The organism is Psychrobacter sp. 1Y6 (genome assembly GCF_052258385.2).
Classification (GTDB): domain Bacteria; phylum Pseudomonadota; class Gammaproteobacteria; order Pseudomonadales; family Moraxellaceae; genus Psychrobacter.
Genome location: NZ_JBQQEW020000001.1, coordinates 230,686 through 288,356, shown reverse-complemented (window position 1 = coordinate 288,356; position 57,671 = coordinate 230,686). Strand labels below are relative to the sequence as shown.

The 57,671-nt window shown below is 43.5% G+C and carries 49 protein-coding genes (2 of these 49 only partly in view); 28 read left to right on the top strand and 21 right to left on the bottom strand.

Going from position 1 to position 57,671, the window contains the following annotated elements; genetic code table 11:
* The 4 genes from ACTXGF_RS14850 to ACTXGF_RS14835 form a co-directional block, all read right to left on the bottom strand.
* Nucleotides 1-171: the beginning of a peptide MFS transporter gene (locus ACTXGF_RS14850; protein WP_443534934.1), read on the bottom strand. Its footprint begins 1,398 nt before the window's first position; only the first 171 of its 1,569 coding nucleotides appear in the window; it begins with the start codon at nucleotides 169-171; its stop codon lies off the left edge, out of view.
* Between the two features lie 299 nt (nucleotides 172-470).
* Entirely contained in the window at nucleotides 471-929 is a 459-nt protein-coding gene (locus ACTXGF_RS14845; protein ID WP_443534936.1) for a hypothetical protein, read from the bottom strand.
* Nucleotides 930-1,121: 192 nt separating this feature from the next.
* The gene (gene lnt / locus ACTXGF_RS14840; RefSeq protein WP_443534938.1) at nucleotides 1,122-2,696 is read right to left on the bottom strand and encodes an apolipoprotein N-acyltransferase; all 1,575 of its coding nucleotides are present in this window, start codon (nucleotides 2,694-2,696) and stop codon (nucleotides 1,122-1,124) included.
* A 276-nt stretch (nucleotides 2,697-2,972) separates the two neighbouring features.
* Nucleotides 2,973-3,872 carry a CBS domain-containing protein gene (locus ACTXGF_RS14835; RefSeq protein ID WP_057761902.1) on the bottom strand — a complete coding sequence of 300 codons (900 nt, stop codon included), beginning with the start codon at nucleotides 3,870-3,872 and terminating at the stop codon, nucleotides 2,973-2,975.
* Between the two features lie 288 nt (nucleotides 3,873-4,160).
* Here ACTXGF_RS14835 and ACTXGF_RS14830 point away from each other — a divergent pair, with 288 nt between their 5' ends.
* Nucleotides 4,161-5,510 carry an Lnb N-terminal periplasmic domain-containing protein gene (locus ACTXGF_RS14830; RefSeq protein WP_443534940.1) on the top strand — a complete coding sequence of 450 codons (1,350 nt, stop codon included), beginning with the start codon at nucleotides 4,161-4,163 and terminating at the stop codon, nucleotides 5,508-5,510.
* A 7-nt stretch (nucleotides 5,511-5,517) separates the two neighbouring features.
* On the opposite strand, the gene ACTXGF_RS14825 is transcribed toward ACTXGF_RS14830, so the two are convergent.
* Nucleotides 5,518-6,045 (bottom strand): YcgN family cysteine cluster protein, encoded by a 528-nt coding sequence (locus ACTXGF_RS14825; protein WP_443535080.1) that lies wholly within the window; start codon nucleotides 6,043-6,045, stop codon nucleotides 5,518-5,520.
* A gap of 235 nt (nucleotides 6,046-6,280) precedes the next feature.
* Here ACTXGF_RS14825 and ACTXGF_RS14820 point away from each other — a divergent pair, with 235 nt between their 5' ends.
* The 5 genes from ACTXGF_RS14820 to mutY all read left to right on the top strand — a co-directional run bounded on the left by ACTXGF_RS14820 (nucleotide 6,281) and on the right by mutY (nucleotide 14,420).
* A complete protein-coding gene (locus ACTXGF_RS14820) occupies nucleotides 6,281-7,018 on the top strand; it encodes a dienelactone hydrolase family protein (protein ID WP_102092069.1) in 738 nt (245 codons plus the stop codon).
* Nucleotides 7,019-7,190: 172 nt separating this feature from the next.
* A complete protein-coding gene (locus ACTXGF_RS14815) occupies nucleotides 7,191-10,418 on the top strand; it encodes a DUF2339 domain-containing protein (protein WP_443534942.1) in 3,228 nt (1,075 codons plus the stop codon).
* A gap of 131 nt (nucleotides 10,419-10,549) precedes the next feature.
* Nucleotides 10,550-11,506 (top strand): ribosome biogenesis GTPase YlqF, encoded by a 957-nt coding sequence (gene ylqF / locus ACTXGF_RS14810; RefSeq protein ID WP_057761911.1) that lies wholly within the window; start codon nucleotides 10,550-10,552, stop codon nucleotides 11,504-11,506.
* A 130-nt stretch (nucleotides 11,507-11,636) separates the two neighbouring features.
* Nucleotides 11,637-13,040 (top strand): KAP family P-loop NTPase fold protein, encoded by a 1,404-nt coding sequence (locus ACTXGF_RS14805; RefSeq protein WP_443534944.1) that lies wholly within the window; start codon nucleotides 11,637-11,639, stop codon nucleotides 13,038-13,040.
* A gap of 105 nt (nucleotides 13,041-13,145) precedes the next feature.
* Nucleotides 13,146-14,420: an A/G-specific adenine glycosylase gene (gene mutY / locus ACTXGF_RS14800; RefSeq protein ID WP_443534946.1), complete on the top strand. Its 1,275-nt coding sequence runs from the start codon at nucleotides 13,146-13,148 to the stop codon at nucleotides 14,418-14,420.
* A gap of 84 nt (nucleotides 14,421-14,504) precedes the next feature.
* Here the strand turns inward: mutY and ACTXGF_RS14795 are convergent, their stop codons facing one another.
* On the bottom strand, nucleotides 14,505-15,407 hold the full coding sequence (locus tag ACTXGF_RS14795) for an acyl-CoA thioesterase (RefSeq protein ID WP_057761915.1): 903 nt from the start codon (nucleotides 15,405-15,407) through the stop codon (nucleotides 14,505-14,507).
* Nucleotides 15,408-15,908: 501 nt separating this feature from the next.
* Between ACTXGF_RS14795 and ACTXGF_RS14790 the strand changes: the two genes are divergently transcribed.
* Nucleotides 15,909-17,288, top strand: coding sequence for a hypothetical protein (locus tag ACTXGF_RS14790; protein ID WP_443534948.1), 1,380 nt, complete (start codon nucleotides 15,909-15,911; stop codon nucleotides 17,286-17,288).
* Nucleotides 17,289-17,365: 77 nt separating this feature from the next.
* On the opposite strand, the gene rapA is transcribed toward ACTXGF_RS14790, so the two are convergent.
* The gene (gene rapA / locus ACTXGF_RS14785; RefSeq protein WP_185156624.1) at nucleotides 17,366-20,254 is read right to left on the bottom strand and encodes an RNA polymerase-associated protein RapA; all 2,889 of its coding nucleotides are present in this window, start codon (nucleotides 20,252-20,254) and stop codon (nucleotides 17,366-17,368) included.
* 435 nt (nucleotides 20,255-20,689) lie between these two features.
* Here rapA and ACTXGF_RS14780 point away from each other — a divergent pair, with 435 nt between their 5' ends.
* Nucleotides 20,690-21,637: an NAD(P)-dependent oxidoreductase gene (locus tag ACTXGF_RS14780; RefSeq protein ID WP_443534950.1), complete on the top strand. Its 948-nt coding sequence runs from the start codon at nucleotides 20,690-20,692 to the stop codon at nucleotides 21,635-21,637.
* A gap of 11 nt (nucleotides 21,638-21,648) precedes the next feature.
* On the opposite strand, the gene ACTXGF_RS14775 is transcribed toward ACTXGF_RS14780, so the two are convergent.
* Together ACTXGF_RS14775 and ACTXGF_RS14770 are read right to left on the bottom strand one after the other, a co-directional pair.
* Complete coding sequence (locus ACTXGF_RS14775) at nucleotides 21,649-23,151, bottom strand: flavin-containing monooxygenase (protein WP_443535082.1); 1,503 nt, start codon at nucleotides 23,149-23,151, stop codon at nucleotides 21,649-21,651.
* A gap of 220 nt (nucleotides 23,152-23,371) precedes the next feature.
* Entirely contained in the window at nucleotides 23,372-24,085 is a 714-nt protein-coding gene (locus ACTXGF_RS14770; RefSeq protein ID WP_443534952.1) for an RluA family pseudouridine synthase, read from the bottom strand.
* A gap of 493 nt (nucleotides 24,086-24,578) precedes the next feature.
* Between ACTXGF_RS14770 and trxA the strand changes: the two genes are divergently transcribed.
* The 3 genes from trxA (at nucleotide 24,579) to ACTXGF_RS14755 (ending at nucleotide 27,244) form a co-directional block, all read left to right on the top strand.
* Nucleotides 24,579-24,905: a thioredoxin gene (gene trxA / locus ACTXGF_RS14765; RefSeq protein ID WP_057761928.1), complete on the top strand. Its 327-nt coding sequence runs from the start codon at nucleotides 24,579-24,581 to the stop codon at nucleotides 24,903-24,905.
* 525 nt (nucleotides 24,906-25,430) lie between these two features.
* Complete coding sequence (gene rho, locus ACTXGF_RS14760; protein WP_055125334.1) at nucleotides 25,431-26,699, top strand: transcription termination factor Rho; 1,269 nt, start codon at nucleotides 25,431-25,433, stop codon at nucleotides 26,697-26,699.
* Nucleotides 26,700-27,016: 317 nt separating this feature from the next.
* A complete protein-coding gene (locus tag ACTXGF_RS14755) occupies nucleotides 27,017-27,244 on the top strand; it encodes a YMGG-like glycine zipper-containing protein (protein ID WP_101204904.1) in 228 nt (75 codons plus the stop codon).
* Nucleotides 27,245-27,440: 196 nt separating this feature from the next.
* On the opposite strand, the gene ypfJ is transcribed toward ACTXGF_RS14755, so the two are convergent.
* On the bottom strand, nucleotides 27,441-28,328 hold the full coding sequence (gene ypfJ, locus ACTXGF_RS14750) for a KPN_02809 family neutral zinc metallopeptidase (protein WP_443534954.1): 888 nt from the start codon (nucleotides 28,326-28,328) through the stop codon (nucleotides 27,441-27,443).
* Nucleotides 28,329-28,879: 551 nt separating this feature from the next.
* On the opposite strand from ypfJ, the gene ACTXGF_RS14745 reads away from it, so the two are divergent.
* A complete protein-coding gene (locus ACTXGF_RS14745; RefSeq protein ID WP_057761933.1) occupies nucleotides 28,880-29,236 on the top strand; it encodes a hypothetical protein in 357 nt (118 codons plus the stop codon).
* Nucleotides 29,237-29,482: 246 nt separating this feature from the next.
* Here the strand turns inward: ACTXGF_RS14745 and ACTXGF_RS14740 are convergent, their stop codons facing one another.
* The 5 genes from ACTXGF_RS14740 to rpmI form a co-directional block, all read right to left on the bottom strand.
* Complete coding sequence (locus ACTXGF_RS14740; protein WP_057761935.1) at nucleotides 29,483-29,782, bottom strand: integration host factor subunit alpha; 300 nt, start codon at nucleotides 29,780-29,782, stop codon at nucleotides 29,483-29,485.
* Between the two features lie 215 nt (nucleotides 29,783-29,997).
* Nucleotides 29,998-32,397 carry a phenylalanine--tRNA ligase subunit beta gene (gene pheT / locus ACTXGF_RS14735; protein WP_443534955.1) on the bottom strand — a complete coding sequence of 800 codons (2,400 nt, stop codon included), beginning with the start codon at nucleotides 32,395-32,397 and terminating at the stop codon, nucleotides 29,998-30,000.
* A gap of 188 nt (nucleotides 32,398-32,585) precedes the next feature.
* Nucleotides 32,586-33,641 carry a phenylalanine--tRNA ligase subunit alpha gene (pheS, locus tag ACTXGF_RS14730; protein ID WP_443534957.1) on the bottom strand — a complete coding sequence of 352 codons (1,056 nt, stop codon included), beginning with the start codon at nucleotides 33,639-33,641 and terminating at the stop codon, nucleotides 32,586-32,588.
* A gap of 327 nt (nucleotides 33,642-33,968) precedes the next feature.
* Entirely contained in the window at nucleotides 33,969-34,325 is a 357-nt protein-coding gene (rplT, locus tag ACTXGF_RS14725) for a 50S ribosomal protein L20 (RefSeq protein ID WP_011281252.1), read from the bottom strand.
* Nucleotides 34,326-34,444: 119 nt separating this feature from the next.
* The gene (rpmI, locus tag ACTXGF_RS14720) at nucleotides 34,445-34,642 is read right to left on the bottom strand and encodes a 50S ribosomal protein L35 (protein WP_057761939.1); all 198 of its coding nucleotides are present in this window, start codon (nucleotides 34,640-34,642) and stop codon (nucleotides 34,445-34,447) included.
* Nucleotides 34,643-35,108: 466 nt separating this feature from the next.
* On the opposite strand from rpmI, the gene ACTXGF_RS14715 reads away from it, so the two are divergent.
* The 7 genes from ACTXGF_RS14715 to ACTXGF_RS14685 all read left to right on the top strand — a co-directional run bounded on the left by ACTXGF_RS14715 (nucleotide 35,109) and on the right by ACTXGF_RS14685 (nucleotide 41,483).
* On the top strand, nucleotides 35,109-35,552 hold the full coding sequence (locus ACTXGF_RS14715) for a thioesterase family protein (protein ID WP_443534959.1): 444 nt from the start codon (nucleotides 35,109-35,111) through the stop codon (nucleotides 35,550-35,552).
* A gap of 189 nt (nucleotides 35,553-35,741) precedes the next feature.
* The gene (hisIE, locus tag ACTXGF_RS14710) at nucleotides 35,742-36,602 is read left to right on the top strand and encodes a bifunctional phosphoribosyl-AMP cyclohydrolase/phosphoribosyl-ATP diphosphatase HisIE (RefSeq protein ID WP_443534961.1); all 861 of its coding nucleotides are present in this window, start codon (nucleotides 35,742-35,744) and stop codon (nucleotides 36,600-36,602) included.
* A 191-nt stretch (nucleotides 36,603-36,793) separates the two neighbouring features.
* The gene (gene tatA, locus ACTXGF_RS14705) at nucleotides 36,794-37,033 is read left to right on the top strand and encodes a Sec-independent protein translocase subunit TatA (protein WP_057761945.1); all 240 of its coding nucleotides are present in this window, start codon (nucleotides 36,794-36,796) and stop codon (nucleotides 37,031-37,033) included.
* 26 nt (nucleotides 37,034-37,059) lie between these two features.
* Nucleotides 37,060-37,770, top strand: a complete 711-nt coding sequence (gene tatB / locus ACTXGF_RS14700; protein WP_443534963.1) for a Sec-independent protein translocase protein TatB — start codon at nucleotides 37,060-37,062, stop codon at nucleotides 37,768-37,770.
* The gene (gene tatC / locus ACTXGF_RS14695; RefSeq protein ID WP_443534965.1) at nucleotides 37,770-38,657 is read left to right on the top strand and encodes a twin-arginine translocase subunit TatC; all 888 of its coding nucleotides are present in this window, start codon (nucleotides 37,770-37,772) and stop codon (nucleotides 38,655-38,657) included. Before tatB ends, tatC begins: the two co-directional genes overlap by 1 nt.
* A 216-nt stretch (nucleotides 38,658-38,873) precedes the next feature.
* On the top strand, nucleotides 38,874-40,373 hold the full coding sequence (locus ACTXGF_RS14690; RefSeq protein WP_443534966.1) for a UvrD-helicase domain-containing protein: 1,500 nt from the start codon (nucleotides 38,874-38,876) through the stop codon (nucleotides 40,371-40,373).
* Nucleotides 40,374-40,448: 75 nt separating this feature from the next.
* The gene (locus ACTXGF_RS14685; RefSeq protein WP_443534968.1) at nucleotides 40,449-41,483 is read left to right on the top strand and encodes a tRNA dihydrouridine synthase; all 1,035 of its coding nucleotides are present in this window, start codon (nucleotides 40,449-40,451) and stop codon (nucleotides 41,481-41,483) included.
* Between the two features lie 45 nt (nucleotides 41,484-41,528).
* Here ACTXGF_RS14685 and ACTXGF_RS14680 read toward each other — a convergent pair whose 3' ends face one another.
* Together ACTXGF_RS14680 and ACTXGF_RS14675 are read right to left on the bottom strand one after the other, a co-directional pair.
* Nucleotides 41,529-41,957, bottom strand: coding sequence for an MAPEG family protein (locus ACTXGF_RS14680; protein WP_397477888.1), 429 nt, complete (start codon nucleotides 41,955-41,957; stop codon nucleotides 41,529-41,531).
* Nucleotides 41,958-41,968: 11 nt separating this feature from the next.
* On the bottom strand, nucleotides 41,969-42,382 hold the full coding sequence (locus tag ACTXGF_RS14675; protein WP_443534970.1) for an OsmC family protein: 414 nt from the start codon (nucleotides 42,380-42,382) through the stop codon (nucleotides 41,969-41,971).
* A 475-nt stretch (nucleotides 42,383-42,857) separates the two neighbouring features.
* Between ACTXGF_RS14675 and ACTXGF_RS14670 the strand changes: the two genes are divergently transcribed.
* Complete coding sequence (locus ACTXGF_RS14670; RefSeq protein WP_057761956.1) at nucleotides 42,858-43,376, top strand: RNA pyrophosphohydrolase; 519 nt, start codon at nucleotides 42,858-42,860, stop codon at nucleotides 43,374-43,376.
* Between the two features lie 96 nt (nucleotides 43,377-43,472).
* Here the strand turns inward: ACTXGF_RS14670 and ACTXGF_RS14665 are convergent, their stop codons facing one another.
* Complete coding sequence (locus ACTXGF_RS14665) at nucleotides 43,473-44,294, bottom strand: NRDE family protein (protein WP_443534972.1); 822 nt, start codon at nucleotides 44,292-44,294, stop codon at nucleotides 43,473-43,475.
* Between the two features lie 108 nt (nucleotides 44,295-44,402).
* The gene (locus tag ACTXGF_RS14660; protein ID WP_443534974.1) at nucleotides 44,403-46,055 is read right to left on the bottom strand and encodes a DUF4139 domain-containing protein; all 1,653 of its coding nucleotides are present in this window, start codon (nucleotides 46,053-46,055) and stop codon (nucleotides 44,403-44,405) included.
* A 410-nt stretch (nucleotides 46,056-46,465) separates the two neighbouring features.
* Between ACTXGF_RS14660 and urtA the strand changes: the two genes are divergently transcribed.
* From urtA to ACTXGF_RS14620, 8 genes are all read left to right on the top strand, one after another.
* Nucleotides 46,466-47,818: an urea ABC transporter substrate-binding protein gene (gene urtA, locus ACTXGF_RS14655; protein ID WP_443534976.1), complete on the top strand. Its 1,353-nt coding sequence runs from the start codon at nucleotides 46,466-46,468 to the stop codon at nucleotides 47,816-47,818.
* Between the two features lie 367 nt (nucleotides 47,819-48,185).
* On the top strand, nucleotides 48,186-49,874 hold the full coding sequence (gene urtB / locus ACTXGF_RS14650) for an urea ABC transporter permease subunit UrtB (RefSeq protein ID WP_443535084.1): 1,689 nt from the start codon (nucleotides 48,186-48,188) through the stop codon (nucleotides 49,872-49,874).
* A gap of 10 nt (nucleotides 49,875-49,884) precedes the next feature.
* Nucleotides 49,885-50,955, top strand: a complete 1,071-nt coding sequence (gene urtC, locus ACTXGF_RS14645) for an urea ABC transporter permease subunit UrtC (protein WP_443534978.1) — start codon at nucleotides 49,885-49,887, stop codon at nucleotides 50,953-50,955.
* On the top strand, nucleotides 50,955-51,800 hold the full coding sequence (urtD, locus tag ACTXGF_RS14640) for an urea ABC transporter ATP-binding protein UrtD (RefSeq protein WP_443534979.1): 846 nt from the start codon (nucleotides 50,955-50,957) through the stop codon (nucleotides 51,798-51,800). Before urtC ends, urtD begins: the two co-directional genes overlap by 1 nt.
* A 78-nt stretch (nucleotides 51,801-51,878) precedes the next feature.
* Nucleotides 51,879-52,577, top strand: coding sequence for an urea ABC transporter ATP-binding subunit UrtE (gene urtE, locus ACTXGF_RS14635; RefSeq protein ID WP_101204888.1), 699 nt, complete (start codon nucleotides 51,879-51,881; stop codon nucleotides 52,575-52,577).
* A gap of 304 nt (nucleotides 52,578-52,881) precedes the next feature.
* Nucleotides 52,882-53,766 (top strand): prolipoprotein diacylglyceryl transferase, encoded by an 885-nt coding sequence (lgt, locus tag ACTXGF_RS14630; protein ID WP_057761969.1) that lies wholly within the window; start codon nucleotides 52,882-52,884, stop codon nucleotides 53,764-53,766.
* Between the two features lie 148 nt (nucleotides 53,767-53,914).
* On the top strand, nucleotides 53,915-54,784 hold the full coding sequence (locus ACTXGF_RS14625) for a thymidylate synthase (protein WP_443534981.1): 870 nt from the start codon (nucleotides 53,915-53,917) through the stop codon (nucleotides 54,782-54,784).
* Between the two features lie 64 nt (nucleotides 54,785-54,848).
* Entirely contained in the window at nucleotides 54,849-55,424 is a 576-nt protein-coding gene (locus tag ACTXGF_RS14620; RefSeq protein WP_443534983.1) for a dihydrofolate reductase, read from the top strand.
* 129 nt (nucleotides 55,425-55,553) lie between these two features.
* Here ACTXGF_RS14620 and uvrC read toward each other — a convergent pair whose 3' ends face one another.
* Both uvrC and ACTXGF_RS14610 read right to left on the bottom strand, forming a co-directional pair.
* The gene (uvrC, locus tag ACTXGF_RS14615) at nucleotides 55,554-57,398 is read right to left on the bottom strand and encodes an excinuclease ABC subunit UvrC (protein ID WP_443534984.1); all 1,845 of its coding nucleotides are present in this window, start codon (nucleotides 57,396-57,398) and stop codon (nucleotides 55,554-55,556) included.
* A gap of 154 nt (nucleotides 57,399-57,552) precedes the next feature.
* Nucleotides 57,553-57,671: the final stretch of a DUF3360 family protein gene (locus ACTXGF_RS14610; RefSeq protein ID WP_347163565.1), read on the bottom strand. The gene runs 1,405 nt beyond the window's last position; only the last 119 of its 1,524 coding nucleotides appear in the window; its start codon lies beyond the right edge, outside the window; the stop codon is at nucleotides 57,553-57,555.

Here is a 57,671-nt window from a genome sequence, read left to right as displayed (position 1 = left end):
CACTGTTGCCACCATAAATAAAACTAATAGTGGACGAATACTATAATAGGAGAATCGCTCCCACATTTCGGTAAAAAACAATGAGCGTAAGGGCGCAGGATGTCCCATAAAGCCATTGTCTAGTGCTTCTAGCTCTGCTGCACTAGCCCCCGAATTTGTTTCTGTGCCCATAACTTTATTCCTTTAAAGATCATATTTGTAATGACCAACCCCCTGATTATCCAGATGGACGGTCATATAGGCGGAACATTGTTTCACTTGGCTATAATCAAGTAAAGAAAAAATTGGTCAAAAATTACACAAATACCTATAAAAAAAGCCCGCTCTCAATAGTTGAGAACGGACTCTTTTTATGGGTATCTAAGACAGTAATATTATGCTTATAGCACTGTTGATACAGACTTCATAATGCAGCTCATTTAACAATCGAGTAGCACTATTTTAGATCATTTACATAGTCATACTACAGCTTACTGTGCTGCGGTCTCATCAGTAGCGTCGCCAGCATTCCCAGCATCTACATCACCATCCGCTTGCTCAGCTGTCAAATCAGCATCAGCAACAGCGGCTTGACTTACAGTACCAGAGGCCGTTGCTGTACCAGCTTCTGCGGTAACAACTGCACTATCCGCATCTGACGCTGGTGTTACGGTTGCATCTGCTGCAGTATCAGGTGCTGTAGCATCTGACGCTTCTTCTGTTGTTGCAGCTTCTGCATCGGCTGGAGCCGCTTCTTCTTCAGTAGCAGTAGCTTCTGCTTCATCTGCCGCAGCTGATGCTTCAGTTGTCTCAGCAGTGATATGCTCGCCTGCTGGACGCAAAAATGCAGAAACACCAATAAGTAAGACAATACCTAAGAACATGGCAATGCCACCTAAAGCGAATAACAGCTCTTTTTTTGGATTGTTATTAACGATACCTTCTGACATACCTTATCCACCTTGCACAAAATATTTGAAATATTGACCTATTATATCGCAATTTATACTGATTTGTGAAAACCCTTAAGTATTTAAAGGGTTTATTATCCACAATTTAAATATTCATTTTTGACACTTGTGACAGCTAACTACCTAATCAGTTATCTATTATTCGCTATCGTCACATCTTACTTAACAATACTACTTAACCAAACGTACTGGAGTCTTCGGACGCTTACCCAAATAGCTAAGTATCAGCAACAGTGCCATGATAAATAAAATAGGATATTGACCAAAGCGCATGAACGGCGTATTGCCAACTCGCGCCTGAATATTACCGCGCAATACAGTACGTTCAAACTGCGGTGCACGTTCTACGATACGACCTTTATGATCGATAATAGCTGTCACCCCTGTGTTGGTCGCACGCATAAACCAGCGACCATTTTCTAACGCGCGCATCTGTACCATCTGTAGATGCTGTAGCGGGCCTGCCGACGTACCAAACCAAGCATCGTTTGAGATGGTTAATAAGAAGTCCGTGCCAATCGCGTTTTTGCGCGTGGTATCTGGATACGCGACTTCATAGCAAATAGCCGCACCCAAGTTATGGCCTCGCACACGCAGCGGCGACTGCTGATCACTGCCGCGACTATAGCTCATAATGTCTTGGCTACCTGCCAGATTAGGCAGAATATCGAGCACGCCTTGGAATGGAATATATTCTCCAAATGGCACCAGACGTTGCTTTTTATAAAGCCCTTCTGCCTGTGCCCCTAGCGCTACCACGCTATTGTAGAACGGCGGATATTTATCTGTACTGGCATCAAACGCTGCTTCATCCTTATAAGGAATACCTGTCACCCATGTCGTGTCAGTCTCTTTGGCCATCGCGACCATTTCACTGATAAACCCAACAGCTTCTGTCTGAAACATAGGAATCGACGATTCAGGCCACAGCACGATGTCACGTCCCCACTCATCACGAGTCAACGTTGCATAGATTTTTAGCGTCTCAATCTGATACTCAGTGAGCCATTTTAGGTCTTGCGGGATATTACCCTGAATCAAAGATACTGATAAATCAGGAGTGCCTTTTGGTTTGGTCCACTGCGGGTTGATCAACCATAGCGTGCTACTAATGATTAGCAAGGCTATCGATGGAATCATATAGCCACCGCGGCGACGCAATAGCTCAACGATACTGGCAGCTAATAGTACGGCTACGAAAGAAACCGCAAAGACACCAGCCACAGGCGCGAGCGAAGACAGCCAATACTGTTCAGTAAACGCGTAACCGACGAATAGCCAAGGAAAACCAGTAAACAGCCAAGTTTTCATCCACTCTTGAAGTATCCACAGGGCAGCAAAAGATAACGGCTGCTTGCCGACCACACGATTAAAAATTAGCGCCAAAAAGCCGTGGAACAGTCCCATGCCTAGACCCATGAGCGCAATCATAATCAGCGCAAGCCATGCAGGCGTATCGCCATAAACGTGTATCGAGGTATATAGCCAAAACGCGCCAACACACCACAGTCCCGTACCGTAGGCTTGACCAATTAGAAAGGCGCGGCGACCTGTCATCGCTGGTACCAATAACGCATATAAGATGGCAGGTGATACCAAGGCAACTGGCCAAATACCATAAGGCGCGAGCGCGAGTATGAAAGCTGCCCCTGCCAGCCAAGCTATTAGTACCGTCAACCCCATGTGTAAACCTTTTGGCTTATCGGGATTCAGACGTTTTTGTAAATCAACAGTAGACAGACGCATAGCAGTTATCCAAAACCATATTTTCTAAAATTTCTCAGCTAAGCGATGAGATAACACTCACGCAAAACCTGACTGCACAATGCTTTATGCAGGGCCACAAATAAAACCCACCCATGATACCAGTCAAAACCTACAAGTGGGTAAATTTGCGTAGCTAAAACCTCATTCTAAGGTTCAAAAGGCAGAAAGCAAAAAACACGATTTTTCATCGTGTTTTTTATTGAATTTGCTAACAAGTTTTATTCATTGACCAACTATCGTGACACTATAAGCAAGCTAGTGGCTGCCTATCAATATCTGTTGCTCAGCATTGGTTTTGGTCAGCTCTAGATTTTGGATAAATCGCCCTTCTACATCGGTAATGGTAATTTTCCAATCATCTATCACGACGCTCTCGCCTTCTAGATCACCAACGAAGCCAAGTGCTTGCATGACCAGACCGCCCATCGTATCGACATCGGTATCGTCAAAACGGCTACCCAGCTCATCATTACAGTCTTCAATCACCGTAGACGCTTGGACACGCCATGTGTTTGGCTTTTCTGGATCAGGGACAATGTTATTTATATCGCTGTCTTCATCAAAGTCATCATGCTCATCGACGATGTCGCCAACGATTTCTTCCAACAAATCTTCCATGGTGACCACACCACCGAAGTTACCAAACTCATCCACGACAATCGCCATATGTACTTGAGTGCGCTGCAATGAGCGTAGCAAGGTATCAGAACGAGCCGTCTCACTGATATATAACGGCTGGCGCACCAAGTCTCTGAGACGCTTACTGTCAATTTTGTCTTCTTGGTTGCGGACCATATGTACCAGAATCGGAATCAAGTCTTTTGCCAATAAGATACCGATGACGGCATCATCATCTTGACTGTCAAAAACAGGATAGCGCGAGTGAGTGGTCTCAAGAATGATGTCCATAACTTCGGCAAGGCTGGTGCTCTCGTGCAGACCAATCACTTGCGGACGCGGTGTCATGATTTCGCGGACTTGTGTCGCAGGCAAATCTAGCACGCCTTCTAACATATCGACAGTATCAGGCTCTAAAAACTGGCGCGAGTCTTGTACCAGACGAATCAATTCATCACGGGTTTCGGGGGCGGTCGATAGCCAGCGTTTTAAGCCGCGCATCGACCAACTACTCGGGCTGGGAGTGTCGTCAGACATGGTGGTGTGATTTAACCTCTTTAGTTAATAAAAATTAGAATAGTATTCAATAGAAAAACGAACAATACTCAATAAAAAAACAATTAGAGCCTAGATGGGGATAAAAGTAGCAAATAAAACAGCTAGTTTGTTATTAATTAATGCATGAATAACAAATTTGCTAGTACAAATTAGCTTCACTTTATCGCAAGGCTCACCGACATTCAACGACAAATTCACTCAAATTGTATTGTCAGCGTGTTATAAACTTTGCTATGGTCAAAGCCTTTATTTATCAAAGCAAACCCTATGTCGCTACGTTCCGTTTTTTCTCGCTTACTCTCGTCGCGTTCACGCAGTCGACTGTCAGACAGTCGTGGCTTAGAGAGCCGTGGTTTAGAAAGTGTTGACTTAAAACGCGAAATATCAAAAAACAGCCTATCAGATAGTAAACATCCAAAGCCTACATGGCGCCAGCGTCTTGTGACTTTTTTAATTGCTGTTACGTTGTTGTTATCAGCGCTATGGTTGTTACTCGCGATTTGGTATCAATACGGCGTCAGCTCAGTATTGACTTGGCTTGCGACAATAGCGATTGTAGGTATATTAGCTGCGCTGCTAAGTACGCGTTATTGGGATACTGTCACAAAAATATTGCACAGTGACTCGCTATCTAATAAGAAATCAATTAGCAAAGGCACAGCAACTAAGCTGCTTATCGGCGTATATGGCGCTGTTTGGCTGGTAGGTCTAGGTTGGTTCTTTTCTATCGAACCGAAACAAAATCGAGAATGGATGGCTGAGGTCGACCAACGGGTCTCCTATGAGCGCGATGCGACTAACCCTGACTTGATTACTTTAACCAATGTTCGTAACTTTGATTGGCAAACTGAAGAAGACGCCATTGAACACTGGGATACCCGTACGATTGATTTGTCTAAGTTATCCGGCGTTGATGTGACCAACTCTTATTGGATGGGACCGCTAATCGCTCATACTTTAGTTAGCTTTCGATTTGAAGATGATAGACCACTTGCCTTCTCATTTGAAATTCGTAAAGAAGACGGCGAGTCTTTTTCAGCGCTGGCTGGGTTTTTTCGACGTTATGAGCTGAGCCTGATTGCCGCAGAAGAGCGCGATATTATCTACACCCGCAGCAATGCGCGCGGCGAGCAGGTTTATCTGTTTCCTATTAGCAATTTGCAACAGCATGAGGTGAGGTCGCTGTTTGAGTCTTATCTAACGGCGGCTGATGATTTGAACGCTAAACCTGCTTGGTACAATACATTGCTCAGCAACTGTACCAATATTATCTTTTATATGGCGCGTATCGTCAGTGGCGATCGTTTGCCATGGGATTATCGGATTTGGGTCTCTGGTTGGTTACCGAACTATCTATATGATGTAGGCATGTTGGATGCGGCACCCGAAAAAGACAACCAGCCTTGGTCAATGAACACGTGGTATGAGCGCACTCATATCAACCCAAAAGCAAAAGGCTTTGAGAATCAAGTCAACTCACATTCTGATATCGATAGAGATAAAAACAGCCGTAAATTCTCACAGCAGATTCGTCAAGATATTCCGATACCAGCATTGGCTAACTCGCAAGCCAGTGCTGAAGCAAAGGCCAAATCTACTGCTCAAGCATCTAACTAACTGTAGACTAAGGATTAACCCAGTTAACCACCCGCGTTTCCATCTCTTCATCAGACATACCGATTTCCGTGACACAGCGACCAGCGACGCCTACGTTGGCAGCGCGCATTTGTTGTTGTGTCACCACCGCATCCCCAGTCAATAATAAATGCCAACTTGGTAAGCTTTGACCTTTATACAAACGCTTATAAGCGCAGTGCGATGGTAACCACATCATCTTGGGCAAGTTGTCCATAGTCAGCTGAATACAGTCTGGCACATGCTCTTGACGCGTCGCATAGTGACTGCAATATCCTGTCGCGCAGTCCATCAACTGGCAGGTGACATCGGTATATTCGACCATCTCTTCATCCACATTACCGCATTCATCTTCATCGATGTACTTAATCAAGCAGCAACTGCCGCAACCATCGCACAGCGCTTCCCACTCGCTATGGTTTAGTTCTGTTAACGCAAATCGCGACCAGAACTGCGGACGTAGTGGCTCAGACTGAGAACTAGCATTAGAATCGACATCGGTACTATCAGGGAACAAACTTACCGATTGCGCAGGCGTGGGCGCTGCATCGAGACCTAAGTTCAAGTTTGATTGGTCATTATTTTTGTTTAACAAATTTATAGTCATAAAGTCGCAGTAGCATTTTGATAAAGAGCGTTACAGTATTATAGCTGTTTTTGCTAGACATGGGCGTTAAGGTAGTACGAGTTAGAAAAACGAACCATCACAATGACGAATAATTAAAACTCACAACATAAAAAAGGACAATAATATGTCAATTAAGACTTTTGAATTAATCAGTACTACCGAGAATGGTGTAGAACTTATCAGCTATGTAGCACTACCAGAAAACGCTTCAGATGAAAATCCAGCAGCAGGTATCTTGGTTGCACCAGAATGGTGGGGCGTGGTCGATCATCCAAAATCAGTGGTTGAGCGTTTGGCAGAAGCGGGCTATGCGGCAGTCGCTATGGACGTTTACGGTGAAGGCAAACTAACTACCGATGCGGCAATGGCAAACATGTGGATGGAGCAAGTACTGGCCGATCAAGACATGCTAATGGCACGCTGCCGCTTGATTTTGAATGACTTTAGCGATCAGTTATCAGTCGATGGTGACAACCTAGGCGCAATCGGTTACTGCTTCGGTGGTAAAGTTGTACTAGATATGGCTCGCGAAGGCATGCCGCTAAAAGCGGTTGCGACGTTCCATGGTAACCCAACGCCAAAACAGCCAGCAGACAAAAACTTTGCAGCAAAAGTGTTGGTTGCTCACGGCCGTGATGACTCAATGGTATCAATGGATGCTATCGAGGGTCTAAAATCTGAGCTAGACGCTGCCGATGTTGACTACACTATCGACGTTTATGACAACGCCAAACATGGCTTTACCAATCCGCATGCTGATGAGCGTGCAGCCAAAAATGAAGTAGATCTTGGCTACAATGAAGCTGCTGCTAAACAAAGCTGGGAAAACATGCTTGAGTTTATGAAAGCCAATTTAGCATAAGAAACGATTTGATATAAAGATCATCAAAAAGGGTAGCTTAATTATTAAGCTACCCTTTTATTTTGAATGTCATTCTAGCATTTGTCTTTTAGTCCAGTAATCAGAGTAGTCTTGTGCTTCTTATCAAATCACGTCATTATCACTTTACTATAAACTGGATTGAGTGACGAAGATGTTGTATCTAATGGTGACCCAGTTGGGCTGGCTGGCTTTTACGATTTTATTGATCGTAGTGGTCGCGTTATATACTAGGATAGCTCGAAAAATCGAGCATCTACGCCGCGATGTGACGACGCTGCAAGCTGAGCTTGAGCAGCAAAGACATCGTAGTATGACGCCTCCGTCTGCACCTTTCGTCGATGGAAGCAATTATGCGCGCAACACTGCTACTGACGATCACGATCTTAAAGACAATATTCCTAAAGACAGTGACGCTAAAGACCATGATGATAAAGAAATAGCTTTTGACTCACAATCATCCTCTCCAGATAATCGGCTGCCTGTATCACCACCACCGCTTCCTACCGTTGCTTCAAACTCAACTATAAATGCAGCATCAAACATCTATGACGATAAATCTATAGACAGTAATACCCTTATCAATACTGAAAACACAGCGCCTACCGCACCGATTGAGCCTGATGAACGCTCATTGCCTATTGTGACCTCGCTCATTCATTCAATCAAAAACTGGTTTTTCGGTGGCAACTTAATCGTGCGAGTCGGCGTATTGGTTCTGCTAGTAGGTGTGGTGCTCCTGCTTCGCTTATTAAGCGAATATATCGAGATTTCGATTGCCACGAAGTTGATAGCAGTTGGCGTTACAGGGTTAGCATTGGCAGCGCTTGGATTAAAGCTGACCGCAAAACGTTTCTCATATGGGATTACGCTACAGGGCGCAGGCTTAGCAATTGCCTATCTAAGCACCTTTTTTGCTTACAGTGTTTATGAAATCATTCCTAGCATCCCAAGCTTTATCGGACTTGGGTTATTGTCTGCCATTACCATTGCTCTCGCCGTACGTCAAAACGCATTTCCATTAGCATTACTGGCATTATCGGGTGGATTTTTTGCACCAATTTTGACCAGTGAAGATACTGGTAGCTTGGTCACGTTATTTAGCTATTACCTACTGCTAAACGTCACCATTGCCGTCATTGCTCACTATCGACCGTGGAAAATATTAAATCTATTCGGTGTGACTGTGACATTTGGCTTGGCATACTATTGGGGTATCAGCGAAAACCTGAGCGCTGTTATTGAAACGCAGCGTTGGTCATTGGTGGCATTAGTAGCCTTACACTGGCTGCTTTACTTGTTTGTCGTCATTCGTTATGCACAGCAAATCATCACCTATAATGCGCTAAACGAGAAAAACCTCAGTCATGCTGATAATACAGATAACACAAAACACTTGGACAAAGCCTATGTAGGCAGCTCCTATGTATTCCCTATTGATACAGGCTTACTATTTTCAGTACCGCTACTGGCTTTTGGTTTATTTTCCGCCTTACTAAACGACATCTCTAACGCCCTCACGATTACCAGTGGCATTTTGGCTACGGTTTATCTTGGGATAGGCTGGTTGTTCATCCAGCGCAGTAGACGCTATGCTTTAATCACCGAAGGGATGCTGGCGTTAGGATTAGGATTTTTTGCGCTCGTTATTCCGTTGGCGCTAGATGCTGAATGGATTGCTTTTGGTTGGTCTGTACAAGGATTGGCGCTAGTATGGTTTGGACGACGCTCACTACGCTCATGGTCGGTATTATTCGGCTTACTATTACAGCTCGTCAGTATTGGTATGCTAGTGACGACAGCGATATTCTCTATCGAAGACTATCCCGTTTTAGCCTTTAGTATTTCAGCGCTCAGTTATCTAGCGACCGTCTTTATATTACGCGCTAGCAACTCCCCTGCCGCGCTGATTAATAGCTTAGATAGTAGTAACAAACTTAATAGCCTTAACAATAAAGGCGCTACAACATCCTCGGTCATACAATCACAATCCTCAGTAATAAAAACACAAACATTGGACGGCACATCAGATGTATTGACCAGATATGCGCGTGCGCTGGGTGTCAGTACTCAAGCTGCGCATCAATGGCTGACCTCCATCGATAGTCAGAGCCGCGTATTCAAATTCGTTTGGCACAGCCCTAGATTCATCAAATTTTTGACACTGACCGCGATGGCTTGGATGCTACAAGTACTAATGCTTGATTTGCATCATTGGTTTGATATCTGGCAATCAAGCACGACGGTAATTGCACTGGCAGCACTCATCAGCTTGATCGCTTATTGGGTCATCAATCGCTATCGTCCGTGGGCGGAAATCAGACAGCTTAGTCATGGATTATTAGCCCTGTTCTACTTCATGCTAATACTACAACTGCCACAAAAATTTGAGCGAAATTTAACATGGGCAACAGCAGAATGGTTGGTGTTTGTAGGCTTAATAATCGGTTGGTTAGTCATGGGTCAGCTATGGCTAAAAACATGGTCTGATACATGGTCTGATAATAACAATACCTCACGTTATACTGCTGCAAGTTGGCTAGGTACGGGTATCTTACTTATTGCTGCCGCGGCGCATTATGGCCTACCAGCCTCTGATGGCGTAATGGCTTTCTTGTTTTCAGCGATACTTATATTATTTGGACTATGGTTCAATCGTCGTTATATGAGACAAAATGAAGAAAACGCCTCAACTAATAAAGTTTCAAGACATGGTCTACTGTATTGGTTTGATTGGCAACAGGCACTATTAGGATGCGCTGCCATTTTTGCTCCCATTGCTTTACTGTGGGTTGTTCTTACCAATTGGTCTTATGATGGTGTGATTTGGGGACTGTCTTATTTTCCATTGTTCAACCTATATGACATCACATCGTGGCTGACGCTATCGGTTGGTTTTAGTCTGTATTACATCAGCCAACGTCGCCACAATGAAACCGTTATCGATTCGAGTGTAGCTGCCAAATCTAAGCGCGTATTCACCGCTGAGAATTTGCTAATTATATTGGGTCTGATCAGTTTTTGGTTGATTTCCAGCATGTTGGTCAGAACGCTACACGCCTTTATCGGCACACCACTTTGGGACGGTGCTCAGGGCGGTGCATGGCAGAGCGAGCAGGTACAAACTGGACTGACGATTCTATGGACGCTCTTGGCATTGGTTGCCACCATCATGGCAAGTCGCTACTGGCAACGCGCGCTTTGGTTTATGGGTATTGGGTTGTTAGGTATTGTCGTACTTAAGCTGGTTTTGGTAGATTTATCACAGACTGAGGCGATTTGGCGAGTGATATCCTTCCTTGGCGCAGGTAGTTTGATTCTGCTCATTGGCTATCTCGCCCCATTACCACCAGCGCACGAGGAAACAGAAAACCAAAATTAGGCGTAATGACAAATCTGGTTAAGTGAAATTGTGCCGTGAACAAGGTGATTCTGTAGTAAACTGGACACCATTAGAAAGTAAACGTTGATTGTTTTACTTTTAGTATTTTTTATAAAAGGTTATGAAATCAGATGGATAAGAGAGCAAGTATTCAGTGGTTCCCTGGGCATATGAACAAAGCCCGTAACGAAATCAAAGAAGTCATGCCGCAGATGGATTTGGTCATCGAGGTCATCGATGCGCGTATTCCTTACAGCAGTGAAAACCCAATGGTCGCAGCACTGCGCGGCGAAAAGCCTGTTATCAAAATTCTGAACAAAGCTGACCTTGCCGATCCTGAGTTGACTCAAGCATGGATGGATTATCTCGAGCAGCAAGATGGGGTCAAAGCCATCGCTTGCGATACTGAAAAAGCCAATGATGTAAAACGTATCATCGCCATCTGTAAGCATCTAGTACCCAATAAAGTCGGGACTGGTCGTCAAATCAAAGCAATGATTATGGGTATTCCAAACGTTGGTAAATCAACGCTGATCAATACGCTAGCAGGACGCGCTGTGGCAAAGACAGGCGACGAGCCAGCCGTGACCAAGTCACAACAACTGATTAAGCTCGACGATGACATCATGCTCTATGACACACCTGGTATGCTATGGCCAAAAGTCGAAAACGAAAACTCAGGCTATCGTTTAGCAGCGACAGGCGGTATTCGTGATACGGCTTTTGACTTCGCTGATGTGGCAAGCTATACCGCTGAGTACCTAATGCAAGCCTATCCTGAGCTGCTAAAAACCCGCTATAAAATTGAAGAGCTGCCAAAGACTGATTGGGAGTTTTTTGAAGTGGCTGGACGTAATCGCGGCTGTGTACGCGCGGGCAACCAAGTCGATACATACCGTATGTCTGAGATTCTCATCAACGAGCTGCGTAGCGCGAAGATTGGTCGCATCACGCTAGAAACACCAGCAATGACTGAAGCTGAAGAAATCGTCGTCGCAGAGCAACGACTCGCTGCTGAAGAGAAGAAAAAGGCAAAAGAGGAAGAAAAACGCTTACGTCGTTTGAAGACTCGGAAGAATAGGAAGTAGCATTTATTTAAAAGATCATTGCTCAAAAAGCTACTACCTATATAAAAGCCCTCATGGGCTTTTTTTATGTCTGTATTATCTGTATAACATAAGTATCGTATATCAGAATTATAAATATAAAGAGTGCTTAATGACAGATTACAGCGTAATGAAAGAGTTAACTTTTTCTAACAGAGATGAGTTCACACGTAAGCCTATCGCTGAAAAAATCATTAAACTCTTGGACTCAGATATTGATGTCTCACCACTTATCATCGACGGTAAATGGGGTACAGGTAAAACTGAGTTTTGCTTCAAGCTTAAAAATCTAATTCAAGCACATAATCCCAATAACTATAAAGTTGGCTACGTGAACGCCTTTCAAGCTGATCATGCCAATGAGCCACTGTTAACACTTATAGCTGAGGTGGCTAGTTTCTATGATGAAAAAGATGAAAAGCGCAAGAATTTTGTAAAAAATGCAGTTCCTTACTTAAGGCTGATTTCTGGTATAGGTCTCAAAGCAGGGTTAGGATTTGCATTCGGTAGATATGCGGCAGATATTCCTGATGCACTAGTAGATGGAGTAGAAGAAATAAAGGACGGGTCAAAATCTCTTATCGACCAATCACTTGAGTCTATGATTAAAGACCAAGTGGAAGCTGAAAAGAATTTATCGACATTGCGTGATGCTCTATCAGATATTGCTTCCACAAACCCTATCATTTTACTGATTGACGAGCTTGACCGTTGTCGTCCAGACTTTGCAGTAATGATGTTAGAGACCATCAAGCATGTGTTTGATGTAGATAATGTACAAATTATCTTAATTACTAATGCGGAACAGCTGAAAGCCACTATAAAACATAGTTATGGTAGTGAAACCAACTCCCACGACTACCTATATAAATTTTTTAAGTATCAGATCAATTTACCAACTTCTACAAAAGATATCGAAGGAAGGTCTATTGAAAACAACGTTACTTATTTTAAAACCATAGTACAGGCAAGCAAAGTCATTCCACAAGAATTTAAAGATAATAAATTTATCTATGAGATTCCAACTTTCTTGAATCTCAGTAAATTATCACTTCGTAATATTGAACAAATTGCACGTTGTATCGAAACCTTGATTATTTTTGAAGATAAAGATAAAAGCAAATCTCTAAATCCCGAGCGATTAATTATGGTGTTTTTATCGTTTATTTATATTTCTGACAAAGATTTGCTGATGCGCTTAGCGAACAAAGAGCTCATGGCTACAGAATTTCTTGGTGTCGTAAGCTCTAGTGTTCTAGATATACCAAGCGATAATATCTTAGATAATGCTACAAAAAGCTTTGTATTAATCCTCTTTAGCAAACTAGTCAAAAATCAAGTTATTAGGATTCAGGATGGTAGTGGGTCAGAAATACAGAAATTAGTGAAGAAAATATTAGATAGATCAGACATTAACCTTTCTATCGACTATAGAGGCATAAGTGACGAATCTTATCTTTACAAATACATCGATCATACTATTAACAACCTCTTACTATTCGATATCGTTAAGTAGTTATTTTTATTATGTTGTTCAATAATATCAGGTCAAAGTTGGGTCGTAGCAAATACGTATATCAGGTATAATTGGTCACTTTTAAAAGACTAAATATAAGAGCCTATGACCCAGCCAACTGCTAACTCTAAAGCTTCTGACACTACCTTCAATCACTCCCCCAAAACCCTAAACTCCTTCGCCCCACGCCTACTCGATTGGTTTGCCGAAAACGGTCGCCATGATTTGCCTTGGCAACAGCATCAAACCGATACGCCCAACCCTTATATCGTTTGGTTATCCGAAGTCATGCTCCAGCAAACGCAAGTGACCACTGTACTGCCCTACTTTTCACGTTTTATGGCGTCGTTTCCGACCGTGCAGGATTTGGCCACAGCAGAATGGGATTTGGTTGCTGAGCACTGGGCAGGTCTTGGCTACTATGCGCGCGCCCGTAATTTGCATAAAGGTGCTAAGCAGTTGGTTGAGATCGTCGATGAAACGGGCGAGTTTCCACAGACACTAGCAGGATGGGAAGCGATTTCAGGCGTTGGGCCATCGACTGCTGGTGCAATTATGGCGATGGGATTACATCGTTATGGTGTCATCTGTGATGGCAATGTCAAACGGGTATTGACGCGCTGGGCAGCGAATGACGGTGACATCACTAAGTCTGCTACCACCAAAGATTTATGGGCATTGGCAGAGCGACTGACACCGACAGAGAACTCAGGACTATTTGCGCAAGCCATGATGGATATGGGGGCGACATTATGTACCCGTAGCAAGCCTGCCTGTCTATTATGTCCATTGAAAGAAGACTGCCTAGCCCATGCGCAAGGGCGCGAGACTGATTACCCCGTCAAAGCAAAAAAGCAGCCCAAACCTAGTAAATTCAGTGATGCACTGCTGCTCGAAAGTGCAGATGGTGAGATATTATGGCTACAACGCCCTGACAACGGCATCTGGGGTGGATTATGGAGTTTGCCTTTACAGTTTGTGGAAAAAATTGACGGTAAAACGAACACTAAGGCTACTGTTAAAAAGACGCTAGCTAGTGATGATAAGCCATCAAACACAGTAAACGATATCCGTAGTAATGAAAAAGTATACGAAGCAGAATTTACCACTGCTGAGCAAATCATTAATGAGTGGCTCATAAAAAATGAACTGGTGGCAAAATCAGTTAGCAATACCTTGCTCGATGACGCCCCTATTAAGCATTCGCTGACGCACTTTCACTGGTATTTGACCCCGCGTAAATTGACGATTGACGCAACGCAGGTAACTGAACTAAATCAAAAATTAGCAGCGGCTGAAATCGACTTTAAGTGGTTAACCGAACAAAAAGCGCAAGACAGCCTAGGACTGCCTCGCGCGATGGTTAAGATCTTAGAGTAAAAAGTTGCAATAAAAAAGCAACTCACTATTAATAGTGAGTCGCTTTTTTTATTCAAACATAAAGATAACTGGGTTTAAAGCACCCTAAGATTTTGGCACACGTAAACGCATGAGGCCTTCTTGTTGCACGGTGGCGACCAGTTTGCCATCTTGCCAAAACTGACCATGATTCAAGCCTTTCGCATTAGACGTGGTATCACTCCACATGTCATACAGCATCCATTTATTCAAATCAAAATCACGATGGAAATGCATCGAGTGATCGATACTGGCAGCTTGTAAACCACTGGTCATAAAGCTAACACCATGTGACATTAGCCCTGTACCAACCAAATAAAAGTCCGACGAAAATGCCAATAGCGCTTGCTGAATAGCCACTGGCTGATTGCCCAATTCACGAATGCGTAGCCAGTTTGCTTGCTTAGGCTTCATTGGTTCTGGGCTAATCGGATTACGCGGCTTCACTGGCTTAATCTCGACATGACGGCGGCGCATAAATCTTGCTTTTAGCGCTTCTGGCACTTTTCCGACATTCTCTTCTTTTAAATCTTGCTCTGTCAGCAAGTCTTCTGGCGGTGGATAGACAGGCATGTCTTCTTGATACTCAAGCCCATCTTCCATCGGTGAAAACGAGGCAATCATTGAAAATATCACTTGCTCAACAGGCGGCTTACCACGTACTTCTTTGTACTGAATAGCCGTGACTTCACGTGCAGACAAGCTACGACCATCACGCAAACGACGAACTTGGTATATCACCGGTTGGTTGATATCGCCACCACGCAAAAAATATCCATGCAGTGAGTGACAAGGTTTGTCTTTATCTAATGTATGCGCCGCTGCCATAATTGCTTGAGCGAGCACTTGCCCACCAAATATACGACTGCCCACATAGTCATGGCTTTTACCCTCAAACACATCAGGGGTAACTTCAATAAGCGCGATAGTAGCCAGCAGCTCATCAATCAGTTGTAGATTATCGGACATGACGATATGTTTCCTTATTTTTATCAAAAACGCTCAGCATCTGATGATATTGATGCCATATAGCCATCATATTTGAATGTAAAATAATGCGAGATCACTTGTTAAGATCTGTCGAAGGAGACCTTAAAATAAACATACAGACATCGTTAGCGATGTTATCACCGAATATTTATTTTCTATAGAAAAGGTAAACATCTTACCCAATATTGGTGGCTTTGACTAGTTGAGTATTGGGGATACAAGTCATATTAAATATATAATAAATACTCAGTCAAGGAGCTAAGATTTAAATACCAACAAACTATAACTTTAGTTGACTTTCTACTAAAGTTATAGTGTAATGCTATTACTTCTGGATAAGAAGTCGTAAGTTTCATGAGAAACTGGCAACGCTGGATAGCGTTTAAACTTAAAATTCTCGGATGAGGATTGGATATAAACTAATGAGTTATTATGGTTAATAACCTCTCCTCTCCTAATATTCCATTTAGGAGATATACAATGTTGAACTCAAACACCGCAATCATCAAACTTAGTAGCTTTAGTGAAACCGATACAAGTAAATCTGATTACGTCGGCTCTGTTCGTGGCTATTTGAAAGCTATCGACCTTCCAAAAGTAACAAGCATACTAAACATAGACTCTAATCCTAGAAAACCTAAGGAAAGTAAGGTAACTAAAGATATTGCTGCGTCTATAGAAGACTCTCCAGGCATATTTCATCTAATGTCTAAAGGTTTACTACTTTCATGTTCAGAAGCTACTCTTTTAGATAGAGGCCGTATTCGTATCGACACTAGAAATACTGACTACTCTAAGTCTGGTATTCTAGATGGTGGTCATAATATGTTTGCTATTCTAAAACATTTTCTACTTACTTTAAATTACGATGTTTCTAAACTAAAGAAATGGGACGATATCATTTTAATATGGCGCGAAAATCAAGATGAAATTATTCAAGCTACCTCGAATAATGAAGATAAAATCCTTCAAAACTCATTAGATTTTTTAATACCTATTGAAGTTATATACCCTAAAGATCCAGGAGATGAACACTCTCTTAATGAATGGGGTATTACGCATAGTAATATTACGCATGCTCGTAATAACAATGCAGAATTAGTTAACGCTACAAAAGATAATCAACAAGGCTATTACGAATATCTGAAAGATGTTTTGCCTACAGAAATTCGGGACTCTATCCAGTGGAAAACAAATGGCGAAGGTACAATTAGAGTTGCAGATGTTTTAGCTTTAGCTCTCATTCCATTAAGTATTGTACCACAAGAGATAACTGGGGTTAATTTACCCGCTAACTTGGTAAAAATATATAATAGTAAAGCTTACTGCGTAGATACTTTTAAAGAGATATTAGATAGGAACGGTAGTAAGATTGGCGGAAATGAGTTTGAATTAGAAAACCCAGCAATTAAGAGTGCACTTGGTTTGATACCTGAGATCCTTCGAATTTACGACTATATTTATGCTGAATACCCCAAGGCTTACAACAAAGACGGCAGTTTCGGAAAAATGGAAGTTGTTAAGATTTATGATACTGAAAAATCGAAGGACGGTGGTAGTAAATACTTGAAAAGACAGCCTAAGACTAAGTTCCTAAGTGAAGACTGTAAATATAGCTATGCCGATGGATTAATTATTCCTCTCGTAGTAGCTATCAAAGAATTGATATATTTTGACCCTCAATCTCAGTCTCTAAAATGGAAGGTCACAGACCCTATCAATTTTCTAAAAGAGAACCTTGATCCTATTTCAAAGATTTACGGTATGGTAATTAGAATGGCTAACTATAACCCGCAAAAAATCGGAAAAGATTCTGGTAGTTATGAGTTAGCTGCTAGTGCGCTCAGTAGTAGAATTTAGCAGCACTAATACGTTGACTGTAAAAAAAGCATACTACTTTAAAGTAGTATGCTTTTTTTGTTTTTATTACAATGGATTTATGGCTTAACTGCTACGAGTACGCGAATAGAATCCGGTACTAATGACAAGTTACCAAGTGCTTGCTCACCTTGAGCTTTAAGCTGCTCTAGACGCTCAATCTCTTCAGGACGTACGTTTGGATTGATCGTCTGTAGATGTTTTAGACGCTTGATTTCACGTGACCACTGCTGGCTAAAGCGGCTACTTGCTTGCTCACCAATCTCAGCAATCTGCTGACGAGCAATGTCTTCAGCTTCGTAATAACGCTGCTCAATCACATCGCCGCGTACTTTAATGACTTGGCGAGCACGGTTTTTATCCAATCGCTCAACGTGCGGCATAATCATCTCAGCACTGATACGAGCCGATAAATCACTGCCCTGCTCACTGATAAAGACACGGATATTTTGTGTGGACAAAGTCGCTGGCAGATTGAGCACTTTTGGCGCGATTGCTTCAACACGGAAGTTCACCTCTAGCAGTACCATACCTTGCGGAACCGCGGCACTTTTTAGCATGGCAACCGTGGTGTTACCAAAGGTACTAGTGCTCGCTAGCTCATAAATCGCACGCATCAATGGATGCTCGTGAGTGATAAACTCGATGTCTTCACGTTGAAGCGCTTGCTCACGCTCAAAAGTCAACGTCATACCGTCTTCATCACCAAGTGGCAAACCATCAATATAGTCGCTAATTTCGGTGCTATCGATTGGTGCGATCACCCACGAGCCATCACGTTGAATGTTGTGATCGATATTGGCAGACGCAAAGAAACGCTCGATAAAGTGTGGCAGCAAATTATTACCATCAAAGTCACGCATAGCATCGGCGATACGACCTGCGACACGCGGACGGCATGAGTTGTACTCTAGCAGACGGTCACGACCAGCTTGTAGCTGTGCTTCTAGCCCCAAACGTGTCTGTAGCGCCTCGTCAATGATGTCTTGCAAGATGACATTATTTTCAGCGGTATCAGCACCCTCAAGCATTGGCTTGAGCTCTTGGATATATTGCTCTTGCACGCTTTGGGCAGTTGGCGATATCTGATTGAACATGTTCAGCGCATCGTTATACCACTGATACAGACGCTCTTGCGCTGTACCTTGTACATAAGGCACATGTAGCATGATTTGCTGAGTCTGACCGATACGATCTAGACGACCGATACGTTGCTCTAACGTATCTGGATTAGCAGGTAGATCCCATAGTATCAACTGGCTTGCAAACTGGAAGTTACGACCTTCTGAACCAATCTCTGAGCATAGTAGTATCTGCGCGCCTTCACTATCTGCAAAGAATGCGGCCGCTTGGTCACGCTCAAGCAAAGTCATTTGCTCAGTAAATATAGCTGTCTTAATGCCCGCATGCAGACGCAATACCGCTTCTAAACTCTCTACCGTCGCACCACTACGAGCGATTAATAGCACTTTTTGATGCTTAAGCTCACCGCGCAAAATATCAATCAACCAAGAAACACGTGGGTCATCTTCTAGCCAGCCACCATCTGGTTGGTTTTCTTCGCCCCATAGCTGCTCACGCAACTTACCATTGGTTTGATAGCTGTCTTTCCATGCCTCAGGAAGTGGCAATGGATATGGCTGGCTACTGCGGCCATAGAAACCTTTCACACTCTCACGAGTATTACGGAACAAAATACGACCTGTACCATGACGATCTAATAGCTCGTTTAGCGCATGTGTACGCAGTTTTTCATCTTCATTGATTGAAGATAGTTCTTCAATACTAATGTCTAGCAAGCTACTCAAGGCAGCGATTTGGCCTTCATTCAATGGCTTTTCTTCTATCAAGACACCAGCAACTGCTGCTGTCTCTGCAAAAGCTTCTTGCCCATCGATAAATTCATCCAAATCATCAAAACGATCTGGATCAAGCAAACGCAAACGGGCAAAGTGACTTTGCGCACCAAGCTGCTCCGGCGTTGCTGTCAATAGCATCACACCCGGCGTTTCTTCTGCGAAATCTGCAATCAAGTCATACTTATCATTGCCGCCCTGTGCTTCATCCCAATGCAGATGATGCGCTTCATCAACAACCAATAAATCAAACCCTGCATCCATCGCTTGGTCATATAAGTCTGGGTGATCGAGTAACAGATCCATGCCACCAATGATACATTGCTCAGTGGCAAAGACGTTTTGTTCAGGGTCGTGTTCTTTAATAGCTGCAGTACGCACCAAGTCAAACAAGGCAAAATTCAGATTAAAGCGACGACGTAACTCAATCATCCATTGATACTGCAAACTATCTGGCACCAAAATCAACACACGTTCAGCTTTGCCTGTTAGCAACTGCTGATGAATAATCATGCCCGCTTCGATAGTTTTACCAAGGCCAACCTCATCAGCCAGTAGTACACGCGGCGCGATACGCTTGCCGACTTCATGTGCGATATATAGCTGATGCTCGATGATATCGACACGTGCACCCATTAGGCCTTTTAGTGGATGACCTGCCAGCGCCGACTGCATGCGCAAGATATCTTGACGCAGCTCATACCAGTCACCACGTTCAATACGGCCAGCAAGCAAACGCTCAAGCGGCTTGGCCAACGTGATATTGGCAGCAAGGCGGGTTTCCATGATGCCGCGCTCGTGCTCATCGACGCCATATTTCAGTACGCCCATTACTTCATCAACAGCATTGACCGTATAGCTTTTGCCATCTTGATCGTAGATGCTATCGCCTACTTTAAATACCACGCGCGATAATGGCGCAGAGTTTTTTGCGTAGACGCGTGTCTCTTCACTTTGCGGAAATAAAATATGCACACATCGGTCGTCAACATCGATGACCACACCTAAGCCAAGCTCAGACTCCGTATCAGATAAATAACGTTGACCAACGGCGAATTCAGTACTGTGCAATGAAGCAATAGAGATAGTCATAAGGCGATGTCTTTTGTACTCAGATAATGAAATTTAGATAGCAATGGTAGATTGTGTTAGCGGTAAGATTACAAAGAACTTAAATCGTCAATAGACGCAAAATAAATGTCGTAATCTTAGTAGAGCCAGCAGCTCAGTCACACCATTATATAACGTTAGCGGGTAGATGAGTGCGTTAAGTTGAATTTTCAAGAGGCAGCTTGCGATAGCTATGATTTTATCAGCTATTTGATCGTTACTATGTCAGACAAATACACGATTGTTAAATAATACAGATTATCCTATTTTATCAGCAGCTTATATCTATTCGATCGATATTTGGCCGATTCGTTTTTGACTAAAAATACCAACGTGCTACATTAAGCCGATAAGGATTCATGCAATAGCCGTTTATTCGCTAACTATCTATAAGACAACAATAAGTAAGGACTAGCCATGCAAGCCGTTTTTTTAGATAAAGGTACGTTTTCTGAAGGTATTGACCTGCCAGCGCCAATAGGTGTGAGCGATTACATCACTTATAACGACACGCCAAAAGACACGTCTGTCATCATTGAGCGTTGCAAAGATGCTGATATTATTATCACTAATAAAGTACAAATCGGTGCGGAAGTGATAGAGCAACTACCGAAACTTAAGCTGATCCAGCTGACTGCTACTGGCATGAACAACGTCGATCAAGAGGCTTGCGATAAGCACTGTGTTGCGCTGTCCAATGTCGCTGGTTATGCGGTCAAAAGCGTACCCGAGCATACCTTTATGCTCATGCTGACAGCGATGCGTGCTGGTATTCATTATCATCAGAAAGTCGCTGATGGCACATGGCTGGCAAACGGCAATTTTTGCCTGCTAGATATTCCGCTGATTGATTTGGAGGATAAGACGCTAGGTATTATTGGTATTGGCACTATCGGCAAGCGCGTGACCGAGATTGCTCGTGCCTTTGGTATGACCGTACTATGGGCAGAACACCAAGGACGCGAACCACGCAGCGACGACTATACTGCGTTTGATGAAGTGCTAGCACGTGCGGATGTGATCAGTCTGCACTGTCCATTAAATGAAAAAACTGAGCATCTTATTAACAAAGATGCTCTGGCGAAAATGGTTAAACAGCCGCTCATCGTCAACGTCGCACGTGGCGGCATCGTTGATAGCCAAGCATTAACTGACGCGATCAATAGTGAGCAAATCATCGGCTATGCTAGCGATGTGTTTGAACAAGAACCGATCGCTGACGATGACCCATTGCTCAGTATCAGCGACCATCCGCGAGTTATCTTTAGTCCGCACAATGCATGGGGCAGCAAAAGCGCCCAAGAGACCTTGTGGCAGATGTTAAGCAAGCAAGTGGCCGATTTCATCGACAACCATCATCAATAATTACCAAGATACTAACGACTAAACCGTAACCAGTCGTCTTTTATCTTACGATACTTAAGCATGATTCGATCGCTTAGATAGTTGTTGGTCACGAACCAAGGATAGCGCTCGCCTTGCTTAGGTAGCTCGTCTTTGCCGCGTCTGACATAACCAGACGATAGCGAACCCATTACGGTATCTGCTTGAGCACAGGCTGTCATATCGTCAGTCTGTGCTTGTGGCATGGCGACTTGATAACGGTTTTTATGCATATATCCCAGCAGCCTCACTACATACTGACAAGCCAAGTCAATTTTAAGCGTCCACGAGGCATTGGTATAGCCAAACAGTGCCGCCAGATTAGGTATGCCTTCTATCATAACCGCTTTGTAGGTCATACGCGTGCCAATATCGACAGCTTGACCATCGATATATACCGCTGCCCCGCCCAACATCTGTAGCTTTAAGCCAGTCGCGGTAACGATGATATCAGCGTCGAGATGCTGGCCAGATTGCAGCATAACTCCTGTTTCAGTAAAGTGGCTGATTTGATCGGTTACCACTGTTGCACGTTTGTCCTGCAGGGCTTTGAATAAATCACCGTCAGGTACCGCGCATACTCGTTGATCCCACGGATTATAGTCAGGCATAAAATGGTTGCTATCAACGCCGCTACCCTTTAACTCTTTTTTTACTCCATTTTTTAAGACTGCCTTCATCACCTTGGGTGCATGAGTCGCAACTTTGTACAGGCCTTGTTGCCGTAACACATTGCGCGCGCGTAATACCGTATAGGCCTGCTCTTTTGATAATGGTGAAAACTTGCCAGATAGCCAATCAATAGCATGATCATCACCCGGCACGCTTGCCACATAGGTCGGCGTACGCTGCAGCATCGTGACATGACGCGCACACTGAGCACCGTCCTGATCTACTAGCGCAGGTAGCAACGTCATCGCCGTGGCACCACTACCAATAACGACGACTTTTTTATCATTATAGTCTAGATTATTCCAGTGCTGTGGATGGACGATTTGACCGTGAAAATCCTCCTCTCCTTCAAAATGAGGACGATAGCCTTGCTCATAATCATAATAACCAGTGGCACCTACGATAAACTTGGCAGTCTTAACAAACCTCTCACCGTTTGCATGATTTTTGATGGTTGCTGACCACTGTTGATCCTCACTAGACCATGATATCTGCTGAACTTCATGCTGATAGTGGATATTTTCGGTCACCCCAAACTCGCGTGCCGTATCGGCGATATAGCGCTTGATATCATCGCCTGCTGCAAGCATTCTATAATCAAGCCACGGCCTAAAGTTATAGCCAAAGGTCAAGGCGTCAGAGTCAGAGCGAATCCCGGGATAGGTAAATAAATCCCATGTACCACCCAAATCAGCACGCTTTTCTAAGATAGCAAAGCGCTGTAGAGGTTTTTGCTTATTAGTCGAACTTACCTGCTTTGGCTTTTGGGGAGCTTTATGGCCGAACAGGCCTTTGTGCTGCTGTTGCTGTAAACGGCAAGCCATACCAATACCTGCGATACCCGCACCGATAATCAATACCTCATAGTCGGCTACCTTATCCGTCTTTGACTTTTTACCTTTAAAGCGGTTTTTGATGGCCTGTTTGGTAGTGGTGATATCAAGCATACTTTCATCCTTGTATTTGCATGACTGGCATTTTATAGCTGGCTTTATAGCCGTTGTTTATCGCATCTATTGACAGCAAGTGGCAAAATCTAACGATTTAAAACGGGCAGGGACTTTCCCAGTCCATCCAAGCACCCAGTACTGGATGCTTTAAACGCAATTGCTGTGCATGTAAGTTGAGCCTTGGTGCTATCTCTAGTGCGGCACCTTCAGCATAAATCGGATCGCCAATCATCACATGATCGACATGGACCATATGTACGCGTAGCTGATGGCTACGACCCGTGACTGGCTTTAGCATGACACGAGTGACTGCCTCACCATTACAGGTTTCGTGAGCCACAACTTCGTATAGCGTCAGCGCATGCTTTGACCAGTCGTGATCGACGATATGGCGCGGTTTGGTACTTGGCTCATAGCGTACTGGCACTGATATCTCACCAGTTGCGCCGACCTGCTCCCACTTACCAAAAACACGTGCTTGGTATTTCTTTTGCGGTAGACGCTCGATGAATTGCTTACTGATATTGGTTTGCGCTGCTGCATTTTTTGCAAAAATAAGCAGTCCCGACGTGTCCATATCTAAGCGGTGAATTAATTTGACGGCTGGATTGGCACGCTCAAGACGAGCAAGTAGGCTAACTTTGAGTGTTTTACCATCGACGCTTAATAGGCCTGCAGGTTTATCTACCACCCAAATATCATCGTCTTCATAAACCGTAATTTCTTGCGCAAAATTTTTAAAGAACTCAAGTGGATAAGCGCTTTCTTGGGCATTGAGGGCGTTTACTTCTTCATCGGTAAAAGGCATAAAATTAACTACTTATGTAAATTGGTTTTAAGATAAGGATTTTTGGTGGCTAATCTTTTGGACACGATAGCTATATTTGGCACGATAGCCATTTTAAGAACAATGGTTATTTGGACAAAAGGGCAAAAATTTGGCTGATTTTTAACGTTATTAATATCGCTAGATGTAATCACTAGCTACTAATCAATAACTACTATATAAATGAGGTAAACATAAGACTTCTATCTGGCTGAGATACATACTTTGATAAGGATAATCGTATTAAATAACAGATTAGACACTCTTGTGCTGCACCGTTTCGATTTATTGTGCTAATACTAGTTGTTAAACAATTTAACCAGCCTGTATCTGTCAAATTAGGGCAAACATGTTAATATAATGGCACATTTTCACCCCTTCTAAACAATTCTTTGACCACCAACTGATTTATTATTAAACCAATATATAGGTTGATGAGTGGTGATAGAAGTAATAAAACAAGAGAGATAAAATTATGTCAGACCTTATTGTACATACTACCGACACAGACTTTGATCAAGACGTTCTACAATCAGACGTACCTGTATTAGTAGACTTCTGGGCGCCATGGTGTGGTCCTTGTAAAGCCATCGCTCCTATTTTAGAAGATCTAGCGACTGAGTACCAAGGTAAAGTTAAAATCGTGAAAGTAGACGTAGACAACAACCCACAAGCGGCCAGCCGTTTTGGTATTCGTAACATCCCAACACTATTTGTATTCAAAGATGGCGAAAAAGTTGATTCAGTAATGGGCCTACAACCAAAAGCTGAATTGGCTAAAGTACTAGACAAGCATTTATAAGTTAAATTTGCTCGCTTTAGATTATCTTGAGCGAGTAAAATAGAATAACCGAGAAAGCCATTATCTAACCAAGATAGTGGCTTTTTTGCTTGTTTTTTGTGCAAAAAACTCGATAATGTGACTTTTTTGGCAAAATTTATTGACAACGCTATTGTGAAGACCGTATAGTCTGCTGACAAGAGAAAACCAACTGTTTTCCTAAGTATCTTGTCGCTATTCTCCTCGTGTTTATCAACAAAAACACAATCGTCATTATAAACACCATTGCTGAACAAAATGACTAAACGCAATTACTGATATTGAGTTTTTGACGCAGACTCTTATGTAGCCTTTTTTATCCTTATTTCTTATTACCTTGCATCCAATCATGGCAATGCGTACATAAGCAGACATATAAAACCAAAACTACATAAACTACAGCGCTGTGCACACACCCATATCATCATATTACCGTTATTTTAATCACTGTCGTGACTTGTGCTGCTAATGGCATCTCTCATCTGATCAATTGCTAATGACCTATCTATGAATCTTACTGAATTAAAGAAAAAATCAATCGCTGAGCTATTGGCTATCGCCAAAGAAATGGGTCTTGATAATATGGCGCGTAGCCGTAAACAGGACATTATCTTTGCTATTCTAAAAACCCATGCGCGTAACGGTGAAGCCATCTATGGTGACGGCGTACTTGAGGTTCTTCCTGATGGTTTTGGATTTTTGCGCTCATCAGAAGGCTCATATTTAGCCGGTCCTGATGATATTTATGTCAGCCCTAGCCAAATTCGCCGTTTCAGTCTAAAAACTGGTGACAGTATCGCTGGTACGATTCGTCCACCAAAAGATTCTGAGCGTTATTTTGCATTATTAAAAGTTGGCGAAATTAACTTTGATACGCCAGATCGCTCACGTCATAAGCTTATCTTCGAGAACCTGACGCCCCTATTCCCAACTGAGCATTTAAAACTTGAGCTTGGTAACGGAACCACTGAAGATTTGACTGGTCGTATCATCGACTTGATTGCACCGATTGGTAAAGGTCAGCGTTCTATCATCGTCGCACCGCCAAAAGCGGGTAAAACGATGTTGCTACAGACCATCGCGCAATCAATCACTCGTAATAATCCTGAATGCTATTTGATCGTACTATTGATTGATGAGCGTCCAGAAGAAGTCACCGAAATGGTACGTACAGTACGCGGTGAAGTGGTTGCTTCTACTTTTGATGAGCCGCCACAGCGTCACGTACAAGTTGCTGAAATGGTCATCGAAAAAGCCAAACGTTTGGTTGAACACAAGCAAGACGTAGTGATTTTACTTGATTCAATTACGCGTTTAGCGCGTGCTTATAACACGGTTATCCCATCATCAGGCAAAGTATTGACGGGTGGTCTAGATGCCAATGCTCTAGAACGTCCAAAACGTTTCTTTGGTGCTGCGCGTAACGTGGAAGAAGGTGGTAGTTTGACCATTATTGCCAGTGCATTGATTGATACTGGTAGTAAGATGGATAGCGTTATTTTTGAAGAATTTAAGGGAACGGGTAACCAAGAGATTACGCTTGAGCGTGACTTGGCTGAGAAACGTGTATTCCCTGCGATTAATATCAAAAAATCTGGTACACGCCGCGAAGAGCGTCTATTGGACGAAGACAAGCTGCGTAAAGTATGGATTTTACGCAAACTACTTCAACCGATGGATGGCGTACAAGCTACTGAGTTCTTATTGGATCGCCTAAAAGAAGCGAAAACCAACGATGAATTTTTTGAGCAAATGAAGCGTAAATCACAAAACTAATTCTTGATTAGTTTGCTAGCCATATTTAGCTTCGATTTGATATTAAGACTACCTATAGGTAGTCTTTTTTATGGCAGCATCAAAATATTAATAGTTAAGCCAACTAAACTATGCTGCTCTGTCGTTCACAGCCATTGCCGATGATACAGTACGGCAACATCGCTTACATCTCATTTGCAAAGTTTAGCGTTTTTACTACGACTATATTATTAGTAACCGACTATTATGACAGGCAGTAGGAATATACTTGAAAATATCATGGACACAATATTTTGAAGGTATTGTATTTTAAACTTGATGACTTAATAGGTGATAATATGAAATTTGCTAAAACGATCGCAATGACTGCAATTACTAGCTCAGCACTAATCATGACTGGTTGTAACTCTTATAGCGGTATGAGCAACACAGCTAAAGGTGCTACCGCTGGCGCAGCCGCTGGTGCTCTTATTAGAAGCAAAGGCGACAGCAAAGATATCGCTCGTGGCGCATTGGCTGGTGCAGCGATTGGCGGTGCTGGTGGTTATGTTCTTGACAACAACTAAATCTTTCTACGCTGATATTATTTGACAATTGATTGAGTAATATCAGATAAAAGATGATAAAAAAGCCTGCAATTCGTTGCAGACTTTTTTATGTCTTAATTTTGATTATAAGTCCATGCGCTAGACTTATAATCAAAAACATTAGTATTAGAAATACATCATTAGTCAAATACACAGTTATTAATACATATGGCCATTAAAGTGCACCGCTGAACGTATCGCAAGATTGTACATTACCGCTTTCTAGACCACGGGTGAACCATTCGACACGTTGTTGACTGGTACCATGAGTAAAGTTATCGGGCACTACTGCACCACCACTCGCTTTCGCTAGACGATCATCACCAATTTGACTAGCTGCATTCACCGCTTCATCAAGATCTCCAGCTTCTAAAAACTGTACACGCTCTTGATTGCGCTGTGCCCATACACCAGCAAAACAATCCGCTTGCAACTCTTGCAATACTGATAGCTTATTGGACTGTGCTTGGGTCACTTGCTGACGAGCTTCATTGACCTGTTGGCTAATGCCCAGTAGCGTCTGAACATGATGACCGACCTCATGCGCTATCACGTAGGCCTGTGCGAAATCGCCAGCCTTGCCTTGGTTCTCTTCACCACCAGAGCCTTGCTGATCGCCTGAAATACCAAGATTCTGACGCATCTCTACAAAGAATGACGTATCCAAATAAACAGTCTGATCCCCTGGACAATAAAATGGACCGGTTGCAGAGCTAGCACTACCACATGCTGAGCTGACCTGACCATTAAACAAAATCAATGACGGTTCTTGATAAGTACTACCAGCTTCATTAAAGATTTGATGCCAGACTTCTTCTGTATCTGCTAGTACAACTTTTACAAACTGTGTGTCTCGGTCTGTGCTGGTTGCAAGCTCGGTAGATGACTCACTGCCACCACCTGTAACCGCTTGACCTGTCTGTAATGCGGTCATTGGGTTTACCCCAAATACCAACCACAAGATACCAGCGATAATAATACCACCGATACCACCGCCGATCATCTTACTGCCACCTGTGCTAGAGCGCACATTCGAGCTGCCTCGTCTACCTTGCCATTTCATAATTCTATTCCTCAAATATAGATTGATTCATTATTTCTATTAACCACTATCTCTATTAGCCACTACTTCTATTAATCATTAATCATTACTTATGTTATATATTATTTAGCCAGTCAATTTACGCTATGACCTAGTCTACTATCCTAAAAGCAAGTAGAAACCTATAAAATTGCTAACTTAACTAGGATTTATGTAATATAGGACGATAATCAGACTATTTAATTCAATTCTTACCCATAAAAACGGGGCTAATATCGACTATTTCAGATAAGAAACAGGAACCAGAAAAGCTCTCCACCCTTCTCATGTCTTTGATTATACGTCGATTAATTTGGCTTCTTGTATTAAAAAGTATATCGGATAGCCAAAGTAAAATGTTATTTTAAATTTTATTGTTACTTAATTGTACAGGCTATTTCTATTTACTTAGAAAACCTATAGAATGCGTGGAAGCTGAGTAGCTGTGACTAAGACTAGCTGAATTCTGAGAAATCTCGGATTTCGACCTTTGTTGCTGCTACTGCTCATTTCATTTTTCCGGAGAAAACCATATGAAACTTAAATTACTTGCTCTAGCTGGTATCATGACTGCAACTATGGGCCTTACTGCCTGTGATAGCAGCAAAGAAAACGCTGCTGAAGATTTATCTGACGCGCAAGAAGAAGTGCAAGACGCTTCTGAAGAGCTAAACGAAGCTGCTGCTGAAGGCGAAATGACTGCTGATGCTGACGCTGCTGTTGCTGGCGCTGAAGCTGACATCGCTGATGCACAAGCTGCAACTGCTACTGACGAAATGGACGCTGAAGTTCCTGTAGACGGCGACACCACTAGCGTAGACGTAGCTAGCGAAACTGATACTGCTGCTGTTGAAGCTTCTGACGAAGTAGTAGTTGAAGAAGCTCAGTAATTTATTGTTCATACAATAGATAAACTGTAGTAAAAAAAAGAGAGCCTAGGCTCTCTTTTTTTATGTCTATCATTTATGATCTTAGTAGGACTCTACTTTATAGATAACCCTAATATACGATGCATGCTGCAATATCGAAATATATAGATGTACGCAAAAATAACTAAGTGCAAATACGCACTAGCATTCTTATAAACTCACGATAAAACAGACACACTATCGTTCAGCGCAGTGCCAAACTAGGTATTAGCTATCAAACAAACGCTCGTCAACCTTCTGACGAAATTTCTGCCCTGTCTTGAAAGTAACCACACGGCGCGCGGATACTGCCACAGGCTCTCCTGTTTTCGGGTTACGGCCTGGACGGCTATTTTTGTCTTTAAGCTCAAAGTTGCCAAAGCCTGAAAGCTTGACCTCTTTGCCATCAATCAAACTCTCTGACAGCTCATCAAAAAAGTTCTCCACCAGACAGCGGCCTTCTTGGCGTGTTAGGTTTAGGTGACTCATCAAATGCTCAATCATGTCAGATTTGGTTAAGGTGCTCACAGTACGACTCCTATGCTATGTCGTGATGTCGAATATCATGGTTTAGCGGTATGAGGGTTAAGGCTAGCTATTATAAAGGTTTTTTGACCGTTTTTTAACAAAGTCTTTATTAAAATCCTTTATTAATAACCACTTAACTTATTCTATGAATAGCAATGCTCCGTAGCTTCATGGTAAAAAGACTACAGAGCATTGGGTGTAATACTTACTAAATGTTAGCTGTCGCGCAGCTGTACAGAATGCTGGTCAGTTAGCGCTTGTACCACTTTATTTGTGACAGTCTTGACGGCTTCGTCAGACAACGTTTGCGTACTATCTTGCCATATCAGTGCAAACGCTAGTGAGCGCTGGCCTGCTGGTACTTTGTCACCTTGATAGACATCAAATAACCAAAGATCAATCAGCATATTACCTGCTGCAGCTCGCACGGTTGTCTCTAGCGTCTGCAAACTGATGTCACTGTCTACCAAGATAGCAATATCGCGGCGTACTTGCGGGAACTTGCTTGGTGTCGTGATGGCATGCTGCTCACGTGCAACCATCAATAACGGTGCCAGTGACAATTGAGCGACCCATGTAGTAGGCAAGTCCAATTGCTTAGCAGTATTTGGGTGCAACTGACCCAACCAACCAACATATATATCATCGATATATAACTCAGCGCTTTGTCCTGGATGCAGGAAGCTTAGCGTACTACGCTCGTAGCGGATACGTGCGCTATCGATTTGAGCTGGTAATAGCTGCTCAATATCATGCTTTAGGTCATAAAAATCTAAGGCGCGGTTTTGATAAGCTTGCTCGCTCCATATATCACCAACTGCGACTAAAGCAATGCTTGGGGTCTGTACTAAGTCACTAATACTTTGTCCAACAAAGCTAAGACCCGTCTCAAAGAAACGTACGCGTGGCTGTTGACGATTTAAGTTATATTGCACACAAGGCAATAGGCTCGATAGCAAGGTACGACGCATAACCGCCAAATCACTAGAGATAGGGTTTGCCAGTGCCAATACCTCCCCTAGCGCTTCGTCATCAAGCAATGCTTCTAGTTTTGCATCACTAAAGCTAAAGCTGATCGCTTCCATATAGCCGTTGTCGACTAATGATAGCTTCATCTCATGCGTCAAATCTGCAGTATCATCATAATCCATGCTGACTTGCAAATGTGGCAGGACACTTGGAATATTGTCATAGCCATAGATACGAGCAATTTCTTCGATTAAATCCTCGCGGATACTCATATCAAAACGATAAGATGGCGGCTTGCAAATCAGTGAATCGCTCTGCTGCTCTACGTCAAAACCCAATTGGGTCAAGATACGTACCATCTCAGATGGTTCAATATCAATCCCAATGACATCACGAACTTTCGCGATTGGCAATATAATTGGCGCGCGTGCTGGCAAATTCTCAAGGTTTTCGGCCGTGACTATTTGTCCTGCCTCCCCGCCAGTAATACTGGTGATTAAATCACAGGCTCGTGCCAACGCCAATGCTGGCAATTCAAAGTCGACGCCACGCTCAAAACGCTGTGATGCGTCCGTATGTAGCCCGAAACGACGTGCGCGCGCAGCAATGGCTAACTGATTAAAGAAAGCGCTTTCTACAACGATATTGGTAGTGCTATCAGTGACACTGCTACGCTGACCACCCATGATACCAGCCAGTGCCAAGGCACCTTTGTCATCAGCAATCACAAGCTCATCACCGGTCAAGGTAACGGTTTGCTCATTCAGCAAAGTAATGGTTTCATCAGGCTGTGCCAAACGTACAACGATATCACCTTCGATCGTGTCTGCGTCAAACGCATGTAACGGTTGACCCAATTCCATCAATACATAGTTGGTCACATCGACCAAGAAATTGTGTGAACGTAGACCAGACTGTACCAGCGCATCTTGCATCCATTTTGGAGTATCGATGCTACGATCAATATTACGAATCGATTGCAACAGATAGCGAGGGCACGCTTCCTTTGCATCGACTGTCACAGCTGGTGTTGCGGCAGTGCCAGCGGTATTGGCCGAGATTTCTGGCATTTGTACAGGTAAGTCGTTAATGACAGATATTTCGCGAGCGATACCACGTACGCTAAAGCAATCACCACGGTTTGGGGTGATTGAGATATCCAATATTTGATTATCTAGACCTAGATATTCACGGATATCCGTACCAACTGGTGCATCTTCTGGTAATTCAAGCAAGCCATCTATATCATCGACTAAATCAATTTCAGAAGCGCCGCATAGCATGCCGTTTGAGGCCACACCGCGTAGCTTACTCTTTTTGATTTTAAACCCTTTCTTATCATCGCTTGGCAATACCGCACCAACGGTAGCAACCGGTGCTTTCATACCGACGGTCACATTAGGCGCGCCGCAGACAATTTGTAGCGGCTCAGCGTCACCGATATTTACCTGAGTAACACGCAATTTATCTGCATCAGGATGCTGCTCAACGCTGATGACTTCACCGACAACCACACCGCTAAAAGCACGGGCGACTGCATAGCGATCATCAATCTCAAGACCTGCCATAGTCAACTGTTCGGCTAACTGTTCGCTAGTATTTGTAGGGTTTACCCACTGACGTAGCCACTGTTCGCTAATTTTCATAAATATCTCGGATCAGAATTTTATAATAAAGATGTTGGAGTAAAGCTTGGCGAATTCACTTGCTATAGTCAATCCTATATAAATTAGATACAGCGTCAGGCTCGCTCAGTCTACGACTTGTAGCACTTTCACTCACCTTTCTTGGATCTAAATTATCTTGAACTGACTATATAGATATAAGGAACACTCTAGCCAAATTGCTTTAAGAAGCGCACGTCATTTTGGAAAAATAAGCGCAAGTCATCAATACCGTAATACAGCATCGCAAAGCGCTCGATACCCATACCAAAAGCAAAGCCAGTGTATTTATCGCTATCGATACCGCAATTGGTCAATACTTGTGGATGCACCATGCCGCAGCCCATCACTTCAAGCCACTTGCCATTGTCATCTAAGATATCCACTTCTGCAGACGGCTCAGTGAATGGGAAAAACGACGGACGGAAACGTACGGTCAGCTCTTTGGCAAAAAATGCTTCTAGAAACTCACTGATTAAACCTTTTAGCTCAGCAAAAGTGCTCGACTCAGTGACCATAAGGCCTTCTAGCTGATGGAACATCGGCGAATGAGTTTGATCTGAGTCGTTACGATAAACACGACCTGGGCAAATGATGCGAATCGGCGGCTCATTTTTTTCCATGGTACGAATCTGGACAGGACTGGTATGCGTACGCAATAGATAATGCGCATCGAAATAAAAAGTATCATGCATCGCGCGCGCAGGATGGTGCGACGGGATATTCAACGCTTCAAAATTATAGTAGTCACTCTCGACTTCAGGGCCAGTTGCGACATTGAAACCCGCTTGAATAAAGTACTGCTGCATACGCTGAGTAATCATAGTTACTGGATGCAGATGACCTTTTTGACCACCGCGAGCAGGCAAAGTAATATCAATGCTCTCGGCCTCTAACTTGGCATTGAGCGCTGCGACTTCTAGTTGTTGCTGTTGGTCTGTCAGTGCTTGCTGAATGCGACTACGCACTTGATGCAACCAGCCGCCATAAGTTTTTTTATCGTCAGAATCAAGCTTACCCATCTGCTTTGACCAGCCCGTTAACGGACTCTTTTTACCAGTCAATTGCACACGTAAATCTTGTAGTGTACGCGCATCAGTTACTTGTAGGATTAGAGCTTCAGCAGCATTTGCAAATTCGGTAAGCTGAGCTTCATTAAGCTCATTAAGCTCTGAAGACAAGGTCGGTAGCGCCGACAAGTCGTTGGTGGCAGCAGGGTTAGTCATAAGACGCATTATTCCTGATTTGAACGGACTATTAATTGTAGGGATTTGACCAAATATTGCAAACCATTTATCCAGCTATGTTTATATAAAAGATTAATACAAAGGCTGGTTATAAGAATGGCTTGAATATTTAGACAATAATAAGCGTATTTTTGCTCAACAAAGTTCAATATAGAGCACGCTTAAAATAATTTAATATAAAAAAAGCCACCGACCAGCGGTAGCTTTTATTAATATCATACTATTAATCAATATTAGTCCTATCCATTTAGACAATTGCTTATAAATAATTATTTAAAAGCATCATACCCAAAGGACGGTTAATATTTAGGCCAATTCCGCTTTTGCTTTTTCGACCAATGCTGTGAAAGTCGCTGCATCATGCATAGCGATGTCTGCTAGAACGCGACGATCGATTGCAATGTTTGCTTTTTTCATGCCATTGATGAAGCGGCTATAGCTTAAGCCGTTTAAGCGTGCACCAGCATTGATACGTGCGATCCAAAGACGACGGAAAGTACGTTTCTTGTTGCGACGGTCACGATAAGCATATTGACCAGCTTTGGTCACTGCCTGTACCGCTACGCGGTAAACACGTGAACGGGCACCGTAGTAGCCTTTTGCGCGCTTTAAGATTTTTTTGTGACGGCGATTTGCCTGTACACCACGTTTTACACGGGCCATAATTTACTCCAAGATTTTTTAATCACTGTTAAGCGAGTGATGATGCCGTTAAATAACAAACATCATTGTCAGATTGCAAAGTCAAATATTTTCAATCAAAGATAGATGACGGTAGGCTATTAAATGTATGGGCACATACGACGAACTGCTGCTTCGTCAGACTTGTGCACCAACTTAAGACCACGCAATTGGCGAATACGCTTAGCTGATTTCTTGGTCAAAATATGGCTTTTGAATGCTTGCTTACGCTTGAAGCCATTCGCTGTTTTTTTGAAGCGTTTAGCTGCGCCGCTTCTGGTTTTCATCTTAACTTTCATGATGATTTGCCTCTTTTTCTGTTTTAGAACCTGGTCGTCAAATAGTCACACTGAATAATCGTTATATAAATAACCACTAAACCTCTATTTGCCTCGAGGTGGGAGGCGCTATTTTAGCAGATAGTGCCTTGTTTTGCCAAGTAAAGTTTTGGCGAGGTTTTAGTAGACAATATATACAAGTAATCAGCATCAAATAAGCGATAGCAGCTCTCTTAAAAGCCTTAATAAAACGGCTGATTTTTATTCAAATAGATTGAATGTCAGCCTAAGCTGTGCTTAAGTAGAGACTGAGCTATATCTTCATATAAACACTATTAAAACCACCTTATCTTCATATAAACACTATTAAAACCACCTTATCCACCATAAGTATTTACGCTGTAATGTATAGCTATAACGATAACAGTGCTACTAACCTACAGCACGATAAATAGAACAATCTTTGGCCATCACTCTAGGAGATAGTGTGTCAAAACAAGAGTTAGTATTTGACGACGACTTGTTTGTTTTTGAGACAGTGATGCGTGTGCGTCATACTGAAGCCGACGCAGTACAGCATATGACGGTCGAATCTCTGACAGCGCTATTGTCCGAAGCACGGCTAAGGTTTCTATATGCTAAAGGTGTTAAAGAAATCAATGCAGACCATCAAGGCTTGATTATTGATAAATTGCAGCTAGATATTGTAAGCCGTATCCGCGTACGAGAAGAGCTGTTATTTGAAGTTGGTGTCGAGCCAATATATGATAATGGCGGTAATATAATTCTAAAGGTCACGCGAATGCACACGGGCGAGATAGTAGCAAAAGCGTGCCAGCATTTTAGAGGTTACGACTTTAACCTCAATAAAGTGACCAAGCTTGATAACACGATCAAAGAAGCGTTGTATCCGCATTTATTTAGACTGTAGAATCGCTTGAATACAAGTAGTATGCTGTCATTTAGCATAGTTGCACTCTATAGCGCATTTAGCTGACATCATATTGCTAGCTGTTAGTATATTGCAGAGCATTTCAGATAATCTCCCCGCTTTAATCATAAGTAGTATAATTGCTTATCACTCTTTTCCACTTTCTACCTATAAGACGACGAATACATTATGACTTTACCTGCTTGGCTGACTGCCGTAACTTTTAATGATGATGGTTTGATTCCTGCAATTGCTCAAGATCATCAGACAGGTCGTATTTTGATGATGGCGTGGATGAATGCAGAGGCATTACAGCTCACTGCGCAAACCCAAACAGCGGTTTATTTTTCGCGCTCGCGTGCTAAGCTGTGGCACAAAGGTGAGTCATCAGGTCATACGCAAACTGTGCATGATATTCGTCTAGACTGTGATGCAGATGTGATTGTGCTTAGTGTGACTCAGGCTGGCGGCATTGCTTGCCATACGGGACGTGAGTCGTGCTTTTATCAGCGGTTGGATTTATCAGGTCAAACGCCTGAATGGCAAACCGTCGATAAAGTACTAAAAGACCCTGTGGATATTTATCATTCTCATGAATCTACTAGCGACACTCATGAAACTGAAAACACTGGCGCGAATACTAATTCTACTGATATGTCTCAATCGCAATCTGATACTGCTCAAGCACAAGTCGATAAAGCCTCTGTACTACAGCAGCTTGATAGCGTATTAGCAGAGCGCAAACAAGCCGATGCCGACAGCTCTTATGTGGCCAGCCTGTACGCCAAAGGATTAAATAAAATATTAGAAAAAGTTGGTGAAGAAAGTACAGAGAGCATCATTGCTGCCAAAGATTTTGCTAACTGCGATGAGAGTATAGATAAAGCAAGCTATGATGAAGCGCGTCATGAGCTGATCTATGAAGTCGCAGATGTCTGGTTCCACACTTTGGTCGGACTGGCCTGGTTTGATATAGAGTCGGATGCCGTGTTAAACGAGCTAGGCAGACGTTTTGGGTTATCCGGTATCGATGAAAAAGCCGCTAGATAAGCCTAAATAAAAAATAACGTCTATTTTATTTGATTATTGTTGCTTTCACCTATTTGTAATAAGTGCAGGTTATAATATAGCTCTGTTTTATCTCGCATTATATGTCGATGCTTTTTGTTTGATAGTTGGACCTTTTTGCAAACTAAAAGTAGGCATATAAATACTGAAAACCAGGTCACAAGGATACCATTATGGGTAGTTTTTCTATTACACATTGGCTGATACTATTGGTCGTTGTCGTTGTCGTGTTTGGCACCTCAAAACTCAGAAATGCTGGTAAAGATTTGGGCGGTGCTGTGAAAGGCTTTAAAGAAGCTGTTAAAGATGAAAATACAGAGCATGCCAAAAAACACGCGGTTCTTGACCACGATGCGACGGCACACACTGAAGAGCGCTCAACCACTAAGGTTGATGATAAGCATAACGTATAGCATCTAAACAGTGACATCGGACCATTATGTTTGATATCGGGTTTTCTGAACTACTTCTCTTTGGCGTTATCGCCCTAATCGTACTGGGCCCAGAAAAACTGCCGCAGGCAGCGCGCACGGCTGGGCAATGGTACGCCAAAATTCGCCGTACAGTCTCAACATTGCAGTCTGAAATAGAGGCTGAGCTTGACTTGGCTGAGACACGCCAGCAAATGCAAAAAGAGCTTGCAAAAATTCGCCAGACTGAAGCTGAAATGAGGCGTGAGATGGCTGAGATGCGCGGCAATATGAAAGCTTTTGAAAGCTCACATAGTCCTGCTTCGATAGATTCTGTAACTGCTACGAATGCTGCAAACAGCAAAGGCGACGAAGCTGATGAAAATAACCGCACACAAAAGCAGCAATCAGCCATACCAAAAGCATTCGACTATGCTTATGCCACTGACGAGCAGTCAGATTCAATAGAAAACGGTCAATTATCGAAGCGCGGTCACAGCGGTGACGATATAAATGATTCAAATGTAGATGATATAAATGTGAGTGACAACGCCAAGGCAGCACCAGTTGTTCAGACCATCACTACCCGACCGTGGGAAAACATGTGGTTTCGACTTGGCGCTTATGACAAAGCACGTCGGCTTCCAATGCCACCATATGTGCCAAACTATAAAGCTGATGCCCTACTCAACAGTCCTGCCAACATGCAGACTTCTGACCATAAGCAGGAGACTGATTGATGTCATTATTCAAGCGCAAAAAAAGTCGTCAAGAGAAAATCGCTGTTTCAGATAATCCTGCTTTAGATGGCATTGATCAAGACAATAAAGCAACAACTGATAGCACTCAAAACGAATCATCAGACGATGTTTTAAGCTCTTTGGCTGATATGCCTATTACCGAGCATTTGATTGAGCTGCGTCGGCATTTGATCAAGATATGTGTGGCGATACTGATAATATTTTTAGGTTTGGTCGGCTATTCGCGCGAGCTATACAACTTTTTATCTGACCCACTGGTTGCACAGTTACCTGCCAACTCGACCATGATTGCCACCGATATCACGTCAAACTTTATGGCACCGATACGTTTGACCGTATTTGTAGCCGCGTTTTTGGCGATGCCCTATATCCTTTATCAAATTTGGTCATTTGTAGCGCCCGGTCTGTATAAAAAAGAAAAGAAAATTGCTATTCCAGTGCTGCTATCCTCTATATTTCTGTTTTATGCAGGTGTGGCTTTTTCTTACTTTATTGTGCTCAAAGGGGTCTTAAAGTTCTTTATCATGTTTGCCCCGCAAAACGTACTACCCATGACAGATATCGACAGCTATCTTAGTTTTGCCTTAAAACTATTTATGGTATTTGGCTTAACGTTTGAAATTCCAGTCGTTACTTTGCTATTGATATTGGCAGGTATTGTCTCCATTCAGAGCTTAGAAGAAAAACGTCGTTATATCATTGTGGGCTGTTTTGCTGTGGCTGCCGTTGTCACGCCGCCAGATGGCGTATCGATGCTCATGCTAGCGATTCCGATGTGGTTGTTGTTTGAGCTTGGTTTGTTTTTGGCGAAGATTTTAATCAAAGAAGAGCCCAGTCCTACTCTCGTATCGACAGACAAAGAATAAAACACTTACCAGTCTAATCCAGACTAAAATAAAGTTATTGATTACATATAGCTATGCGTTAAACTACCATTACACCGTTTTATTCTTGCCTCATTAGTAAGCTGATTGCTTACTATCACGCTTTAGCATCACCATCATCTATAAGCCATTGTTTACCCAGTGGCTTTTTTTGCCCCTTTTGTTTTTAATCAATTTTTGTATTTAGGTAGCTTTATTATGTCCGCATCTATGCCAGCTTATATGAGCGATCCCACTGACGAGCAGTTGAGCGCGTTGAATATGGCGATGGATCACAAGTCGTTTAAAGTGGTTGCTTATGCGGGCGCCGGTAAGACAACGACGCTCAAGCTAATCGGTGAGCGCTTACGTGGCCGCGGACTGTATCTGGCTTTTAACAAAGCGATTGCCAATGATGCTCGGTCAAAGTTTCCGCCGCATGTAGAGTGCCGTACTTTTCATTCATTAGCTTATCGTCATGTTGCTCGTGATATTACCGCCAAGCTATCTTTGCCGCGCTTTTCACCTAAGCGTCTCGGTGATGATTTGGGACTACAGCCTGTGCAAGTGCGTCGGCAGATGGATGGGGTTAATAAATACATTAGGCTGACACCCGCACGATTGTCTCGGTTCGTCAGCGATGCAGTAAGTAATTTTTGCAGCACGCATGCCAGCTATCCTGCGCCAAGGCACATACTATTCCCAAGCTGGCTCGATGACTCAGATGCAGAGCAGCTGCGCGAGATGCTCTACCCTGCTGTTGAGCAGCGCTGGTTACAGTCGATTGATGCGCGTCACCCTGCTGGTATTGGCCATGATATTTATCTCAAGCTCTGGGCGTTGTCTAAGCCTAGTATTCCAGCGGACTTTATCTTGTTCGATGAAGCACAGGATGCCGATCCCTTGATGATGGGTATCTTGACCCAGCAGTCGAGACAAGTCATCTATGTGGGCGACGCGCATCAGCAGATTTATGAATGGCGCGGCGCGGTCAATGCGATGAAAAAGCTACCATTACCGCAGACGTTATTGACACAGTCTTTCAGATTCGGTGAGCCGATTGCAGAAGTGGCCAATACCTTATTAAAAGCACTACAAGAGGACGTACCGTTAAAAGGCAATCCAAACAAGCAATCCTCTACCGATAAGGGCATGGTACATAGTAAGAAAGATGCTATTTTGTGCCGTACCAATGCTGCTGCCATGTCGCAGCTGTTGACAGGTTTAAAGCACGGGCATCGCGTGGCGCTACAGGCAGATACCGACCGTATGCTCAAATTCTGTCAGGCAGCCGAAAACTTAAAAAATGGTAAATCAGCTTACGGTGTACCTGAGCTGGCGTATTTTTATAACTGGGGTGATGTGCAAGAATATGCCGAAACCAATGAGGGTAGCGATCTCAAAACACTGGTTAAACTGGTCGATGACCATGGGACCAACGTCTTGAGCCAAGCGGTCAATAGTCTGACTAGCATTGAAAATGCTGATTATGTCATCTCTACCGCTCATAAAGCCAAAGGGCTAGAATGGGGCAAAGTACAACTAGATGATGATTTTTACTACGATGTGACCACCAATGCGGTCAAAATAAGCCCAGAAGAGTTGCGTTTGCTCTACGTTGCTTGCACGCGCGCGCAAAGCAATTTGGATATTCATAATATTAAAGACTTGATATCAGGATTACAGACGGGCAAAAAAGTGATTTTTGGTAATACTTAATCACCCTACACCTCTGTCAGTCTCAAGTTTTATTCAATCTCTCTTATAACGACCCTTTAGCAGTGAATCACCAGCATGAATAATAGCCAGCAACTTCAAGAACGTCAAAATACTATTAATCAGTTATTTGCAGCTCCCGTGCGTTTACTCGCACCTATGGAGGGCTTGACCGATCCATTAATGCGGCAAATTTTAACGCAGATTGCCTCAGATTTGGGCCGTCCTTATGATTGGTCAGTCAGTGAGTTTATTCGCATCACTCAGCACGTCTTGCCTGCGCATGTGTTTTATAAATATGTGCCTGAGCTACAACATGATGCCAAAACGGCCTCTAGTACACCCATTCATGTACAGATTTTGGGTAGCGAAGCGCAGCTGATGGCAGAAAACGCCGCGTACGCTTGTGAGCTTGGTGCGCCTGCTATTGACATCAACTTTGGCTGTCCGGCAAAAACGGTCAATAGCCATCGCGGTGGTTCTGTATTGTTAGATGAACCTGAAACCATGTATCAGATTATCAATGCCGTACGCCAAGCCGTTCCCGCTCATATACCAGTATCAGCTAAGATTCGTCTGGGCTATACCGACACCAGTCGAATGGATGATATTCGCGGCGCAATTGCCGCAAGTGGTGCCGACTGGCTAACCATTCATGCACGCACTAAGACCCAAGGCTATAAGCCGCCCGCCTATTGGGACAAAATCCAGAGCTTTAATGCGCTCGATATTCCAGTCATTGCCAATGGAGAAATTTGGAACTTTGAGCATGCGCAAAACTGTATGACGCAAGCAGGTACACAGCATTTAATGTTAGGTCGCGGCGCAGTAACGCGTCCTGATTTAGTGGCACAGGTTGATAATTGTACTGAAAAAAGTACTGACAGCGGAGAGAATACGGCTACATTGTTATGGCAAGATTTGATTGCCCATCAGATTAAGTTTTTGGAAGGTGAGGCAAAGAACGATGTGGTATTGGTCGGACGCTATAAGCAATGGTTAGGAATGCTTACCAAAGGCTATGTTGAGGCACAAACAGTGTGGGAAAGTCTCAAACGAGAAAAAAATAAAGCGGTGATTATTAGCGCCCTACAAGCAAGCGTACGAGATTAATCACTTGCTTGTATTTGAGCGTTTTGGCGGTTACGGGTATTTTTACTAGACGCTGACTCGTATCGCTAAATAAAATAGCATCAGACAGCAGGCCATTGATAGTACCCAGAGGATAGAGCGGAACATTGCCAAGTTAGTAATATACGCCACACAAAAACCAATTCGTATCATCACATACAGCCAAGCCAATACGTTGATAATCGACTGCGGTACAAAGAAAAGCATCGCTACCAATACTGCTGCCAAGAATACTGGCAAGGTTTCATAACTGTTTTGTTGTGCTGCATTAGCACGTGCTGCCATGCCTGTTGCATTTTGAAAAAATTCGCGAGGATGTGCATTATTTCTGATTCTAAAGCCACCAGATACTTTTGCAACGACTGACACCGCCCATGGTAGTAGGCTTGCTACCACCATGGCTAAAATGGCAGACGCCACTTTATCAGTTACCAACTCAAAGAATGCACTTATCATTATATAAGTCCCTAGCCTGCAACCACTTCGAAATCATGGGTGATATTGACCCCACCTGCTACTAACATACGGCTGGCAGAACAGTATTTTTCTGCTGATAACTGGATAGCTTTTTCGACTTGTTTTTCTTTAACATCTTGACCAGTGACAACGAAATGCATATGAATATCAGTATAGACCGCTGGTACAGTTTCAGCGCGCTGGGCGGTTAGCTCACAACGTACATCCGTCACTGCTTGGCGTGATTTCTGTAAAATCTCTACGACATCATAACTAGCGCAGCCGCCAAGTCCTAGCAAAATCAGCTCCATTGGGCTTGAGCCTTTTTCTTTATCAGCATCGATTTGTACATTATGTCTTGATGGTGATACGCCCATAAAGGCTTTGTTCTCTTGCCATATGACGCTTGCTTTTGATTCTGACATTGCAGATGTTCCTTATTTTAAATGGCGTATTGCCTATTATTATTGTGTGAATGATATATTGCCCAGCTAGTGTAGCATAAGCCAAAGCAAGATTTTATAGGCTCATTGTTTTGCTGTTAACTCACCAGTGAAATCTGTGCTTTTATCACTTTATACATATCGAAATAGTGGAGTTCGATAGTTTATTAAATAATCGTATGTCCATACGCCTATTACTACTCTTCAACACTTGCCTAAAAATGCCATATAAAAACCTACAAAAGTTTGCTTATAAATAGTTGATTTTAAAAGGTAAAACTCGTGAAACATTTTATAGCAAAATACTGTTACACATTTTGCTTGTTTCTTGGTTTAATAACGGTAATGAATCTTGTTTTGAGCGGATATCGATAACAATCACCTTATAATAATTACGATTGCTATCACGGTTTCAAGTCAAAACAAGCTATTTTTAAACAAATTAAAAGGTTTAGTCATGATAGATGCAGACGGCTTTCGCGCCAACGTCGGCATCATCTTGGCAAATACACAAGGGCAGGTTCTGTGGGCAAAACGTATTGGTCACAACGCTTGGCAATTTCCGCAGGGTGGTATCGACCGCGGGGAGACGCCGATGGATGCAATGTATCGCGAGCTCTGGGAAGAGGTCGGCTTACATCCGCGTCACGTAGACTTATTGGCAGTCACGCAAGACTGGTTGCGCTATCGTTTGCCAAAACGTTATGTACGTCATGGTCAGCATCCCTTATGTATTGGGCAAAAACAAAAATGGTTTTTGCTACGCTTAGATGAGCCAAATACTCAACATATCCGCTTTGATGAAGGGAAACCTGAATTTGACCATTGGCAATGGGTCAGCTACTGGTATCCACTCGGACAAGTGATTCACTTTAAACGAGGCGTTTATCGTCGTGCCTTACAAGAATTGGTACGCGAACTCCCCCTAAAGCAAGAGCTGATCATTCCTGAGCAAAATAATCATCTGCTTATGTAATGAATCACTTAATAGTACAATGCAAAACACCCACGATAGTAGCTAGAATGTTAGCAATTACCGTGGGTGTTTTTTATTATCTACTAACAGTCATTGTTAGTGACTATCAAACTCTCGGCTAACAATGTCAGCCGTGTAGTTTGCTCCCGTATCTCTCTCTTTGCGCAACGTTAAGATGCTTTGAGTGCGGGTACCATAAGTAGGTTTGCTAGTTTCAGTGTCGCCAAAAGCGACGGGTTCAATATAAACAGACGATAACATCTGCTCCACTTCAAATGCCACGCCAGTAATAGGCAGTTTGTCTTCTGGTGCTTTGATACTATCTGACAAGACATTAAAAGCCGCCGCTTGCCAGTACGCAGGCGAACTATCCTCCGCAATCAATGGCAGCACTTCTTGACGTAGTCGCCCGCGCAACCGCTCTGTCTTAAACCAACTGTCCTCTGGTTGACCATTAGAGATAACATGTAGACCTGAATATAATGGCGTGGGTGCATGGCCACGATTATTGACGATCACAGCTTGCGCAGCGTCACCAATGATCAGATTAAAGCCCGCATAATCCTGCAAATCAATCTGCCGTGCAAAATCCATCGGACTTAGAGTCCCTGTTAAGAACTCAGTGACCAGCGCACCACGTGAGCACTCATCACTGCTTGCCTGCACACCATCACGAAAATTCAATACTGCAGCCCAACGACCATTTTGTTGATGATACTCTGCACTCTGCGCTGGTGACACTTGCTGATGAATGCCTAACCACGTACCACCGCTTTGTTTATCGCGTCCAGCATAAATAGGTTGGTCAGACCACTGGTGGAGCGGCTCAGTTGGGCGCTGCAAAAACTCATCACGGTTAGACAGTAGTACCAGCGGTAACTCATCAAATAATTGCCAAGCAATAGCGACAATACACATAGCTTTCCTTTTATAATAATTTTCGTTATGCGGGTAATTCTTAATAGAGGCAAAGATATTATTTCAGACTTTACCTATTAATAAGGTAGCCTTTATAGATAGTACTTATTAATTGCCAGTTAGCAATTTATTGGCAGGATAACTAATTTGGGAGGTTGAACGTATTACTTGTGATTGTTTACTTGGTAAGTTAAATTCCCACGCCACCATACCTTGATTATTATTCCAATCTCGCTCAGTCACAGGCGGCGTATGCGTCACCGCAACCTTTAAACTATCGTCACGACTGATAGGTTCACTGCCCAGTACTTGTAAGCGTACGCTACGATTGTGCTGATTGGTAAACTGATAGGCCTTGGTAGTCGTCAGTGTTTGCGTACGGTTTAGCACGCCTTTCTCACCTTGCTTATCTTCATTAGTCAGCTCTTTTACGAGCATATTTGAGTCACGACCAAATCCAATCCCCTGCTCTTTTAGCACTTGATAATTATAACGCGACTGACCTACATAGTTGTCATCACGGTACAACTGTAGTGAACCATCGACCCAGTCCGGCGTCAAAAACGGCGCTGACGCATACCAGTAGGCAGCAGTCTCAACACTTGGCGTACTGCGAATCCAGAGCTTACTATTACCTGTCTGCTCGCCAATCACTGTGCGTACCCGTCTCCCATCACTCGGAATACTGACCAACTGCGGTAAACGATACTCGATGATGCCATTCTTGTTTTGGCTACTGACCGTAAAATTAGGTAGCGGTGCCATAGCTGCCCCTGCTCCTTTGTTATAAGCAGGCTCTTCCATCATAACAGGGGACGCATCCATCATAGGTAGCTCACGTCTTACTCGAGCATCTTCGCTCTCCTCATACAATGACAGACGCTGCACATACGGCAGTTGCCCTGTCGTACTTTGATTGGGGTTCACGGTGCTGAGTGTCAGTGGTACGTTTGTCCAGTTCTCGCCAGTTTGCTGAGCGATAATCGCAGAAGCTGTGATACTTAACTGCTCACTATTTGTGTTTAGGCGAGCTTGATACGCAGGCTCCCAACCTGCACCTTGCACTTGATAATGCAACTTAATGCTACTTGGCGAGCGACTTGCCGTACGTACACTTACCTGTGTCACCTTGTTAAAGGTCGATGTCGCGCTGCCTGCCATCAGTTGATTCAGTGCGTCTTGGGCACGCGCTTGTCGCAGTTGAATCTCTAAAATCCTTTGGTTAATACTGGTCGCTTGAGTTTCTATATCGCGGGCATTATTGGCAATCGTACTATCCGTATTGACTTGCGTGGCTTTGGTCAAATTCTGCAAGTAAGCCTTTGCTAACCGTGCTGCTTCTAATTCAGCATTGATATTGGCTAGAGTATTTTGCTGCGTCTGTACTTTGACGTCACCTTGATATTGGCACTGGGCTGCCTGCTCACCTGTCAGCTCTTCGATACTGACTTCTCCAACGTTGACACTACCTGTCGCTTGTACGCTTAGGCTTTCTTTATCCATATAAGGTGACAGGCACGAAAATACAACGGTTTGCTCACCGCTACCTGTTATTGGTAATGCGCGCGTCACGCTCGCTAGCCCCTGATAAATGGTCACTCGCTCGACGCTACTGGTTGCTGCTTGTGCCGAAGACAATCCCAAGATGCCACTACTACCAAGTACAAATGGCAAGATAGCAAATCTAGTCATTTGGTTAAGCGGCGGCAATACGTTGCCATGCCCTGTTGAGACAGATGACTCTATTAATTGTGCGTTCATACATCATTCCTTAGCAGTAAAGTCCATCATGGCAGCCACGCATTGGCTCAACGCGCAAAATAGTAACTATCTTAGAGATATTACCGTAGCCGTTTTACACATCTTTGGCAATAAATGCTTTTAGCAAGCAGCATTTTTATTAAGAAGCACTTTTAACGATAAATCTACTCATGTGGCAGCTATTCAGTTTTAAAAATTTGGTTTTAATATTGCACCATTTTTTGTTCATCTCCCCTTTATGGTGCAATTTATTAACCATCCTGCACTAAATTAATGAATATATTAATCAGAACTTAATTATTGCTCAATTATTACTCGATTATTGGCTTTTTTAACTTGGCACGGAACTTGAACTCTTAATAGGTGTTCAGGAACATTATTTTACCTTTTGTATGTATTAGGAGATGTCCATGTTTTCGTTACCAATTTTAGCCAATACTCAAGTAGTAGACCCTCAATCACACGGAAAAATAAAATCACGTTTTTCGTTACTAGCAGTGGCCGTCGTTGGCAGCTTAACTCTTATTGGTTGTCAAAAACCTGCCGAAACTGCTGCATCAACAGAGACCACAACTGAAACCAGCACAGAAACAACGACCGAGCCTGCTGCTGATGGCGACACTATCAAAGTCGGCATACTACATTCGCTGTCTGGCACCATGGCCATCTCTGAAACCTCTCTAAAAGATACCGCGTTGATGACGATTGATGAAATCAATGCCAATGGTGGCGTGCTTGGTAAGCAACTAGAACCAGTCGTCGTCGACCCTGCTTCTGATTGGCCATTATTCGCTGAAAAAGCACGTCAGCTACTCACTCAAGACAAAGTAGATGTTATCTTTGGCGGTTGGACATCAGTATCACGCAAATCGGTATTACCTGTGGTTGAAGAGTTGAACGGGTTGATGTTCTATCCAGTACAGTACGAAGGACAAGAGCAGTCAGAAAACATCTTTTACACGGGTGCGGCGCCAAATCAGCAAGCCATTCCGGCGGTAGAGTACTTGATGAGTGAAGAAGGCGGCGGTGCAGAGCGCTTTGTATTGTTAGGTACTGATTACGTCTATCCACGCACCACCAACCAGATTTTAAAGGCATTTTTGAAATCAAAAGGCGTGGCTGATGCAGACATCATGGAAGAGTACACACCATTTGGTTTCAGCAATTATCAAACCATTGTATCTAACGTCAAAAAATTCTCAACGGGCAAAAAGACCGCGGTTATCTCGACCATTAATGGCGACTCAAACGTTCCGTTCTATCGTGAGCTTGCCAACCAAGGTATCAAAGCGTCAGACATTCCAGTCATGGCATTCTCAGTCGGTGAAGAAGAGCTACGCGGTATCGATACCAGTCTGCTACAAGGGCATTTAGCGGCATGGAACTACTTTATGTCGATCAAAAACCCGACCAATAGTGCCTTCACCAAACGCTATAAGCAGTATGCATTGGACCAAAAACTACCAAACGCTGAAAAAGTCGTGACCAATGATCCAATGGAAGCTACTTATGTCGGTATCAACATGTGGAAGCAAGCTGTCGAAAAAGCAGGTACGACTGATGTAGACAAAGTGCGTATCAGCATGGCGGGACAAACGTTCGATGCACCTTCTGGCTACACGCTAAAAATGGATGAAGAAAACCATCATCTATGGAAGCCTGTCATGATTGGTCAAATTCGTGCCGACGGACAGTTTGATACGATTTTCAAAACGCCAGAAGTTATCCAAGCCCAGCCATGGAGCGAGTACATTCCTAAATAGGCTACTCCCTAAATAAGACAGTACTGAAAAAAAACATGGATAGTAATTGAACAGTAGGCGGATGGATAAACGATATAAATAAGCGACCCACCGCCTACTCTCCACATTTATTTTTAACACTTATTCTCAACTTTTAAATAACGTCAAACCTTATCAACTCTTCTATCGCTTAATCCGTTAAGTAGTAGTGGCTAAGGGTTTGTTGTCTGTGAAAAACAGGGAGCCGCACATGCAGCACCATACTTTACGCCCGTTTGTAGGGCCAACATCGTCCAAAAATGGTAATAACCCACAAGCATCAGCCAGTGAAGTCATGCAGTATGCGGCTCGTTTTTCAATTTATGCGCCTCTGCGATTACTTGCATTGATGGCATTATGCATAACAACCTTCACCACCACAGCATATGCGGATCATGATGGTCAGGTACATGACCACGATACGGATATCGCTCATAGTGAGCAATCGTTGCTCACGCCTGTCAACGTAGCCACTTCTACTCAAGCCAGCACCTCAAATATTTCGACAGCAACTACAGGCTCAGGTGATGCCATTCAACAATTCGTGGCGGGTGATTTTAGTAAACGCCAAGCCATGCTAAGTGATTGGCCAGGATCCGTTGAGAGTTTAGATAGTTTGGTTGAATTTATTGCCAATGATGAGCTATATCAAGGCAACGGTGGGCAAACGTATTTATTGAATAAAGAAGATCAGCTGTTTACTTATCCTGATAAAAAAGAGACTGACGATTGGCCAAGTGATTTATCACAAATCACCCTGACTAATGCCCTTCGCTCAGCGCTCATCTTTGGTCAAGCCAAGGTGAAACTAGCATCTGACAAGCCAGCACAGCGCCTACAAGCTGTAGAGATTTTGGCTGACAATATTAACCAAGTAGACCCAGCCATTATTACGACAGCAGCGGCAAATGAAGACAATACTAAAGTCAAAAAGGCACTAACTGCACTACAAGCTCGTATTGATTTCAAAAACGGTGACCTGCCCACTCAGATTGCAGCGGTCAATCTACTTGCAGATAGTGATAACCCACAAGTTTTGGTCGATATTGAATCTGCCCTGGCGGCTGATGGCTTAGATGCCTCGCTCAAAGCTGCACTTATCGATGCTGAATCTAGCGTGTCACGGCGTATCGAAATCAGTACATGGACGGGTCATATCTTCACCGGTATGAGTACCGCCAGTATTTTACTGCTAGCGGCGCTTGGTCTCGCCATTACCTTTGGCTTGCTTGGCGTGATTAACATGGCGCACGGTGAGCTAATTATGATCGGGGCTTATACCACTTATATGGTTCAAAATTTCTTTCAAGCTTATATGCCAGATATGGCAGGTTGGTATTTGCTTGCTGCTATTCCAGCTGCTTTTTTAGTCAGCGCTGTCATCGGTATGATAATCGAGCGCATTGTCATTCGTCCATTATATGGTCGTGAACTAGAGACGTTATTGGCGACATTTGGGGTGAGCTTAATATTGATGCAACTGGTGCGGATGATTTTTGGTGCGCAGAACGTTGAAGTTAGCAACGTGGCATGGCTCAGCGGTGCATATCAAGTGTCATCAAGCTTGGTACTTCCTTACAATCGCATCGCCATTATCGTATTTACGGTCATCATCGTGGCGCTACTGGTGTACTTACTTAATAAAACCCGATTTGGGTTATTTATACGCGCAGTCACCCAAAACCGCCAAATGGCAAAAGCAGTTGGTATTCCTTCTGCACGTATCGATATGATGGCCTTTGGTTTGGGCTCTGGACTTGCAGGCATGGCAGGCTGCGCGCTTGCTCAAGTAGGCAATGTGGGTCCTGACTTGGGTCAAACCTATATCATTGATACGTTTTTAGTCGTCGTGGTGGGCGGTGTCGGTCAAGTATGGGGTGCAGTACTAGCAGCCTTAGGACTAGGTGTGAGTGGTACAGTACTTGAGATTGGTATCGGTGCGGTATTGGCAAAGATTGTGTTGTTGGTTCTTGTGATTCTGTTTATTCAGAAACGGCCACAAGGTTTATTTGCACTCAAAGGCCGCTTTGTCGAATAAGGAGACTTCTATGATACTGACCAAATTACTGTCTGATACGCCGCGTAGTGCTATTTTAATTGGCTTATGTTTTGTCGTACTACTGATACTGCCTTGGCTACATCTTATGCCAGAGACGTCGCCCTTTCACCTTTCAGCCTACTGGATTACCCTAATTGGCAAAATCATGGCACTAGCGATGGTGGCTTTGGCACTAGATCTCGTCTGGGGCTATGCCGGTATTTTGAGCTTGGGACATGGCCTGTACTTTGCTTTGGGTGGTTATGCGTTTGGCATGTACCTAACACGTGAGACAGCAGGCGATGCGCTTCCTGATTTTATGCGTTTCTTGAGCTGGACCGAAATGCCATGGTACTGGGCGGGCACGCAGCATTTTTGGTGGGCCATGGCCCTCGTTGTACTGGTACCCGGCTTAGTCGCTTTCATCTTTGGTTTTTTTGCTTTTCGCTCCAAAATCAAAGGCGTTTATTTTTCTATCATCACTCAAGCCATGGTCTATGCAGCAGCCTTGCTATTCTTCCGTAATGAGACAGGCTTCGGTGGCAACAATGGCTTTACTGGTTTTACCACCCTACTCGGCTACGACATTACCGCTGCCTCTACGCGCTCTATGCTGTGCTTTGTCACGGCCGTAGCATTGTTAGTCTCTTATATGGGTTTGCGTCATTTAATGAACCAACCTTATGGGCGAGTGCTTGGTGCCATTCGTGACAGCGAAAACCGCTTGCAGTATTTGGGCTACCGTACGCTGTGGTACAAGCTATCCGCTTGGGTCTTATCCGCTGTCATCGCTGGTATCGCAGGTGCGCTATACGTACCGCAAGTAGGCATTATCAATCCGAGTGAAATGAATCCTGTGAACTCGATTGAGATAGCCGTCTGGGTAGCGACTGGTGGTAGAGGAAGCTTAATTGGTGCGATTCTAGGTACTGGTGTAGTGAACGCTGTAAAAACCTACTTTACGGTCGCCTACCCTGAGTTTTGGCTATTGATATTAGGTGGACTGTTCGTCGTCGTGACGTTGTTTTTACCCAATGGCATTATGGGCTTGTTCGATCGATTCAAAAAGGAGAAGCAATAATGCTAAATGATAAACCGTCAACGACTGAGCAAATTATTAACGAGTATGGACGTAATCATGGCGGTACTGGCCGCAGTCACCCAAAGCCATCAGGCGTCGATTTTAGCCATGGTATTGCATTATATTTAGAAGATGTGAGCGTCTGGTTCGATTCGTTTCGCGCACTTAACAATCTATCGCTCTATATCGAAGAAGGCGAGCTACGCTGTATCATCGGCCCCAACGGCGCTGGTAAAACCACGCTAATGGATGTCATTACGGGTAAAACCCGCCCTACGGAAGGCAGCGTGTTTTTTGGTCAGACTCATAACCTTGCCAGCTTATCTACCGAACAAATCGCTGAAGCGGGTATCGGCCGTAAGTTTCAAAAACCTACTGTCTTTGAAAATTTTACGGTAATGGATAATCTGTTACTTGCTGCACCAAAAGACAAACGTGTGGTCAAAAGCTTATTCAATAAACTCAATGCCGATACTCGCGATACCCTCGACGCGACCCTACAACAAATTCGCCTGACCGACAAAATCAACAAGCCAGCTGGTTTGCTCTCACATGGGCAAAAACAATGGTTAGAGATTGGCATGCTGTTAATGCAAAGCCCAAAGCTTATTCTGCTTGATGAGCCAGTGGCCGGTATGACTGATGCAGAAACTGAACATACCGCTGAGCTGTGTCTACGGCTTAAAAAGAACCATACATTAGTAGTAGTCGAACATGACATGACCTTTATCGATGCCATTAGTGAAAAAGTCACAGTATTAGCACAAGGGGCAATTTTAGCCGAAGGTACGCTAGCGGAAGTGCAAGCCAATGAAGCAGTGATTGAGTCCTACTTAGGTCGATAGCCGAACGAATCATCTAGACGAGCCAAACGAATATTCCCTTTAAAATATTAGAAAAGTTTTAGAGTTTAGGAGACAGCCATGTTACAAGTGAACGATATCAATCAATATTACGGCGGCAGTCATATTTTACGAGACGTCTCGTTTACAGCGCCTGTAGGCGCGTGCAGCGTGGTACTTGGACGTAACGGCGTGGGCAAAACCACACTACTTAAATGCCTGATGGGAATACTACCGATTAAATCAGGAGAGATTTTGCTTAATGATAAAGACATTAGTAAAATGTCTCCAGAGCAACGTGTCCGAGCAGGTTTGGCTTATGTACCACAAGGACGCGATATTTTTTCGACACTGACGGTAGAAGAGAACATATTAATTGGTATGGCAAAGTTTTCACGCAGTAAGGCCAAACATGTACCTAAGCATTTATACGATATTTTTCCCGTACTAGATGAGATGAAACATCGCCGCGGTGGTGATCTGTCTGGTGGTCAGCAGCAGCAGCTTGCTATCGCCCGTGCCCTAGCCTCCGAGCCGACTGTGTTAATTTTAGACGAACCAACTGAAGGTATTCAGCCCTCTATCATTAAAGACATTGGCCGAGTCCTACGTGACTTGGCTGACAAAGGTGACATGGCCATTGTACTGGTTGAGCAGTTCTATGAATTCGCCGAAGAGCTTGCTGACAATTACACGGTACTATCACGTGGTAAAGTAGTCTCACAAGGTGCAGGCGACACAATGGTCGAAAATAACGTACAAGATCTGGTCGCCATCTAATTCCTTTTAATAATAGATGTAATAATACAACTTGGTAGCGAACGCTTGATAACGCTAAAAATGGCACTTTTATCTCAAGCTGCTAGCTACCAAGATTACATATCATCACGAAAACACTCCTTAATCAAAGTCATTTTTTCACCTCACGTCTTATCTTTTTTGACTCTTAGCCTATACATTCTGTACCATCTCAAAAACTCAAATTACTCATACACTCTGATTAGCACCAGAGCAATTATGTATGCCCAGCGAACGAAATTTGCTATTATAGTCAGCATTTTATTATCAATATTATGACACCCTTATGATGATTCATCCTCAGTACGATCCTGTAGCATTAGCAGTTGGACCTGTCGAAGTCCATTGGTATGGGCTGATGTATTTGTTGGCATTTGCCGCCGCCTACGGACTGGCGTGGTATCGCAGTACCAAGCGTGAAGGCTGGACGACCGATATGGTCTCAGACCTAGTGTTTTTTGGCGCACTTGGTGTGATATTAGGTGGCCGTGTTGGCTATGTATTGTTTTATCAGTTCGGTGAGCTACTCCAAAACCCTGCCTACCTCTTCAAAGTCTGGGAAGGCGGTATGTCATTCCATGGCGGCCTGATTGGTGTCATGTTGGGTATGCTGTATTTTGCCCGCAAATATAAAAAGACACCTTTCCAAGTGCTCGATTTTGTCGTTCCCTGTGTACCAACTGGTTTATTGTTCGGACGTATTGGTAACTATATCAATGCCGAGCTATGGGGCCGCGTTTCTGACGGTGGCTATAACTGGTTGACCTACTTTCCGCAGGCCGCTAGTGTTGATATGCAGCAGCTACAAGCCAATCCTGCGCTGCAAGACCTTATGACTGAAGTCAATGGTCAGTACCTGTTGCCTCGTCACCCGTCGCAACTGTATGAAGCCCTTGCAGAAGGTCTCCTGTTGTTTCTATTCTTGTGGTGGTACTCATCGAAGCCCCGTCCTCGGATGGCAGTGACCGGTGTCTTTATGCTTGGTTATGGCTTTAGCCGCTTTATCATTGAGTTTTTCCGCCAGCCAGACATCGACCAAGGATTCATCTTGTTGGGTTGGATGACCAAAGGACAGATACTAAGCGCCCCAATGATAATTATCGGTCTGTTCTTGATCGGTTACGCTTACAAACGTGGCATCTACGACTGGGGTAAGCAAGCTGCTTATTAAGCCTACCTTTTTGTGATAAAGGTTGAGGACTTAAAATAGGGTAAGCTGTCAAAACACCTACCCTAGCAATACTTTCAATAATGACAGTGTATATATCGACTACCCATCTAGCCTGTATGCACTGTCGGCAGTAACTAAAGAGCATTTTATGATCAATGGCACCCAAAGTAATAACGAGCAAGGCTATTTAGATTTGCTACGCCACGTTCTCGACAATGGCACCGAAAAAGGCGATCGTACTGGTACTGGTACGCTTAGCCATTTTGGCGCGCAGCTACGCTTTGACTTAGCAGAAGGCTTTCCACTGCTAACAACCAAAAAGGTTCACTTTAAATCTATCGCTTATGAGCTATTATGGTTTTTAAGTGGCAGTACTCATGTTGACTATCTACAACAGAATAACGTTCGTATTTGGAATGAGTGGGCAACAGCAGAACAGACCGCGCGCTTTAACAGATCTGCTGGCGATTTGGGTCCTATCTATGGTCATCAATGGCGTAACTATGGCGCGACCAAAAATGAAGATGCCAGTTATAACGCTGATGGCGTCGATCAAATCGCACAAGTCGTTGAACAGATAAAGAACAATCCGAATTCGCGCCGTTTGATTGTCTCAGGCTGGAATCCAGGTGAGGCAGAGCAAGTAGCCCTACCACCATGTCATACGTTATTTCAGTTCTTTGTCGCAGACAACAAACTGTCGTGCCAGCTGTATCAACGTTCTGCTGACTTATTCCTAGGCGTGCCTTTTAACATTGCGAGCTATGCGCTATTGACTCATATGATCGCGCAGGTGTGTGGTCTAGAAGTTGGAGAATTTGTTTGGACAGGTGGTGATTGTCATATTTATCAAAACCATCGTGAACAGGCCGAGCTACAGTTGACTCGCTCGCTATATAATTTGCCGACGTTGTCTTTGAACCCTGAAGTAAAAGACATATTTGCGTTTGAATACGAAGACATTAGTGTCAATGACTATGAGTCGCACCCTGCTATTAAAGCCAAAGTTGCTGTATAAAGTTAGTCTGGTTAACTACGCTAAATAAGAGCAAAATTTAAGAATATAATAAAAAGGATATATTATGAGCTATGCCCATACCGAAGTTGCCCAAATCGCTGCTATTAGTAGCAATCGATGTATCGGCAAAAACAATGAGCTACCGTGGCATATCTCAGCAGATTTGCAACATTTCAAAAGCATGACGACCAAAGAAAACGATAGCAAGATTCAAGGTATCGTGATCATGGGTCGTAAGACATTCGAGTCAATGGGTAGCAAACCATTACCAAAGCGTGTGAGCTTCATTGTCACGACACAGATGGACTATGCTGAGACAAAAGGTCTTGCAGATAGCAGCAATGCTTATGTGGTACACAACTTAGATGACGCACTGACACAAGCAGCTAGCCTTGCTCATGGCGCGCATCTCGATACGATTTGGGTGATTGGCGGTGAGCGCGTATTTAGTGACGCTCTGATGTATACCGACCGTATTGAGCTGACTCATGTAGATACTGATATTGCAGACGGCGATGCCTTTTACCCTGAGTTGCCAGAACGATTTAAAGTAGCAGACCAATCTGAGCAAATGCACGATGAAAAAAGCGATTTAAACTTTAAATTTACCACTTATAAAGTAACAACTGATAAGCAGTAAAAGCCTATTAAAAAAGGGGCAGTCTTGGATAATTTTACTTATCCAAGACTGCCCCTTTTTCGTTTACTCTTCACAAAGTCTTATTTCTATACAATCAATAAAAACTGCTGCTTGATAATATCTAATCCGTTACTCGTGCAATACTTTATAAACCGTTTTTGCGAGTACTGGTCCGATACCTTGTACGCCTGCCAACTCTTGCTGTGAAGCACCAAGCAGCTGCTGCATACCACCAAAGTGATTGAGCAAGTCACGACGACGTTTTTCACCCAGTCCCGGTATCACCTCTAGCACTGATGATGAGCGACGCTTATCGCGTTTTTTACGGTGAGCAGTAATCGCAAAACGATGCGCCTCATCACGAATATGCATCAGCAAATGCAATGCTTTGCTATCCATCGGTAGATCTAACGGTTCGTGATCGATAAAGTGCAATACCTCAAGCCCAGCCTTGCGCCCTTCCCCTTTTGCCACACTAACGAGCAAGGTGTCGCCAAGAATACCTAATTCAGTTAATACTTCTTTGGCAATGCCAAGCTGACCTTTACCACCATCAACCAATAGCAAGTCTGGCAATGGCTGCTTTTTATAACGTCGGGACAGCACTTGTTTCATCGCGGCATAATCATCGCCGCCTTGGATATCATGGATAGCATACTGACGGTAATCGCGACGGCGCGAGCCACCTTGATCAAATACCACGCAGCTCCCAATGGTCGCCTCACCCATCGTATGTGAGATATCAAAACATTCAATACGATCAATCGTCCGATCGGTGACAGTCGCCAATACGTCTTTTAGTGCGCCAAAGCGCGCATGCAGCTCTAGATAATCGCCAAGCTTGGTTTTTAGTGCATTACTAGTATTTAGTGTTGCTAAGTCTAGCCACTCTGAACGGTGCTCGCGTACATTGGTCTTCATGACTACTTTATTACCAAAGTGCGTTGCCAATGCTTCGCTTACTGCCACCTGATCCGGTATCTGATGGCTCAATATGATTTCTGCGGGCAAATCATCGGTCACTTGGAAATAAAATGACGTAATAAAAGCCGATAAATTGTCTGCTAGCGACTCACTACTATCCACATCTGGGAAATAATTTTTTCCACCCAATACACGGCCGCCACGTACCGTTAGAACGTTCACACAGGTCATGCCAGCCTGACTAGCAATGGCAATCACATCTGCCTCACCTTGCACGGTATAGACTGCTTGCCTTGCTTGTACTTCACGTAACATAGACAGTTGATCGCGATAAAATACTGCTTTCTCAAAATCTAGTGCTTCAGCTGATGCTTCCATCTTTTCAATCAACGTACTATGGATATCGCTAGAGTCGCCCTTTAAAAAACGAATGGTATTATTCACATCCTCTGCGTACTCTTCTGGCGATACCAAACCGACACAAGGCGCACGGCAACGTTTGATCTGATACTCCAGACAAGGACGCTGACGCTGCTTAAAAAAGGTATTGGTACATTGACGCATTTGAAACATCTTCTGCATCAAGACCAACGTTTCTTTTGCCGCATGTGCAGAGGGAAACGGGCCAAAGAATCGACCTTTTTGGTGATTGCCTTTGCCACGACCATAAGCCAAGCGTGGATAAGGCTTATCGGCTGAGATAAACACATAAAGATAGGATTTATCATCACGCAGCAGCACATTATAAGGTGGACGATGCTCTTTAATTAGATTCTGTTCAAGCAACAGCGCTTCGGTCTCACTACGCGTGATAATAGTCTCAATATTATGAATCCGCGCCACTAGCGCACGTGTCTTTGGATGATCTATCGTTTTGGCAAAATAGCTATTTACTCGGCTTTTTAGCGACTTAGCTTTACCAACGTATAATATATCGCCGTTCTTGCCCAACATCTTATACACCCCTGGTAAATTAGGCAGGCGTTTAATCAGATGCTTAAGACGGGCTTTTTTATCATCGATAGGACTCGATTCTGAGACATTAACCATAGAATTTATTGCTCTTAAAAATCTTAGTAATACTGCTAGTTATGGGGCGGGAGTCATTGTTTTACAAGCCAATTATTATCGCAGCGCTACCCATAAAAAAGCCAGCTTTCGCCGGCTTAGTTTGTTCTATTATCGTGTATGTAACAACATACTATTAATGACGAAAGTTTGCCATCAATGCTGGGATACCCGGCAGCATACCGACGATAGCCATGACGCCTGTCAGTACCACAAACATAATACCCGGTATGATCCAGCGGCTCATCTTAGTCA

Bases quoted from the DNA above. Each gene is read 5' to 3' on its own strand.
- urtB (WP_443535084.1), top strand. From the start codon at position 48,186: ATGGCATTATGCATAACAACCTTCACCACCACAGCATATGCGGATCAT.
- ACTXGF_RS14830 (WP_443534940.1), top strand. From the start codon at position 4,161: ATGTCGCTACGTTCCGTTTTTTCTCGCTTACTCTCGTCGCGTTCACGC.
- ACTXGF_RS14790 (WP_443534948.1), top strand. From the start codon at position 15,909: ATGTTGAACTCAAACACCGCAATCATCAAACTTAGTAGCTTTAGTGAA.
- pheS (WP_443534957.1), bottom strand. From the start codon at position 33,641: ATGACTAACCCTGCTGCCACCAACGACTTGTCGGCGCTACCGACCTTG.
- rplT (WP_011281252.1), bottom strand. From the start codon at position 34,325: ATGGCCCGTGTAAAACGTGGTGTACAGGCAAATCGCCGTCACAAAAAA.
- urtA (WP_443534976.1), top strand. From the start codon at position 46,466: ATGTTTTCGTTACCAATTTTAGCCAATACTCAAGTAGTAGACCCTCAA.
- tatC (WP_443534965.1), top strand. From the start codon at position 37,770: ATGTCATTATTCAAGCGCAAAAAAAGTCGTCAAGAGAAAATCGCTGTT.
- rpmI (WP_057761939.1), bottom strand. From the start codon at position 34,642: ATGAAAGTTAAGATGAAAACCAGAAGCGGCGCAGCTAAACGCTTCAAA.
- ACTXGF_RS14820 (WP_102092069.1), top strand. From the start codon at position 6,281: ATGTCAATTAAGACTTTTGAATTAATCAGTACTACCGAGAATGGTGTA.
- ACTXGF_RS14690 (WP_443534966.1), top strand. From the start codon at position 38,874: ATGTCCGCATCTATGCCAGCTTATATGAGCGATCCCACTGACGAGCAG.
- urtC (WP_443534978.1), top strand. From the start codon at position 49,885: ATGATACTGACCAAATTACTGTCTGATACGCCGCGTAGTGCTATTTTA.
- lnt (WP_443534938.1), bottom strand. From the start codon at position 2,696: ATGCGTCTGTCTACTGTTGATTTACAAAAACGTCTGAATCCCGATAAG.
- urtD (WP_443534979.1), top strand. From the start codon at position 50,955: ATGCTAAATGATAAACCGTCAACGACTGAGCAAATTATTAACGAGTAT.
- pheT (WP_443534955.1), bottom strand. From the start codon at position 32,397: ATGAAAATTAGCGAACAGTGGCTACGTCAGTGGGTAAACCCTACAAAT.
- ACTXGF_RS14795 (WP_057761915.1), bottom strand. From the start codon at position 15,407: ATGTCCGATAATCTACAACTGATTGATGAGCTGCTGGCTACTATCGCG.
- urtE (WP_101204888.1), top strand. From the start codon at position 51,879: ATGTTACAAGTGAACGATATCAATCAATATTACGGCGGCAGTCATATT.
- rapA (WP_185156624.1), bottom strand. From the start codon at position 20,254: ATGACTATCTCTATTGCTTCATTGCACAGTACTGAATTCGCCGTTGGT.
- hisIE (WP_443534961.1), top strand. From the start codon at position 35,742: ATGACTTTACCTGCTTGGCTGACTGCCGTAACTTTTAATGATGATGGT.
- ylqF (WP_057761911.1), top strand. From the start codon at position 10,550: ATGGATAAGAGAGCAAGTATTCAGTGGTTCCCTGGGCATATGAACAAA.
- lgt (WP_057761969.1), top strand. From the start codon at position 52,882: ATGATGATTCATCCTCAGTACGATCCTGTAGCATTAGCAGTTGGACCT.
- ACTXGF_RS14680 (WP_397477888.1), bottom strand. From the start codon at position 41,957: ATGATAAGTGCATTCTTTGAGTTGGTAACTGATAAAGTGGCGTCTGCC.
- ACTXGF_RS14805 (WP_443534944.1), top strand. From the start codon at position 11,637: ATGACAGATTACAGCGTAATGAAAGAGTTAACTTTTTCTAACAGAGAT.
- ACTXGF_RS14770 (WP_443534952.1), bottom strand. From the start codon at position 24,085: ATGCCTTTTACCGATGAAGAAGTAAACGCCCTCAATGCCCAAGAAAGC.
- ACTXGF_RS14780 (WP_443534950.1), top strand. From the start codon at position 20,690: ATGCAAGCCGTTTTTTTAGATAAAGGTACGTTTTCTGAAGGTATTGAC.
- trxA (WP_057761928.1), top strand. From the start codon at position 24,579: ATGTCAGACCTTATTGTACATACTACCGACACAGACTTTGATCAAGAC.
- tatA (WP_057761945.1), top strand. From the start codon at position 36,794: ATGGGTAGTTTTTCTATTACACATTGGCTGATACTATTGGTCGTTGTC.
- uvrC (WP_443534984.1), bottom strand. From the start codon at position 57,398: ATGGTTAATGTCTCAGAATCGAGTCCTATCGATGATAAAAAAGCCCGT.
- ACTXGF_RS14775 (WP_443535082.1), bottom strand. From the start codon at position 23,151: ATGGCTTGCCGTTTACAGCAACAGCAGCACAAAGGCCTGTTCGGCCAT.
- ACTXGF_RS14625 (WP_443534981.1), top strand. From the start codon at position 53,915: ATGATCAATGGCACCCAAAGTAATAACGAGCAAGGCTATTTAGATTTG.
- ACTXGF_RS14755 (WP_101204904.1), top strand. From the start codon at position 27,017: ATGAAATTTGCTAAAACGATCGCAATGACTGCAATTACTAGCTCAGCA.
- ACTXGF_RS14665 (WP_443534972.1), bottom strand. From the start codon at position 44,294: ATGTGTATTGTCGCTATTGCTTGGCAATTATTTGATGAGTTACCGCTG.
- ACTXGF_RS14745 (WP_057761933.1), top strand. From the start codon at position 28,880: ATGAAACTTAAATTACTTGCTCTAGCTGGTATCATGACTGCAACTATG.
- tatB (WP_443534963.1), top strand. From the start codon at position 37,060: ATGTTTGATATCGGGTTTTCTGAACTACTTCTCTTTGGCGTTATCGCC.
- mutY (WP_443534946.1), top strand. From the start codon at position 13,146: ATGACCCAGCCAACTGCTAACTCTAAAGCTTCTGACACTACCTTCAAT.
- ACTXGF_RS14620 (WP_443534983.1), top strand. From the start codon at position 54,849: ATGAGCTATGCCCATACCGAAGTTGCCCAAATCGCTGCTATTAGTAGC.
- ACTXGF_RS14660 (WP_443534974.1), bottom strand. From the start codon at position 46,055: ATGAACGCACAATTAATAGAGTCATCTGTCTCAACAGGGCATGGCAAC.
- ACTXGF_RS14670 (WP_057761956.1), top strand. From the start codon at position 42,858: ATGATAGATGCAGACGGCTTTCGCGCCAACGTCGGCATCATCTTGGCA.
- rho (WP_055125334.1), top strand. From the start codon at position 25,431: ATGAATCTTACTGAATTAAAGAAAAAATCAATCGCTGAGCTATTGGCT.
- ACTXGF_RS14675 (WP_443534970.1), bottom strand. From the start codon at position 42,382: ATGTCAGAATCAAAAGCAAGCGTCATATGGCAAGAGAACAAAGCCTTT.
- ypfJ (WP_443534954.1), bottom strand. From the start codon at position 28,328: ATGAAATGGCAAGGTAGACGAGGCAGCTCGAATGTGCGCTCTAGCACA.
- ACTXGF_RS14685 (WP_443534968.1), top strand. From the start codon at position 40,449: ATGAATAATAGCCAGCAACTTCAAGAACGTCAAAATACTATTAATCAG.
- ACTXGF_RS14835 (WP_057761902.1), bottom strand. From the start codon at position 3,872: ATGTCTGACGACACTCCCAGCCCGAGTAGTTGGTCGATGCGCGGCTTA.
- ACTXGF_RS14845 (WP_443534936.1), bottom strand. From the start codon at position 929: ATGTCAGAAGGTATCGTTAATAACAATCCAAAAAAAGAGCTGTTATTC.
- ACTXGF_RS14815 (WP_443534942.1), top strand. From the start codon at position 7,191: ATGTTGTATCTAATGGTGACCCAGTTGGGCTGGCTGGCTTTTACGATT.